53 protein-coding genes and 2 pseudogenes (1 of these 55 cut by a window edge) are annotated in these 56824 nt (G+C 67.7%); 31 read left to right on the top strand and 24 right to left on the bottom strand.

From position 1 onward, the window contains the following. Together MAY35_RS06980 and MAY35_RS06985 are read right to left on the bottom strand one after the other, a co-directional pair. Positions 1 to 2040: TPM domain-containing protein (locus MAY35_RS06980; protein WP_238420187.1), on the bottom strand; the 2040-nt coding region annotated here is incomplete at its 3' end. A 75-nt stretch (positions 2041 to 2115) separates the two neighbouring features. After that, positions 2116 to 2907: an LLM class F420-dependent oxidoreductase gene (locus MAY35_RS06985; protein WP_238420188.1), complete on the bottom strand. Its 792-nt coding sequence runs from the start codon at positions 2905 to 2907 to the stop codon at positions 2116 to 2118. Positions 2908 to 3061: 154 nt separating this feature from the next. Between MAY35_RS06985 and MAY35_RS06990 the strand changes: the two genes are divergently transcribed. Together MAY35_RS06990 and MAY35_RS06995 are read left to right on the top strand one after the other, a co-directional pair. Then, positions 3062 to 3703 carry a bifunctional 2-polyprenyl-6-hydroxyphenol methylase/3-demethylubiquinol 3-O-methyltransferase UbiG gene (locus tag MAY35_RS06990; RefSeq protein ID WP_238420189.1) on the top strand — a complete coding sequence of 214 codons (642 nt, stop codon included), beginning with the start codon at positions 3062 to 3064 and terminating at the stop codon, positions 3701 to 3703. A 93-nt stretch (positions 3704 to 3796) separates the two neighbouring features. After that, positions 3797 to 5128, top strand: a complete 1332-nt coding sequence (locus MAY35_RS06995; protein WP_238420191.1) for a GPI inositol-deacylase — start codon at positions 3797 to 3799, stop codon at positions 5126 to 5128. A 56-nt stretch (positions 5129 to 5184) separates the two neighbouring features. On the opposite strand, the pseudogene MAY35_RS07000 reads toward MAY35_RS06995, so the two are convergent. After that, positions 5185 to 5592: pseudogene (locus MAY35_RS07000) on the bottom strand (SDR family NAD(P)-dependent oxidoreductase); the annotation flags it as partial. Between MAY35_RS07000 and MAY35_RS23430 the strand changes: the two are divergent. Continuing rightward, a pseudogene (locus tag MAY35_RS23430) lies at positions 5580 to 5681 on the top strand (hypothetical protein); the annotation flags it as partial. The pseudogenes MAY35_RS07000 and MAY35_RS23430 overlap by 13 nt on opposite strands. A gap of 27 nt (positions 5682 to 5708) precedes the next feature. Here MAY35_RS23430 and MAY35_RS07005 read toward each other — a convergent pair. Beyond that, positions 5709 to 6638 carry an NADP-dependent oxidoreductase gene (locus MAY35_RS07005; RefSeq protein ID WP_238420195.1) on the bottom strand — a complete coding sequence of 310 codons (930 nt, stop codon included), beginning with the start codon at positions 6636 to 6638 and terminating at the stop codon, positions 5709 to 5711. Between the two features lie 109 nt (positions 6639 to 6747). On the opposite strand from MAY35_RS07005, the gene MAY35_RS07010 reads away from it, so the two are divergent. Continuing rightward, positions 6748 to 7263 (top strand): MarR family winged helix-turn-helix transcriptional regulator, encoded by a 516-nt coding sequence (locus MAY35_RS07010; RefSeq protein WP_238420197.1) that lies wholly within the window; start codon positions 6748 to 6750, stop codon positions 7261 to 7263. 44 nt (positions 7264 to 7307) lie between these two features. On the opposite strand, the gene ilvD is transcribed toward MAY35_RS07010, so the two are convergent. After that, positions 7308 to 9023, bottom strand: a complete 1716-nt coding sequence (gene ilvD, locus MAY35_RS07015; RefSeq protein WP_238420198.1) for a dihydroxy-acid dehydratase — start codon at positions 9021 to 9023, stop codon at positions 7308 to 7310. A gap of 255 nt (positions 9024 to 9278) precedes the next feature. Between ilvD and MAY35_RS07020 the strand changes: the two genes are divergently transcribed. The 6 genes from MAY35_RS07020 to MAY35_RS07045 all read left to right on the top strand — a co-directional run bounded on the left by MAY35_RS07020 (position 9279) and on the right by MAY35_RS07045 (position 16153). Then, positions 9279 to 10022, top strand: a complete 744-nt coding sequence (locus tag MAY35_RS07020) for a GntR family transcriptional regulator (protein WP_238420199.1) — start codon at positions 9279 to 9281, stop codon at positions 10020 to 10022. Beyond that, entirely contained in the window at positions 10019 to 10246 is a 228-nt protein-coding gene (locus MAY35_RS07025) for a ferredoxin family protein (RefSeq protein ID WP_238420200.1), read from the top strand. Before MAY35_RS07020 ends, MAY35_RS07025 begins: the two co-directional genes overlap by 4 nt. Before the next feature lie 97 nt (positions 10247 to 10343). Further along, complete coding sequence (locus MAY35_RS07030) at positions 10344 to 11783, top strand: ABC transporter substrate-binding protein (protein ID WP_238420201.1); 1440 nt, start codon at positions 10344 to 10346, stop codon at positions 11781 to 11783. Next, on the top strand, positions 11780 to 12637 hold the full coding sequence (locus tag MAY35_RS07035) for an ABC transporter permease (protein ID WP_238420202.1): 858 nt from the start codon (positions 11780 to 11782) through the stop codon (positions 12635 to 12637). Before MAY35_RS07030 ends, MAY35_RS07035 begins: the two co-directional genes overlap by 4 nt. A 35-nt stretch (positions 12638 to 12672) precedes the next feature. Continuing rightward, positions 12673 to 13428: an ABC transporter ATP-binding protein gene (locus tag MAY35_RS07040; RefSeq protein ID WP_374237933.1), complete on the top strand. Its 756-nt coding sequence runs from the start codon at positions 12673 to 12675 to the stop codon at positions 13426 to 13428. A gap of 7 nt (positions 13429 to 13435) precedes the next feature. After that, positions 13436 to 16153, top strand: a complete 2718-nt coding sequence (locus MAY35_RS07045) for a fumarate reductase/succinate dehydrogenase flavoprotein subunit (RefSeq protein WP_238420203.1) — start codon at positions 13436 to 13438, stop codon at positions 16151 to 16153. 51 nt (positions 16154 to 16204) lie between these two features. Here the strand turns inward: MAY35_RS07045 and MAY35_RS07050 are convergent, their stop codons facing one another. Further along, the gene (locus tag MAY35_RS07050; RefSeq protein ID WP_238420204.1) at positions 16205 to 16720 is read right to left on the bottom strand and encodes a MarR family winged helix-turn-helix transcriptional regulator; all 516 of its coding nucleotides are present in this window, start codon (positions 16718 to 16720) and stop codon (positions 16205 to 16207) included. A 121-nt stretch (positions 16721 to 16841) separates the two neighbouring features. Here MAY35_RS07050 and MAY35_RS07055 point away from each other — a divergent pair, with 121 nt between their 5' ends. From MAY35_RS07055 to MAY35_RS07070, 4 genes are all read left to right on the top strand, one after another. After that, positions 16842 to 17372, top strand: coding sequence for a DoxX family protein (locus MAY35_RS07055; RefSeq protein ID WP_238420206.1), 531 nt, complete (start codon positions 16842 to 16844; stop codon positions 17370 to 17372). 189 nt (positions 17373 to 17561) lie between these two features. After that, complete coding sequence (locus tag MAY35_RS07060) at positions 17562 to 17849, top strand: DUF1490 family protein (RefSeq protein ID WP_238420207.1); 288 nt, start codon at positions 17562 to 17564, stop codon at positions 17847 to 17849. An 81-nt stretch (positions 17850 to 17930) separates the two neighbouring features. Next, positions 17931 to 20057, top strand: a complete 2127-nt coding sequence (locus MAY35_RS07065) for a cation-translocating P-type ATPase (protein ID WP_238420619.1) — start codon at positions 17931 to 17933, stop codon at positions 20055 to 20057. A gap of 10 nt (positions 20058 to 20067) precedes the next feature. Then, positions 20068 to 21408 (top strand): carboxylesterase family protein, encoded by a 1341-nt coding sequence (locus MAY35_RS07070; RefSeq protein WP_238420208.1) that lies wholly within the window; start codon positions 20068 to 20070, stop codon positions 21406 to 21408. Between the two features lie 63 nt (positions 21409 to 21471). Here MAY35_RS07070 and MAY35_RS07075 read toward each other — a convergent pair whose 3' ends face one another. Beyond that, a complete protein-coding gene (locus MAY35_RS07075; RefSeq protein ID WP_238420209.1) occupies positions 21472 to 22308 on the bottom strand; it encodes a class I SAM-dependent methyltransferase in 837 nt (278 codons plus the stop codon). Between the two features lie 524 nt (positions 22309 to 22832). Between MAY35_RS07075 and dinB the strand changes: the two genes are divergently transcribed. The 6 genes from dinB to MAY35_RS07105 all read left to right on the top strand — a co-directional run bounded on the left by dinB (position 22833) and on the right by MAY35_RS07105 (position 30248). Continuing rightward, positions 22833 to 24032, top strand: a complete 1200-nt coding sequence (gene dinB / locus MAY35_RS07080; RefSeq protein WP_238420210.1) for a DNA polymerase IV — start codon at positions 22833 to 22835, stop codon at positions 24030 to 24032. A 190-nt stretch (positions 24033 to 24222) separates the two neighbouring features. After that, on the top strand, positions 24223 to 25713 hold the full coding sequence (locus MAY35_RS07085; protein WP_238420211.1) for a CitMHS family transporter: 1491 nt from the start codon (positions 24223 to 24225) through the stop codon (positions 25711 to 25713). A 91-nt stretch (positions 25714 to 25804) separates the two neighbouring features. Then, a complete protein-coding gene (locus tag MAY35_RS07090) occupies positions 25805 to 27502 on the top strand; it encodes a sensor histidine kinase (RefSeq protein ID WP_238420212.1) in 1698 nt (565 codons plus the stop codon). Next, the gene (locus MAY35_RS07095; RefSeq protein ID WP_238420213.1) at positions 27499 to 28167 is read left to right on the top strand and encodes a response regulator; all 669 of its coding nucleotides are present in this window, start codon (positions 27499 to 27501) and stop codon (positions 28165 to 28167) included. Before MAY35_RS07090 ends, MAY35_RS07095 begins: the two co-directional genes overlap by 4 nt. A gap of 33 nt (positions 28168 to 28200) precedes the next feature. Then, on the top strand, positions 28201 to 29502 hold the full coding sequence (locus MAY35_RS07100) for a TrpB-like pyridoxal phosphate-dependent enzyme (RefSeq protein WP_238420214.1): 1302 nt from the start codon (positions 28201 to 28203) through the stop codon (positions 29500 to 29502). A gap of 17 nt (positions 29503 to 29519) precedes the next feature. After that, the gene (locus MAY35_RS07105; protein ID WP_238420215.1) at positions 29520 to 30248 is read left to right on the top strand and encodes a DUF429 domain-containing protein; all 729 of its coding nucleotides are present in this window, start codon (positions 29520 to 29522) and stop codon (positions 30246 to 30248) included. Between the two features lie 16 nt (positions 30249 to 30264). On the opposite strand, the gene MAY35_RS07110 is transcribed toward MAY35_RS07105, so the two are convergent. After that, a complete protein-coding gene (locus tag MAY35_RS07110) occupies positions 30265 to 30843 on the bottom strand; it encodes a GNAT family N-acetyltransferase (protein WP_238420216.1) in 579 nt (192 codons plus the stop codon). 62 nt (positions 30844 to 30905) lie between these two features. After that, on the bottom strand, positions 30906 to 31523 hold the full coding sequence (locus MAY35_RS07115) for a TetR/AcrR family transcriptional regulator (RefSeq protein ID WP_238420217.1): 618 nt from the start codon (positions 31521 to 31523) through the stop codon (positions 30906 to 30908). Positions 31524 to 31665: 142 nt separating this feature from the next. Between MAY35_RS07115 and MAY35_RS07120 the strand changes: the two genes are divergently transcribed. Together MAY35_RS07120 and MAY35_RS07125 are read left to right on the top strand one after the other, a co-directional pair. After that, positions 31666 to 32787: a homogentisate 1,2-dioxygenase gene (locus MAY35_RS07120; RefSeq protein ID WP_238420218.1), complete on the top strand. Its 1122-nt coding sequence runs from the start codon at positions 31666 to 31668 to the stop codon at positions 32785 to 32787. Further along, on the top strand, positions 32784 to 33971 hold the full coding sequence (locus tag MAY35_RS07125; RefSeq protein WP_238420219.1) for an alpha/beta fold hydrolase: 1188 nt from the start codon (positions 32784 to 32786) through the stop codon (positions 33969 to 33971). The genes MAY35_RS07120 and MAY35_RS07125 overlap by 4 nt, the downstream gene beginning before the upstream one ends. Here the strand turns inward: MAY35_RS07125 and MAY35_RS07130 are convergent. Both MAY35_RS07130 and MAY35_RS07135 read right to left on the bottom strand, forming a co-directional pair. Continuing rightward, positions 33884 to 34897 (bottom strand): type IV toxin-antitoxin system AbiEi family antitoxin domain-containing protein, encoded by a 1014-nt coding sequence (locus MAY35_RS07130; protein ID WP_238420220.1) that lies wholly within the window; start codon positions 34895 to 34897, stop codon positions 33884 to 33886. The genes MAY35_RS07125 and MAY35_RS07130 overlap by 88 nt on opposite strands. 162 nt (positions 34898 to 35059) lie before the next feature. Then, entirely contained in the window at positions 35060 to 36451 is a 1392-nt protein-coding gene (locus MAY35_RS07135) for an acyl-CoA synthetase (RefSeq protein ID WP_238420222.1), read from the bottom strand. Positions 36452 to 36565: 114 nt separating this feature from the next. Between MAY35_RS07135 and MAY35_RS07140 the strand changes: the two genes are divergently transcribed. Further along, entirely contained in the window at positions 36566 to 36817 is a 252-nt protein-coding gene (locus MAY35_RS07140) for a DUF6480 family protein (protein WP_238420224.1), read from the top strand. Between the two features lie 13 nt (positions 36818 to 36830). Here MAY35_RS07140 and MAY35_RS07145 read toward each other — a convergent pair whose 3' ends face one another. After that, entirely contained in the window at positions 36831 to 37478 is a 648-nt protein-coding gene (locus MAY35_RS07145) for a hypothetical protein (RefSeq protein ID WP_238420225.1), read from the bottom strand. 46 nt (positions 37479 to 37524) lie between these two features. On the opposite strand from MAY35_RS07145, the gene MAY35_RS07150 reads away from it, so the two are divergent. After that, entirely contained in the window at positions 37525 to 37962 is a 438-nt protein-coding gene (locus MAY35_RS07150; protein ID WP_238420226.1) for a MarR family winged helix-turn-helix transcriptional regulator, read from the top strand. Positions 37963 to 37993: 31 nt separating this feature from the next. Here the strand turns inward: MAY35_RS07150 and MAY35_RS07155 are convergent, their stop codons facing one another. The 3 genes from MAY35_RS07155 to MAY35_RS07165 all read right to left on the bottom strand — a co-directional run bounded on the left by MAY35_RS07155 (position 37994) and on the right by MAY35_RS07165 (position 39766). Beyond that, entirely contained in the window at positions 37994 to 38449 is a 456-nt protein-coding gene (locus tag MAY35_RS07155; protein ID WP_238420227.1) for a nitroreductase/quinone reductase family protein, read from the bottom strand. A 104-nt stretch (positions 38450 to 38553) separates the two neighbouring features. Further along, positions 38554 to 39015, bottom strand: a complete 462-nt coding sequence (locus MAY35_RS07160) for a hypothetical protein (protein ID WP_238420228.1) — start codon at positions 39013 to 39015, stop codon at positions 38554 to 38556. Between the two features lie 82 nt (positions 39016 to 39097). Further along, on the bottom strand, positions 39098 to 39766 hold the full coding sequence (locus tag MAY35_RS07165; protein WP_238420229.1) for a LuxR C-terminal-related transcriptional regulator: 669 nt from the start codon (positions 39764 to 39766) through the stop codon (positions 39098 to 39100). Positions 39767 to 40034: 268 nt separating this feature from the next. Here MAY35_RS07165 and MAY35_RS07170 point away from each other — a divergent pair, with 268 nt between their 5' ends. Next, positions 40035 to 40772 (top strand): response regulator, encoded by a 738-nt coding sequence (locus MAY35_RS07170; RefSeq protein WP_238420230.1) that lies wholly within the window; start codon positions 40035 to 40037, stop codon positions 40770 to 40772. Here MAY35_RS07170 and MAY35_RS07175 read toward each other — a convergent pair whose 3' ends face one another. The 5 genes from MAY35_RS07175 to MAY35_RS07195 are packed head-to-tail and all read right to left on the bottom strand — an operon-like array spanning position 40773 to position 46442. Beyond that, entirely contained in the window at positions 40773 to 41627 is an 855-nt protein-coding gene (locus MAY35_RS07175) for an HAD family hydrolase (protein WP_238420231.1), read from the bottom strand. Further along, entirely contained in the window at positions 41624 to 42754 is a 1131-nt protein-coding gene (locus MAY35_RS07180) for a cysteine protease StiP family protein (RefSeq protein WP_238420232.1), read from the bottom strand. The genes MAY35_RS07175 and MAY35_RS07180 overlap by 4 nt, the downstream gene beginning before the upstream one ends. Then, the gene (locus MAY35_RS07185) at positions 42751 to 44055 is read right to left on the bottom strand and encodes a phosphoribosyltransferase family protein (protein WP_238420234.1); all 1305 of its coding nucleotides are present in this window, start codon (positions 44053 to 44055) and stop codon (positions 42751 to 42753) included. Before MAY35_RS07185 ends, MAY35_RS07180 begins: the two co-directional genes overlap by 4 nt. Next, positions 44052 to 45269, bottom strand: coding sequence for an HpcH/HpaI aldolase/citrate lyase family protein (locus tag MAY35_RS07190; RefSeq protein ID WP_238420235.1), 1218 nt, complete (start codon positions 45267 to 45269; stop codon positions 44052 to 44054). Before MAY35_RS07190 ends, MAY35_RS07185 begins: the two co-directional genes overlap by 4 nt. 60 nt (positions 45270 to 45329) lie before the next feature. Further along, entirely contained in the window at positions 45330 to 46442 is a 1113-nt protein-coding gene (locus MAY35_RS07195) for a hypothetical protein (protein WP_238420236.1), read from the bottom strand. Between the two features lie 246 nt (positions 46443 to 46688). Between MAY35_RS07195 and MAY35_RS07200 the strand changes: the two genes are divergently transcribed. Genes MAY35_RS07200 through MAY35_RS07210 form a run of 3 tightly spaced genes read left to right on the top strand, consistent with a single transcriptional unit; the run spans position 46689 to position 48800 of the window. Then, positions 46689 to 47309 carry an AIM24 family protein gene (locus MAY35_RS07200; protein WP_238420237.1) on the top strand — a complete coding sequence of 207 codons (621 nt, stop codon included), beginning with the start codon at positions 46689 to 46691 and terminating at the stop codon, positions 47307 to 47309. Between the two features lie 16 nt (positions 47310 to 47325). Then, the gene (locus tag MAY35_RS07205) at positions 47326 to 48039 is read left to right on the top strand and encodes an AIM24 family protein (protein ID WP_238420238.1); all 714 of its coding nucleotides are present in this window, start codon (positions 47326 to 47328) and stop codon (positions 48037 to 48039) included. Then, positions 48036 to 48800, top strand: coding sequence for an AIM24 family protein (locus MAY35_RS07210; protein WP_238420240.1), 765 nt, complete (start codon positions 48036 to 48038; stop codon positions 48798 to 48800). Before MAY35_RS07205 ends, MAY35_RS07210 begins: the two co-directional genes overlap by 4 nt. 109 nt (positions 48801 to 48909) lie before the next feature. On the opposite strand, the gene MAY35_RS07215 is transcribed toward MAY35_RS07210, so the two are convergent. From MAY35_RS07215 to MAY35_RS07230, 4 genes are all read right to left on the bottom strand, one after another. After that, positions 48910 to 50076, bottom strand: coding sequence for a DUF475 domain-containing protein (locus MAY35_RS07215; RefSeq protein WP_238420242.1), 1167 nt, complete (start codon positions 50074 to 50076; stop codon positions 48910 to 48912). Positions 50077 to 50219: 143 nt separating this feature from the next. After that, a complete protein-coding gene (locus tag MAY35_RS07220; protein WP_238420244.1) occupies positions 50220 to 50795 on the bottom strand; it encodes a TerD family protein in 576 nt (191 codons plus the stop codon). Between the two features lie 298 nt (positions 50796 to 51093). Next, positions 51094 to 52185 (bottom strand): inositol-3-phosphate synthase, encoded by a 1092-nt coding sequence (locus MAY35_RS07225; RefSeq protein WP_004020652.1) that lies wholly within the window; start codon positions 52183 to 52185, stop codon positions 51094 to 51096. Next, on the bottom strand, positions 52178 to 52936 hold the full coding sequence (locus MAY35_RS07230) for a PadR family transcriptional regulator (protein WP_238420246.1): 759 nt from the start codon (positions 52934 to 52936) through the stop codon (positions 52178 to 52180). Before MAY35_RS07230 ends, MAY35_RS07225 begins: the two co-directional genes overlap by 8 nt. A 249-nt stretch (positions 52937 to 53185) precedes the next feature. Between MAY35_RS07230 and MAY35_RS07235 the strand changes: the two genes are divergently transcribed. The 3 genes from MAY35_RS07235 to MAY35_RS07245 all read left to right on the top strand — a co-directional run. Further along, positions 53186 to 53578 carry a DUF5318 family protein gene (locus MAY35_RS07235; RefSeq protein WP_238420248.1) on the top strand — a complete coding sequence of 131 codons (393 nt, stop codon included), beginning with the start codon at positions 53186 to 53188 and terminating at the stop codon, positions 53576 to 53578. A gap of 159 nt (positions 53579 to 53737) precedes the next feature. Next, the gene (locus MAY35_RS07240; protein WP_238420250.1) at positions 53738 to 56080 is read left to right on the top strand and encodes a transglycosylase domain-containing protein; all 2343 of its coding nucleotides are present in this window, start codon (positions 53738 to 53740) and stop codon (positions 56078 to 56080) included. Continuing rightward, positions 56037 to 56824, top strand: the beginning of a protein-coding gene (locus MAY35_RS07245; protein WP_238420252.1) for a glycosyltransferase family 87 protein. The gene runs 859 nt beyond the window's last position; the window shows 788 of its 1647 coding nt (coding positions 1–788); it begins with the start codon at positions 56037 to 56039; its stop codon lies beyond the right edge, outside the window. The genes MAY35_RS07240 and MAY35_RS07245 overlap by 44 nt, the downstream gene beginning before the upstream one ends.

Below are 56824 nucleotides of genomic sequence, written 5' to 3' on the forward strand. Positions count from 1 at the left end.
GCCGAAGCCCCCGCCCCGGCCGCCGATGGTCCCGCGCAGGAAACTGTCGACCAGGATGCCGCCCAGCACGGCCCCCGCGGTCGAGGTTCCCGACGACCGCGGTTGCTGTGTCTGCTGCCAGCTGACCACGTCGCCCTGCGCCGCCATCAGCGCCTGGTCGGCGAGTGAACCCGAACGGCGAGCCGTGTCGGTCGCCCCGAGCGGATCGGATGCTGCGGTGTCGTGAGCGGACTGCAGAAGGCGCTGCGCTTCGGCCAACCGGGTCCGCGCCGTGGACTGCACGGCGCCGCGACGGGTTCCGATGAAGTCGGCGGCCGCGGACACCTTGGCCCCAGCCGATTCGAGCGCCGCGGTGAGCACCTGCGCACGCCGGGTGCGCTCCGCCGCGGCATCGCGCGCCTCGGCGAGGGCGTCGTCGAGATCGGCGTCGGCGTCGACGAGGGCGGTGAACGTCCCCAACGGATCCGCGTCGAAATCGCTGCGAGCCGATGCCACCGCCGCGCTCGCGGCCTCGACCGCAGCAGCTAGTTTCGGCCCGCTCGCTTCGCTCCCGGCGCCGGCCAGTTTCGGCCCGCTCGCTTCGCTCCCGGCGCCGGCCAGTTTCGGCCCGCTCGCTTCGCTCCCGGCGCCGGCCAATCTCGGCCCGCTCACTCCGAACTCCGCAGCCTCGGCGAGCTCGGCCTCCACCTCGTCGATGAGCGCCGGCATCCGGGAGCGGGCGACCGCGATGTTCGCGTCGGCGTGCTCGATCGCATCGAGCAGCGCGGTGGCCTGCTCGATGGATCCCTCCGCGGATCGGATGGCCGCGACGGCCGGCCCCTGCCTGCCGACCGGCATGGCGATCGCCTCCCGGCCCTGATCGGCGGTGGCCTCCGCGAAGTCGATCTGCTCACGGGCCAGGTCCACGTTGTCGGCGACCGAGGCGAGGATGTCCCGCCCATGCTTCTCGACGAGGTCGATGAGCCGCCGCGCCGCCGGATCCAGCCGCGCGCGCAGACCGACGAGTTGCTGCGTGATCGAGTCGAATCGGGCGTCGGCGTTGATCAGGAGGTCGCGCAGGGAGTCGAACGTCTCCACCTGGTCGTCGAGCGCACTGTCGGTGTCGGTACACATCGTGATGATCTGCACGAGCATGGAGCGTCGCTCGTCGTCGGTCTCGGGAAGGTTGTCGTCGAGCCGCTGCCGGACGGCGAAGGCCTGCGCGAGTTCTCTCTTCGCGCGTTCCAGTGTCGCGCTGAAGGGGGCGGTGTCCGCCTCGCCGAACTCGCCGATCGCCAGTTGCAGTTCTTCCTCGCTGGTCCGGATCGCGTTGTCGAGGTCGGTGAGCACCTCCCGCGACCACGGGTCCAGCACGTCGATCGGCTGCGCGGCCAGCTGGTCGACGGTCAGCTCCTGTTCGCGCAGCGTCTCCAGACTTCCCTCGATGCGACGCTGCTTGCGGCGGCGTGAATACAGGAACGCGCCGCCACCTCCGAGCACCGCGGCGCCCCCGACCACCCCGGCGACGATGACCCCCGTATAGCTCGGGTCCAGCGCGTCGGACAGGCCGTTGACGGCCGCGAATCCGGCGCCCGCCCAGTTCGCCTCACGCAGCTGCGGTACGACGTCGTCGTTCGCGACCTCGTCGAGCGTCGACTGGTCGAGACCACCGATGCTGTCCGGGGCGAACAGGCGGTAAGCGCGATCCTCGGTCGCGACCGCCAACAGCGCGTCGTGATCCCCGAGTTCGCTGGCCAGGGCCGTCTGGTCGGCCCACTGCTCGCTAGTGAGACCGCCGAAGTCGCGCACGTACACGATCCACATCTGGACACCGTGCGCGTTGTACAGCGAGTCGACAGCGGCCTCGAGGTCCGTGCGCTCCGCGGCGGTGATCGCATCCGCCGAGTCGACGACGTACGTGGGGAGGCGGGTGGGCGCGTCGGCCGTCGCCGTGCCCGGACCCGGCGACATCAGGGCCAGGAAGAGGCCCAGCAATGCCACCAGCCCGGCCACCCCGACAGATCGCTTCGGTCCGCTCCCCGTTGCCGACACTCGATGCATGATCACGAATTTAACCAGCCACCGCATTCGGGTGAGTGTAGGACCGAAGGCGACCGGAAACGGTCCCCGCTGCGGTCAGTTGCGCGAGTCGCGCCACCGGCAGAGCGCCTCGAGGGCGGTGAGGTCGTAGTCCGGCCCGTTGACGCCGACCGTCAGCAGGGTCACGCCCTCATCGGCCAGCGCGTCGGCGTCCCTCAGCAGGGCGTCGACGTCGCCGTCGTACTGCACGCCCGACGATCGCTCGATGGTCTCCGGGTCCCGACCGACCGCCGCGCAGTGCTCGGCCAGCACCTTGGACTTGTGTCGGTACTGCTCGACGTCGTTGAAGCCGTGCCAGATGTCGCCGTGTTCGGCGATGTAGCGCAGGGTCTTCTTCTCGCCGCTGCCGCCGACGAGGATCGGGATGTCGCGCTTCGGGGCCGGATTGAGTTTGGCCAGTCGGGACTTGATCCGCGGCAGCGCGGCACCGAAGTCGTTCAGCCGCGACCCGACCGTGCCGAAGTCGTAGCCGTACTCGTCGTAGTCCTTCTGGAACCAGCCGGCGCCGACACCGAGGATCAGACGCCCGCCGCTGATGTGGTCGACGGTGCGGGCCATGTCCGCGAGCAACTCCGGATTGCGGTACGAGTTGCAGGTCACCAGCGCGCCGATCTCGACGCGCGAGGTCTGCTCGGCCCACGCGCCGAGCATCGTCCAGCATTCGAAGTGTTCACCCTCGGGCTCGCCGTACAGGGGATAGAAGTGGTCCCAGTTGAACGCGATGTCGACACCCGTGTCCTCGGCGCGCCGGACCGCGTCGCGGATCAACGAGTACTCGGGAGCGTGCTGGGGTTGGATCTGGACACCGATGCGAATGGGGAAGGCCATGTCGACCAGTGTGCCTGCTACCGGCAGGATCGTCGACGTCGGCGCGAAACCCGGTGACGGTCAAGCGCTCTCGGACGCGTGCGCACCACGGCCGATTCTTGCCGAATCGGCAACCGTTCTGGCCTCTGACGACGGCGCGTGTCACAGTCGGATCATGACCGGAAACCACCACGCCGACGCCGCGACCGATTCACCGAAACCGAACGACCCCGGAACCGCGGAGGGATGGGACGCGCGCTACAGCAGCGCCGACCGTCTGTGGACCTCCGACGTCAACCCGGCGCTGGTCGCCGAGGTGTCGGACATCGCGCCGGGCACCGCGCTCGACGTCGGATCGGGCGAGGGGGCCGATGCACGGTGGCTCGCCGACCGTGGCTGGCAGGTCACGGCCCTCGACATCTCGCAGGTCGCGATCGACAGGGCCCGCGAGATCGATCCCCGACCGTCCATCACCTGGTTGCGTGCCGACGTGATCGCCGACGCGGTGCCGGCCGCCGACGTCGATCTCGTGACCATGCACTACTTCCCGATCCCCAAGGCGAACCTCGACGCCGCTCGCCGGTTGGTCGACGCCGTCGGGCCCGGCGGAACCCTGCTGGTGGTGGCACACGCCCCGGACGGCGTGCGGGCCCACGGATTCGACCCGGACGCCTACGTTCAGCCCGGCGACTTCGCCGCACTCCTCGGCGACGGGTGGGAGATCGAGACCGACGAGACCCGCGAGCGCGGTAGGGCCGCCGGGGGCGGTCACCACACCCACGATGTGCTGCTGCGCGCACGACGGCGCGCCGGCTGAGATCACGTTGCGGTTGCTCCCGGAAGCCGGGACCGACCGCAACCTGATCCCCGGCGAGCTCGCGGATTGAGTGCACACCTGTACACTCAGGGCATGACCGCAACGACCACGCGCGAGACCGAACTGCGGGCCCTCGCCCACCTCGGCCTCTACGAGGTGGGGGCAGCCACACGCGGCATCGGTTCGATGCACCGGGTCATCTCCGGTGGCGTCTTCCGAATGCTCCGGCCGGTGCTGGGCAGCTCCGTCGACACGGCGCGGATGGTCCACGATGCCGTCAGCGAGGGCACCTACAACTCCATCGTCGCGGCACTCGACGCCGGCAGGTCAGCGGCGGATCACGTGCCCTGGCCCGAAGGTCGCGCACCGTCGCACACCCACCGGGGCGCAGTGCTGCTCGGCATACTCAACGGACTCATCGGGGACGAGCTCGAGAGCGACCACTCGCCGCTGACGGCCGACATGTCGATCCGGGTCGACGGGCGTCCCGTCGCGCTCGGCGCTGATTCTCTCCGAGACGCCTTCCCCGACCCGACCGGACACGTCGTCGTGTTCCTGCACGGGTTGATGGAGTCCGAGTTCGCGTGGTCGCTCGGATCGAAGCAGACAACCGGGCCCGCTCGCTCCGCTCCCGGCGCCCGCGGGGAGCAGACCGGGCCCGCTCGCTCCGCTCCCGGCGCCCGCCGTCTCACCTACGGCGACAGACTCGCCCGTGACATCGGCGCAACCGAGGTCCAGATCCGCTACAACACCGGGCGTCACATCAGCGAGAACGGTCGAGCCCTCGCCGACCTGCTCGACGCCCTCGTGCTCCTGTGGCCGACCCCGGTGACGCGGTTGACCCTCATCGGCCACTCGATGGGTGGGCTCGTCGTCCGGAGTGCCTGTCACGCAGCAGATCAGCGCGGCGACTACTGGACAGGCCTGGTGTCGGAAACGGTGTGTCTCGGCACGCCGCACCTGGGTGCGCCACTGGCCCGCGGAGTCCATCTAGCGACGAACGCCCTACGCCGGACGCCGGTCACGCGTCCGATCGGCTCACTGCTGCGACGACGCAGCGCGGGTGTTCGAGACCTGTTCCACGGCAGCCTGACCGACGACGACTGGATCGGTCACGACCCGGACGCGTGGTCGCAGCCGCCCGGCGCCGACGTCCCGCTGCTCGACGGCGCCCGGCATCTCTTCGTCACGGCGACGATCACCCGCGACCCCGACAATCCGCTGGGCCGCCTGCTCGGTGACGGCCTCGTGCTCGCACCGAGTGGCCGCGGCCAGCACACGCGAGCGCGCCGCGGATTGAAGTTCCAGGAGGGCTTCCATGTCGGCGGCGCACACCACTTCACGCTGCTGAACAGCGATGAGATCTATGACTGGCTGCTACCCAATCTCACGCCTCGAAAAGCGTTGCCGCGCGGGCGGTCATGATGACCGGCGAACATCCGCGCCGCGCCCGGGGTGGAGTCTCCTGACCGACGTGGTGCTCACCACCGCACGGGACCGTGGCGGTCGGTGAACGTCCCCGACGGGCCGCCCGGTCCGATGGACGCCATGGCGACGATGGCGTCGGTTCCCTCTGTCACGGTCTGAAATCCTGAATTGTCGTTGAAATCCGTTGCGGTGTAGCCGGGATCGACGGCATTGACGAGGACTCCCGGCAAGAACTGAGCGTAGATGCTGGTCAGCATGTTGACGGCGGCCTTGCTCGCCGAGTAGCCCAGCGACGGTATCCCGTGCTCGACACGCGACGCATCGGCGCGGACGTCGAACGACCCGAGACCGGATGACACGTTGACGATCACAGGCGCGTCGGCCTTCTTCAACAGGGGAAGGAAGGCGTGGATCATCCGCACGATCCCCACCGTGTTGGTGTCGAGTACGGACTGAACGGCGGGGCCGTCGAAGTCCCACCCGGTCGTCGACCAGGAGCGCAGAGCTGACGCCGGAACCGCGGGGGGACTGTGAAATCCGCGGTTGGTGAACCGTATTCAGCGCCGTCGACCAGAAGTCAGGGAAGTACGATGACTTTTCCGGCGATGCGGCCGCGCGCCGCCTCCTCGTGGAGATCGGGTAGTTCCGCCAGCGCGATCCGTCGGGTCACCTCGACGGTCAGTGCGCCCTCGTCGACGAGTGACACCACCGCGGCGAGACGATCCCGGTTCGGTAGTACGAACACGGTCCTGGCCGCCACGTCCCGTGACTCGTCGCCCGGGGTCGTCATGAAGGCGGTGGTACTGACGACCAGCCCGCCGTCGCGGACGGTCGCGACGTAGGCGGCGAACTGATCGGGCTCGATGGGTGCGAGATTCAGCAGCACATCGACCCTCCCGTCGAGCGCGTCGAGCAGTTCCGTGGCGGTGTGATCGATGATCTGACCGGCCCCCGCAGCCCGTACAGCCTCGAGGCTGCGGGGACTCGCGGTGGCGATCACCTGCACCCCGGCGCGGGTGGCCAATTGGATCGCGTACTTGCCCACGACGCCACCGGCCCCGACGATCAACACCCGCTGGCCGCGCTCCAGTCTGCCCGCGTCGAACAGCGCCTGCCACGCAGTCAGGCTCACCGACGGCAGTGCCGCGGCGTCGGCGAGTGGGATGCTCGTAGGTGCGTGCACCAGCGACTCGGCCGGTGCGACGACGTATTCGGCTGCGCCGCCGTCGTGCTCCATGGGGAGAAATCCGATGACGGCGTCGCCGATCTCGAGCTCGTGAACCCCCTCTCCGAGGGCATCAACCGTGCCGGAGACGTCATACCCGGGCACGTGTGGCAACGCGATCGGGATCGGCAGGAACCCGGCCCGCATGCCGTTGTCCGCGGCGTTGAACGCCGATGCCGCAACGCGAACACGGACCTCGCCGGGCCCCGGCATCGGTTGCTCGATATCGCGGAGCTCGAGAACCTCCGGACCGCCGACCTCGTCGAACTGCACTGCTTTCATGATCTGCCTCTTGTCTTCTCGGTGTGACCGCTGTGATGCTTCGAATTCGAAGCAACTGATCGCAACGCTAGCACTGCTTCGAATTCGAAGCAATAGGTAGGATGGAGAGATGAACGAGCGCGGTGAACACCAGTTGGACCCCGTCGAACTACAGGCGTACTTCGCACTGATCGAGGTCAGCAGTCTGGTGCGACATGAGGTGGAGCAGCAGCTACGGGACGCGGGCGACCTGAGCTACGTACAGTTCCAGCTGCTCGCCACGCTCGGCGACGCACCGGGCGGCAGCCGGCGGATGACCGAACTCGCCGACGGCGTGGTCTACAGCAGAAGTGGTCTGACCTATCAGGTCGGACTGCTGGAGCGTGCGGGATTGGTGGCGCGCGGCGTTTCGGAGGACGACGAGCGAGGGGTGACGGTCACCGTGACCGAGGCCGGCCACGGACGGCTCGCCGCCGTGTTCCCCGGTCATATCGCCGTACTGCGCCAACTGCTCTTCGACTCCCTTGACCGCGACGACGTCGAGGACCTGGCCCGCGTGCTGGGAAAGGCACGAGACCACATGCGGACGATCCCGCCGCGCTCTGCGAAGCCGCGGCGGGCAGCCGCCAAGACGAAGAAGAAGTGATCCCGTCTCCCGGCACGTGGCGTCCCGCCGGGTGGGCGGAACCCTCAGCGGCAGACAGCCCCTTGCGACGCGGAAGTCACGAGCTTGGAGTACTTCGCCAACACGCCGCGCGTGTAGCGCGGTGGCAGGGGAGTGAATTCCTTGGCCCGCGACTCGAGTTCGGCGTCGTCGACGAGTAGGTCGAGGAGCCCGCGGCCGACGTCGAGGCGGATGCGGTCACCGTCGCGGACCAGCGCGATCGGACCGCCGTCGACGGCTTCCGGTGCGATGTGGCCCACGCACAGGCCGGTGGTGCCGCCCGAGAACCGGCCGTCGGTCATCAGCAGCACGTCCTTGCCCAGGCCCGCGCCCTTGATGGCGCCGGTGATCGCGAGCATCTCACGCATTCCCGGCCCGCCCTTGGGGCCTTCGTAGCGGATGACGACCACATCGCCCGCGGTGATCGTGCCGTCTTCGAGTGCGTCCATCGCGGCGCGTTCGCGGTCGAAAACCCTTGCCGTGCCCTCGAAGACGTCGGAGTCGAAGCCGGCGGACTTCACCACGGCGCCTTCGGGGGCCAGCGACCCCTTGAGGATCGTGATGCCACCGGTCGGATGGATGGGCGACTTCGTGGCCCGCAGGACCTGACCGTCCGGGTCGGGCGGCGCGATGTGCGCCAGGTTCTCGGCGACCGTCGATCCGGTCACCGTCAGGCAGTCCCCGTGCAGGAGTCCCGCGTCGAGGAGCGCCTTCATCACCACCGGCACACCGCCGATGCGGTCGACGTCGGTCATCACATGCCGTCCGAACGGCTTGACGTCGGCGAGGTGCGGAACCCGGCTGCCGACGCTGATGAAGTCGTCGAGCGTCAGCTCCACCTCGGCCTCGCTGGCGATGGCCAGCAGGTGCAGGACGGCATTGGTCGACCCGCCGAACGCCATCACCACGGCGATCGCGTTCTCGAAGGCCTCACGGGTCATGATGTCGCGCGCGGTGATCCCGCGACGCAGCATCTCGACGACGGCGATGCCGCTCTGCCGGGCGAACTGATCGCGGCGCTTGTCCGGGGCGGGGGGAGCGGCGCTTCCCGGGATGGACATGCCGAGCGCCTCGGCGGCGCTGGCCATCGTGTTCGCGGTGTACATCCCGCCGCACGCGCCTTCGCCCGGGCAGATGGCGCGTTCGATGGTGTCGACGTCCTCGCGGCTCATCAGCCCGCGGGAACAGGCGCCCACTGCCTCGAACGCGTCGATGATGGTCACCTGACGCTCTTGGCCGTCGGACAGTGTCGCGTATCCCGGCAGCGTCGAACCCGCGTAGAGGAAGACCGACGCGAGGTCGAGGCGGGCGGCCGCCATGAGCATGCCGGGCAGCGACTTGTCGCAACCGGCCAGCAGGACCGAGCCGTCGAGCCGCTCGGCGCTCATCACGGTTTCCACGCTGTCGGCGATCACCTCGCGGGAGACCAGCGAGAAGTGCATGCCTTCATGGCCCATCGAGATGCCGTCGGACACCGAGATGGTGCCGAATTCGAGCGGGTAACCACCGCCCTCGTGCACACCCTCCTTGACGGCCTTGGCCAGCCGGTCCAGCGACAGGTTGCACGGCGTGATCTCGTTCCACGACGACCCGACACCGATCTGCGGCTTCACCCAGTCGTCGTCACCCATGCCCACCGCGCGGAGCATGCCGCGGGCGGCGGTCTTCTCGAGGCCGTCGGTGACGTCGCGACTACGGGGCTTGATGTCGATCTCGGCACCGGGTTCGGTTCGCTTGGTCATAGAGGCAAGAGTAGTGGTGAACGGTGGGGCGCGGTCGGAGTCGGCCGGGGATGTCGGATCGCTCGGACGATGCCGAGCCCATTGCGTGCGCGATGATTCTAAAGCGAGTGCTCACCGGAAAGGTGGCGCAATGGTGAGCGACCGGCCGCGGATCGCAGGTCAGCACGTGTCTCCGGTGGCGCATTGCCGTCGGCGCCCGGCCCGGGTCCTCAGCGGGCGGCCCGGGTCCGCCGCAACCGCGTTATCGTCCCATCCATGCAGCTCAGGACCATGACAGCCGGCCGACTCCGGGCAGACAACGCCCGGATGGTCGCCGACGTCCTCCGGCGCCAGATCCACGACGGCGATCTCACGGACTCGTTGGACGAACGGGCGCTCATCGCCGATTTCAATGTCTCCCGTAACACCATCCGGGATGCGCTCGCGATCCTCACCGAGGAACGCCTCATCGAGCGAGCGCCACGGGTCGGCACCCACGTGGTGGCCCGCAAACTCGACCACGGGCTCGATGCGCTGCAGGGATTGAAGGAGACGTTCCGCATGCACGGCGAGGTGCGCAACACGGTCAAGATCGCCACGCTCGTCGATGCCCCGCGCGCCGTCGCAAGACGGTTGCAACTCGCCGGTTCGCAAGCCGTCTACATCGAGCGGCTGCGCTACCTCGACGACGAGCCGATCAGCCTGGACATCACCTATCTCGTACCGGACCTCGGCATCGCATTGCTTGAGCACGACCTCGAGAACAACGACGTCTTCACCCTGCTCGAGCAAATCTCCGGCGGGCCGCTCGGACACGCGACGATGACGGTGGAGGCCGTCGACGCCGACCCGCACTCGGCCGCTCATCTGGAGATCGGTTCGGGGACATCGCTTCTGCTCCTCGAACGGCTGACCCACCTGGCGAACGGGAGTCGGCCCGTCGATCTCGAGTACATCCGGATGCGTAGCGACCGTGTCTGCCTGCGGAGCACCGCCCGACGCGAGGCGGCCGAATCATGAGCCAGGTCAACAACCGGGTCGACGTACCGGTCACCATCGACGAGTCGCTGTGCATCGAGGGTTGCACGCTCTGCGTCGAGGTCTGCCCACTGGATTCGCTGGCCATCAATCCGGACTCGGGCAAGGCGTTCATGCACGTCGACGAATGCTGGTACTGCGGACCGTGCGCCGTCCGGTGTCCGACGGGCGCGGTGACTGTCAACATGCCCTACCTTCTTCGCTGAATCTTTCTGCCCCACAACGACGTCGGACCGCACCGCGACCGACGGTCATGACTTCTGCCCGCAACCCAGCCCACAGTCCCAGCCCAAAGGACGCCCGATGAGAACACGTACCCGATCCCGACAACTGGCGGCGATCACCGCCACCCTCGCCGTCGCTCTCGGCAGTGCCGCCTGCTCGTTGGAGGACACCGGTGACTCCGACGCGGTGCGGGTCGTCGTCGGTTACCAGTCGAAGACGATCAACACGGTGACGGCGGGCACGCTGCTCCGCGCCGAGGGGCAGTTCGAGAAGCGGCTCGCCGAGGTCACCGAGCGGACCGGCCAGAAATACTCGGTCGAGTGGCAGGACTACGACACCGGCGCGCCGATCACGACCGGGATGGTCGCGGGCAAGATCGACATCGGATCGATGGGTGATTACCCGTTGTTGATCAACGGGTCCCGCGCAGGCGCCGAGGAGAAGACCCGCACCGAGATGCTGTCGGTCACCGGGTCCAGTGCCCGGGGCTCCCTGAACATGGTTGTGGTGCCGGCGGGTTCGTCTGCCTCGACGCTCGCGGACCTGCGTGGGAAGCCGATCTCGGCCAGCGTCGGATCGGCAGGTCACGGGACGCTCGTGCAGGCCCTCGACCGTGTGGGCATCGATCCCACGACCGGCGTGCAGGTGCAGAATCAACAGCCGCAGGTCGGCGCGTCGTCGCTGGAGTCGGGCAAGGTGGATGCGCTGGCCCAGTTCGTGGCCTGGCCCGGCCTCCTGGTCTTCCAGGACAAGGCCCGGTTGCTCTACGACGGGGCTCAGTTAGGGGTCCCGACTCTGCACGGCGTCGTGGCGCGCTCGGCTTATGCGCAGGAGAACCCGGACGTCGTCGCGGCATTCCTGCGAGCGCAGCTCGATTCGACCGCGTCCCTGACCCGCAACCCGCTCGCAGCCGCCGAGCTCGTTGCGGAGAACAGCGGTCTCCCGGCCGAGGTCGTCTACCTGTACAACGGACCGGGTGGAACGGATTTCAATACGGCCATCAAGTCGAACCTCGTCGATGCGCTGCGCAACGACGTCCCCTACCTGAAGTCCATCGGCAGGTTCCCTCACGAGATCGACCTGGACACCTTCGTCGATCCGGGTCCCTTGCAGAAGGTATTCGCGGAGGCCGGGGCCGACTATTCGAAAGCACTGAGTAGCAACGGCAATGCTTCCGTCATCCGTGGCGTCGACCCGGTCTGTGGGGTAGAGGTCGACTCGGCGACCGCCGGCGAGATCTGGCTGCGCGGACAGGAGCGGACCCAGCCTGCCGCGGACGCGACTTGCCTGTTGCGTGGGGTCGAACGGGCTCGGCAGGAGGGACACGAAGTCCGGGCTGCATACATCTCGGACCCGCAACTCGGGACCCGATGGTTCGCCCACAAAGCGGTGTGGCTGCGGGAGGGCGACCGGTACGTGGCGTTCACCACGGCAGACAGCGCGCGACAGTACCGGACGACGCATCCCGACGCCATCGACGTGACCTATGAGCAAGCACTCGCGGAGGTCGTGTCATGACCGCCGCGACGCTCACCCCGGTCACGGTCGATGACGTGGTCCGCGATGAGGCGGGGCCGCGGACTCCGAACGGATCGAACCGATTCTGGCAGTGGGGAGTCCGCCTACTGGTCCTGGTCACGACCGGGGTGTTGTGGCAACTGCTGACGACACACGATGTGGTCCTGTGGGCCAGGTTCGACACCATTCCCTCACTGACCGATGTGGCTCATGCGTTCTGGACCGCGCTCGGCTCCGAGCAGTATTATCTGGATCTCGGTCAGTCATTGATCAGGATCGGGTCGGGATTCGCGCTGGCGGTACTCGTCGGCATCCCGGTGGGGATCGCTCTCGGACGGTCCCGCGCGGCGAGACTCACGGCCGGCACCCTCACCGAAGTGCTCCGTCCGATCCCGGCGATCGCGCTGGTACCCGTGGCGATCCTGGTGCTCCCGACCGACGAGGCCGGCATGGTCTTCATCACCTTCGCGGCGGCGTTCTTCCCCATCCTGGTCGCGACCCGACATGCGGTCCGTGCTTTGCCCACCATCTGGGAGGACTCGGTCCGGACGATGGGCGGCACGCGCCGCGACGTCGTCGTCCGAGTGATCGTGCCCGGCATCGCTCCTGGGGTGTTCAGCGGATTGTCGGTCGGCGTCGGTGTCGGGTGGATCTGTCTCATCTCCGCCGAGATGATCTCCGGACGGCTCGGAGTCGGTTACCGGACGTGGCAGGCGTACACGGTGGTGGATTACCCCCAGGTGTTCGTCGGGATGTTGACCATCGGTGTGCTCGGCGCAGTGACATCCGGCTTGATCGAGCTGATCGGAAGGCGCGTCACCCGTTGGCTTCCCCGAGGCCAGGAGCAGCGATGACCGCGACAACGGAGCGACCGAATCCGGCCTCGGCGATGCAGCCGAATACGGTCTCCGCGATGCGGCTCGACCTCGAAGGCATCCGGATCGGTTATGGCGGCTCGACGGTGATCGAGGGACTCGACCTCTCGATTGCCGCGGGCCAGATCCTCGTCCTGACCGGACCGTCGGGGTGTGGAAAATCCACGGTCTTGAGGGCCGTCGCGGGCCTGCTGCCGGTCCAGGCGGGCCGCATCCTGGCCGACGGTGAATCGGTCTCCACCACGTCACGCGACCGGGCCATGGTGTTCCAGGACGACGCACTGCACCCGTGGCGAACCGTTCGCGGAAACATCATGTTGGCGTTGATGTTGCGCGGTGTACCACGAGCGAAACGGCGCACGCGGGCGGACTCGTGGATCGCCGAGATCGGCCTCGAGGGTTTTGATGACTATCTGCCGAAGTCGTTGTCGGGTGGAATGCGCCAGCGGGTGCAACTCGCCCGTGGACTGGCCGGGTCGCCGAGAGCGGTGCTCATGGACGAACCGTTCGGCGCGCTCGACGCCCAGACGCGAACGTCGATGCAGCAGTTGCTCCTTCACACGCTGGCAGCGCATCCCTCGACCGTCGTGTTCGTGACCCACGACGTGGACGAGGCGTTGCTGCTCGGCGACCGGGTCGTCGTGCTCGGCCGTGCCGGCGAGCCTGTTCGGGCCACCGTCGACATCCCTCACCCACGTGACCCGCGGCAACGCGGGGACGACGCGACCCTGCGGTTACGCCAGACCATCCTCGACGCATTGGAGAAGTGAACCAGCCGTGGACATCCCAGACATCACCGACCGCGGTCGGCTCGACTGTGACGTGCTGGTCATCGGCGGCGGCACCGCCGGGACGATGGCCGCTCTCACCGCCGCCGAGAACGGTGCATCGGTTCTGCTGCTGGACAAGGCGCATGTCCGCCACTCCGGGGCGCTCGCCATGGGAATGGATGGCGTGAACAATGCCGTCATCCCTGGTAAGGCCACGCCCGAGGACTACGTTGCCGAGATCACCCGCGCCAACGACGGCATCGTGAACCAGAAGACGGTGTACCAGACGGCGACCCGCGGCTTCGCGATGATCGGGCGCCTGGAACGGTATGGCGTGAAGTTCGAGAAGGACGAATACGGGGAGTACGCGGTCCGCAGGGTGCACCGGTCAGGGGCCTACGTGCTGCCCATGCCCGAGGGCAAGGACGTGAAGAAGGCCCTCTACCGCGTCCTGCGCAAGCGGGACATGCGCGAGAAGATCACGATCGAGAACCGCCTCATGCCCGTCCGGGTCCTGACCGCGAACGGGCGCGCCGTCGGAGCGGCGGCATTGAACACGCGCACAGGCGAGTTCGTGGAGATCGGGGCAAAGACCGTGATCCTCGCCACCGGGCCCTGCGGTCGCCTGGGGCTACCGGCGTCCGGCTACCTATATGGCACCTACGAGAACCCCACGAATGCCGGTGACGGGTATTCGATGGCCTACCACGCGGGTGCCGAGCTCAGCGGTATCGAATGCTTTCAGATCAATCCGCTCATCAAGGACTACAACGGACCGGCGTGCGCCTACGTCGCCAATCCGTTCGGTGGGTACCAGGTCAACGCCGACGGTGAGCGGTTCGTCGATTCCGACTACTGGTCCGGTGACATGATGGCCGAGGTCAAATCTGAGATCGAATCCGCACGCGGTCCGATCTATCTCAAGGTCAGTCACCTCCCCGACGAGACGCTGGATTCGCTCGAGTCGATTCTGCACACCACCGAACGGCCCACGCGGGGAACGTTTCACAGCAACCGCGGGCACGACTATCGGACACACGACATCGAAATGCACATCTCCGAGATCGGGTTGTGCAGCGGACATTCCGCCTCGGGGGTCTGGGTGGACGAGAACGGTCGGACCACCGTGGACGGGTTGTATGCGGCCGGCGACCTCGCCTGTGTGCCGCACAATTACATGATCGGCGCCTTCGTGTACGGGGAACTCACCGGACAGCACGCCAGTGACACCGCCCGAGATGTCGACGCACCCGCCGAGCTCCCGATGGATCAGTTGCTCGCTGCGTACGAACTGATATACCGACCCCTCACCCACCCCGACGGACCGCCGCAACCGCAGGTGGAGTACAAGCTGCGCCGCTTCGTCAATGACTACGTGGCGCCGCCGAAAACGTCGAACAAGCTCGCCATCGCGATCGAGACCTTCGAGCGCATGCGCACCGAGATCGAGCAGATGGGCGGGCGTACACCGCACGAACTCATGCGGTGCGCCGAGGTGTCGTTCATCCGCGATTGCGCCGAGCTGGCCGCGCGGAGCTCGTTGACCCGCACCGAGAGTCGCTGGGGTCTGTACCACGAGCGAGCCGACCTGCCGGAGCGCCGGGACGACGAGTGGGGTTACCACCTGAACGTCCGGAAGGCCGCTGACGGTTCGATGGAGTTCCTGGGGCGACCGGTAGAACCCTTCCTGGTCAACGTCGAGGGACTCAACCACATCCCGCCGACCGACCGCACGGTGATCGCGATCGAGCAGCCCGCCGTATCGACCGGTCCGGGGTACCGCGGTGTCGATAGTCCGGTCCGTGAGGTGTCACGGAAAACGGGCCCCGTCGCAACGGGATCGCCGCGAATCGTCGAACTGCTGGCAACGCCGGTGTCGCACGCGGCAGATCTCGCCGGGTACCTGGGGGATCCTGATCCGACAGTCCGGCGGACCGCGATCGCCACGCTCACCGAGAACACGCCGGACGGTTTCGAGATGGCCGTCGTCAGCGCGCTGGGGGATTCCGCCGCGCCGGTCCGCGGCGCGGCAATAGAGGGCTTACGCGAACTCGTGGAGATAATCGACCCCACTGCCGTTTTCGTGTCGGCACTCGCCGAGCACATCGGGTCCGCGGATCCGGCGGTACGCGCGACCGTCGTCGACCTGCTGCGCGTACTCCGAGCAGACCGCCTCGACCTGTTCGTCGCCGCGACGAGTGATCCCCACCATCGAGTACGTATCGAGGCCGTTCGGGCGCTGGTGTCACGCGACGAATCAGACCTGCTCGCCGGCCTGGCGTCGGATCCCGATCGTGAGGTCCGTATCGCAGTGGCCGAGGGACTGGCGACAGTCGGTACCGGCGGTGCTGAGGCCGTGCGTACGCTCGGTGCCGACCGCGACCCGCTCGTGCGTGCTGCGGCATTCGCGGCGATGGCTGTGGTCGGAGACGGCGCCGTCGACCGTACGGTGCTCGTCCGTGCGCTGCGCGAGACCGCTTGGCAGGTACGCGTGGGTGCCGCGCGTGGGCTGTCGGTTGCGCGAGACGAGACGACGGTCGAGGCTCTGGAAAGGGCTCTCGCCGACGTGCACAGCGATGTCCGCCGTGCCGCCGCACTCACGCTCGCGGAGTGGAGTGACGATCCGGTGGTCCGTCAGATCCTCGAATCGGCCGCGGACGACCCTGATGCCGACGTACGCGCCGCGGTCCGACGCAGCCTCGCGAGTTCGCCGACACCGCAATGATTCTGGGTAGGTGGGATCATCCCGGCGCTGGAGATGCTGGCTGAGTCGGGGTCACTCGGACAACGCATCCTGCACGGCGATGCAGGGATTCAGCGCGGGGTGCGCGCGGTGGATCGTGGTGGCGATCTGTGCGGCCTGGGTGACGAAGGATTCCCGCAGCGACGCGGGCACATCGTCGAACAGCGCCTGTTCTGCCGTCCGCATCCGAGTGGTCAACTCGCCGAGTACGCGTCGGCCTCGGGGGGTGATGACGATCCGGCGGACTCGGCGATCGGCGGCGTCGACCTTGCGTGCGAGGAGTCGCGCGTCTTCGAGCGCATCGATGACGTAGGGCATCACCGTCTTGTCGATGGAGAGATGCTCTGCCAGGCCCTTCTGGGTCGGTGAGTCGCCTCGTCCGAGCACGGAGAGGATCTGGTAGCCCCGCGTTCCATGGGGGACATCGGCGACGACTCGCTCCACCTGCTGGTGCCATGCCCGCAGGATGACTCCCAGTGACCAGCCGAGGTCTGTCCCGAACGCGCCGTCCGTCGGTCCACCCGAACACTCGCCGTCTTCCGCACCCATGCGGTCACCCTACCCAGAGATTGATTTGACAAATCGTTTGTCACGCAATCTACTGGCTAAGCGGACCGCGGTGCTATTTCAAGCTCGCGGCGGCGAAGACGCAACGAGAGGAAGCGGCATCATGGCCAGCAACAGGACGTCCGGTAAGGCGCTCGACGCGGGATTGCTCACGCTTCGGGTGGCGGTAGGTGCCACTCTGTTCGCGCACGGGGCGCAGAAACTGACGGGTTGGTTCGGCGGACCCGGGCTCGCCACGACCGCTGCCGGGATGGAGCAGATGGGCTTCAAGCCGGCGAAGCTCTCGGCGGTGACCGCGGGTCTCGGCGAGGCCGCGGGCGCCCTCATCGCCGTGGGTGCGGGCACCCGGCTGGCCTCCGCGGCAGGAGCGGCCACCATGCTCGCCGCGTCGGATGTCCACCGTCCCAACGGATTCTTCGCCCAGAACGGTGGGCTCGAGTTCCCGGCGGTGTTGGGCGCCGCCTCCGCGGTCCTCGCCCTGACCGGGCCGGGACGGTACTCGGTCGACGGCGCGCTCGGCCACCGCTTCGACCATGAGCGGTACGGCGTCGCCGCGCTCGCCGCCTCGCTCCTCGCCGCGTCTGCGGTGGTCTACCAGAAGCACGCCGCCGCACCGGCGGCCGCACAGTCCTGACCCGTACGGCGGGCAGCGGGGGGCGTCGGCATGACCGGAAGTGCATAAGCGGGTGTGCATGTCTCGCAACCGTGTTCGCGCCTCGAGCGGGCGAAGTCGGTGCACGCATGTAGCGTGGTCTCCTGTCACCACGTGTGCGGCCGCACATCGAGTAGTTGTGCGCAGCACACCGAATAGCGAGGACGTCACATGGCACTTCATGCATTGCTCGCCAAGGCCGGGGCAACGGTCGCGACCGGCTTCGTCGGTGCGGTCGCCTACGACGCCGTTCGTACCGTCGCACGTAAGGCCCCGCTGCGTGAAGGCGCAGTCGTCGCCACCACCTGGGGTATCCGCGGGACGCGCAAGGCCGAAGAGGTCGCGGAGTCGGTACGGCTCAACACCGCCGACATCGTCGCGGAGGCGAAGGAAAGGCTCGGCGAGGAGGCGACTCCGCCCGGAACGGCCGTCGCTCACGACCACGACCACGATCACTGAGCCGTGAGCGCGCCCGCGCCGACGCCGGACATCGCTCCGACCGAGATCCTGGTCCTGTCGTCAGCGGCGGGGCGGGTCCGCATGACGGTGCCCTGGTTGCGCGGTCCCGGACGAGGGGCGGCCGATCGTCGCGCCGTAGCCATCGAGGAGAGCGTAGCCCGGGTCGCGGGTGTGCGCGCAGTGCATGCCTACCCCCGGACGGCGTCGGTCGTCGTGTGGTTCCGGGCCGACACCGATCGCGCCGCCATCGACCACGCCATCGCGGCGGCCACTGCGGCGGACCCGGCCAATCTTCCTGACCGTCAACCACATTCGGCGGATGTGACGAATGCCGACCTGCTACGCATGGGTGTCGGCGCAGCGGCCCTCGTACTGCTGGGCTTCCGCCGCTACGGGTTTCGTCGGCCGCCTCTGCTCGGCCCGGCGTCGCGCACGGTGGCCACCGGAGTCACGATCTTCTCCGGGTACCCCTTCCTCAGCGGCGCCCTGCGCTCGCTGCGCGGTGGGCGGGCCGGCACCGACGCCCTGGTGTCGGCGGCCACCATCGCGAGTCTGCTGCTCCGCGAGAACGTCGTCGCCCTCACGGTGCTCTGGCTGCTCAACATCGGAGAGTTCCTGCAAGACCTGACCCTCCGACGCACCCGCCGCGCGATCACCGACCTGCTCCGCGGAACGCAGGACACGGCGTGGGTGCGTCTCGAGGACGGCACCGAGGTCCAGGTGCCCATTGATGCACTGCATGTCGGCGACGCGGTCATCGTGCACGAGCAGGTCGCGGTTGCGGTCGACGGTGTGGTCGTCGACGGCGAGGCCGTGGTGGACCAGTCCGCGCTGACGGGCGAGAACCTGCCGGTGACCAAGCACATCGGCGACCGTGTACAGGCCGGTTCGGTGGTCCTCACCGGACGGATCGTCATCGAGGCCGACGCCGTCGGCGACGACACCTCGATCGGGCGCATCATCGGCCGGGTCGAGGAGGCCCAGCGTGATCGCGCGCCCATCCAGACTGTCGGCGAGAACTTCTCCCGCCGGTTCGTACCGGCCTCGTTCGCGATGGCGGCCCTGACGCTGGCCGTGACCAGGGATCTTCGTCGCGCGATGACCATGCTGCTCATCGCCTGTCCCTGTGCGGTGGGACTGTCCACGCCCACCGCGATCAGCGGGGCCATCGGCAACGGCGCGCGCCGCGGCATCCTGATCAAGGGCGGCTCGCACCTCGAGGCGTCGGGCCGCATCTCCGCGGTGGTGTTCGACAAGACCGGGACGCTGACCGTCGGACGCCCGGTCGTCACCAACGTGGTCTCGTTCTCCGACGACTGGCAGCCCGAACAGATTCTCGCCTACGCGGCGAGTTCCGAGATCCACTCGCGTCACCCGCTCGCCGAGGCGGTGATCCGCTCCACCGAGGAACGACGCATCGAGATCCCGACCCACGCCGAGTGCGAGGTGATCGTCGGACTCGGCATGCGCACCAGGTCCGACGATGGCCGCGTGCTACTCCTCGGCAGCCCGTCACTTCTCGACCGGCACGGTGTCGTGATCTCCGACGACGCCCTCGGCTGGGTGGGCCGGTTGCGGCAGGCGAGTGAGACACCGCTGCTGCTCGCCGTCAACGGCACGCTGGTCGGGTTGGTGAGTCTCTCCGACGAACTGCGACCGGAGGCCCGCGAGGTGCTCGACGCCCTGCGCGCCGACGGCGTCACCGAGATCGCCATGCTCACCGGCGACCATCCGGTCACCGCCGCCACCATCGCGGCCGAACTCGGCATCGAGCGATGGGCCGCCGAGGTCACGCCCGACGACAAGCTGGCCGTCGTCCGCGAACTGCAGGCGCTCGGGCACGTCGTCGCGGTGGTGGGTGACGGCGTCAACGATGCTCCCGCCCTGGCCGCGGCCGACATCGGTATCGCGATGGGGCTGGCGGGAACAGACGTCGCGGTCGAGACCGCCGATGTCGCCCTCGCCGGCGATGATCTGCGCAAGCTGCTCGACATCCGGGATCTGGGCGCCCACACCGTCGAGGTGATTCGGCAGAACTACGGCATGTCGATCGCGGTCAACGCCCTCGGCCTGGTGATCGGCGCGGGCGGCGCTCTGTCGCCGGTGTTGGCCGCGGTGCTGCACAACGCGTCGTCGGTTGCCGTGGTGCTCAACAGTTCTCGCCTGATCCGCTACCAGGTCGACGCCGCCGACACCGTGACGCGCTGAGGAGCTCCAGGTGACCGAACTGCCGACGACGACCACGACGTTCGACTGCCCGGCCGGCACCGTAATCGGCCGGGTGACCGGCGAAGTGGTCCGTGCCACCGGGATTCGATACGCACGCGCGGCCCGCTTCGAGGCGCCGACGCCGCAACCGGCGTCGACGACGCCGATCGATGCGACAGCGCTGTCTCCTGCCTGTCCTCAAGGGAACGGGGAGGGCATCGTCGACAACGCATTCGGCGAGGCAGCGCTGGGTGACCTGGTCGCGGACGAACACGCGCAATACCTGTCGGTCACCGTGCCCGCCGATCGCCGGCCCGATGAGATCCTGCCCGTGATGGTGTGGATCCATGGTGGCTCGTACATCATCGGCGCCGCCGATGCTCCCTGCCACGACCCGTCGGCGCTGGTCGCCGAGCAACGGGTGGTCGTCGTGTCGGTGACCTATCGACTCGGCTTGTTCGGCTTCCTCGGCGACGGTGTCACGCGCCCGGCGAATCTCGGCCTGCTCGACATGATCGAAGCCCTCCGATGGGTGCAACGCAACATCGCAGGCTTCGGAGGTGACCCCGATGCGGTCACCGTCTTCGGCGAATCGGCCGGTGGTGACGCGGTCGCGCAACTGATGGCGGCCGACGGGGTGCCGGGCCTGTTCCACCGGGCCATCATCCAGAGCGCGCCCCTCGGCATCACCCGTCGCCGCGAGCGGCTGCACGCCGACATGTTCGCCGCATCGCACGAGGTGTCGGCTTCCGCGACGGTCGAAGAGGTCCTCGCTGTCCAGGAGTCGATGATGGGTCTCAAAGCGGTTCTGCAGCACGGACTTCCCGCCTTCATGTCCTTCGGTCCCCAGTACGGTCACCACCCGCTGCCGCCCGAGAGCGAGGTGGACGCGATCTGGGAGCAGCGAGCCCGGGACGTCGAGATCCTGATCGGATGGAACAGCCGCGAGGCCGGGTTCTTCACCGCTGCCATCGGTGGGGTGTCGTCGTTGCCGGCGGTGCCGGTGGTCGGTTCCCGCCTGTACGAGTGCCTTGTCCACCAACTCACCCGAGCGATCTACACCAGCGCCGCGGACCGCTTCGCGCGGCGTCACCGACGGGCCGGTGGAAAGGCAGCCCAGTACGTCATCGACTGGGGCGCAGCCGATCACCCACTTCGGGCGGTGCACACCGTCGACATCCCGCTACTGTTCGGGACTCCGGAGATCTGGTCCGGTGCACCGATTCTCGCGGGATACGATGCCGAGCGGGCCGCGCAGGACGGCAGCAGGCTGCGTCAGATCTGGGCCGGCTTCGCGCGGTCCGGATGGACTGCGCCCGCGGATGTCCCGGGTCTGATCCGCTTCCCCTGACCGCGGGGTTTCGTAGCGTGAATGCGCGCTATATCCCTGCTCACGCTACGGATTCGGAGCAGATCAGTTCTCGGGGCGCTGCCCGACGCCGATCAGTGTGTCGCAGTCGGCCTCGGTGATGCCCTCGTCGGACAATCGCTGCAGGAAACCGGCTCGGACGTCGGCGATGGCGTCGGCGTCCATGCCCGTCAGCGCACCCCTCAACCCGCTGCCGAGAACCATCGACCAGGAGAACTCGTCGGTGCGCGGAATGCGCAACTCCAGGATCGATGCCGAGGCTTCAACGGCACCAATGGATTCCAGCCACGCGGTGATCTTCTCCTCGGTGTCGATGCGCGTGATCGGGTGCGGCGGACCGTCCGACGGCGCACGCGGACCGGGCGGTGGAGGTGTCTTCGTCACCCGGGCGATCTCGGTGAAGTACGCGCCGGTGAAGTCGTAGAGAGCGTCGTCATGCCAGACCGCCACCGCGATCCGCCCACCCGGGCGTAGGAGCGTCAGGAGTCGCCGAACGGCATCATCCATGTCCGGGAGGAAGAAAACGCCGAAACCGCAAGTGAGGGCGTCGTATTCGGAATCCCCGCGACCGGGCAGCGTTGTCACGTCGTCGACCTGGAAGTCAATGTTGCGCAGCCCCGCCGCGTAAGCGCTCGTCCGTGCGCGGTCGATCAGTTCAGCTGCGATGTCGACGGCCGTGACGTGCCCGTCAGGGCCGACGACGCGGGCGGCGGCCAGCGCGCTGGCTCCGGTGCCGGAACAGACGTCGAGGACTCGGTCGCCCAGTGCGATCTGCGCGCGTGCCACCAGGGTCTCACCGGCCGGACCCCAGACGAACGGCGTCACCAGATCGAAATCGGAACTGGTCGAGTTGAACGTCTCGGCGATGCTGGGTCGGGCCATGAGGTCAGCGTAACCGTGATGGGAACGATTCCCGATTAAGTGGCCGACGTCTCACGGTGAACATGTCGGGTCAGCGCGAAGGTCGGACCGCCGTCACCGGCACCAGCAGTCGCGAGGGGTTCGTCGACCGTGCGCCCGAACTCGTCGAGTGTGCGTCTACTTTCGTCCACTGTGCGTGATCTCGGATCGCCTCGGCTACTCGGCACGCTGGGAGGGGAGAGCCTGTCGCACAGTCGACGGGAACGAACGCACGGTCGACGGGAACGAACGCACAGTCGACGGGAATGGGCGCCCAGTCGACGGGAACGAACGCACAGTCGACGGGAATGGGCGCCCAGTCGACGGGAACGGACGCACGGTCGACGGGTGGTCCATCGGCGCGATGAGCCCCGCCCTTGAGTCCGGTCGCGAGCGCTGCCTGTGACGGCGGCGTATTCGAGCGAGGGATGTCGTCGGCCGAGGGGAGTTGGCGGACGCACTACTCGGTCTGGTGCATGCCCGACCATCATGCGAACATATGTTCTATGCACATCGAGCGGCGTGACGCGTCGATCCTGCACGCGGATCTCGACTCCTTCTACGCGTCGGTCGAGCAGCGGGACGACCCTTCACTGCGTGGTCGGCCCGTTCTCGTCGGCGGCGGTGTCGTCCTGGCGGCGAGCTATGAGGCCAAGGCCCGGGGTGTGCGGTCGCCGATGCCCGGCCACGAGGCGCGTGCGCTCTGCCCCGATGCGGTCGTGGTCACCCCGCGGTTCGAGGCGTACATGGAGGCCAGCCGTGAGGTCTTCGACATCTTCCACGACACCACCCCGGTGGTCGAGGGAATCTCGGTCGACGAGGCCTTTCTCGACGTCGGCGGGTTGGGCCGGATCAGCGGAACCCCGCATGACGTTGCGACGACGATCCGAAGCCGCGTCCGTGACGAGGTCGGGCTTCCGATCACCGTCGGCGGCGCGCGCAGCAAGTTCCTCGCGAAGGTCGCCAGTGCCGTGGGCAAACCCGACGGTCTGCTCATCGTCGAGCCGGGGACCGAGCTCGACTTCCTGCATCCGTTGCCGGTCCGCCGGCTGTGGGGCGTCGGTCCGGTCACCGAGGCCAAACTGCACGACGCGGGTGTCGAGACGGTGGGGCAACTGGCCGCACTGGGGGAACGCTCGTTGCGCGGCATCGTCGGTTCGGGCGCCGGCAGGCACCTGTTCGCCCTGTCGCTCGCGCAGGATCCGCGCCGCGTCGAGACCGGCAAGCGTCGCAGTTCGATCGGGTCGCAACGCGCTCTCGGTCGTCGCCCGAAGTCCGAGGCCGACCTCGAGGCGACCATCGTCGCGATCGTCGAGCGTCTCGGCAAACGCCTCCGATCAGCCGAACGCGTGTGTCGGACAGTCATTCTGCGGTTGCGTTTCGACGACTTCACCCGCGCCACACGATCCCGGACGCTCCTCGAGCCGACCGACCGCACCGACATCGTGATGGCGTCGGCGCGCGGACTCCTCGCCGACGCCATGCCGATCATCCGCGAGCGGGGGTGCACCCTGGTCGGGCTGTCGCTGACCAACCTCGACGATCACGACAACATCCAGCTGACACTGCCGTTCGACACCGATCATGCCGAAGACCTCGATGCCACGATGGATCTCTTGCGGGACCGGTTCGGCCGCGACTCGGTGACCCGCGCGGTGCTCATCGGGCGCAATCACGGCGACGACGCGCCGATGCTGCCCGACTAGGGATTCCGTAGCGACAATGCGCGCCAGAGGCACATTGGCGCTACGAAATGCCAGGGCGGAACCAGGGCGCGCGAAAAGCGCAAAACGATACTTATGCGCCCAAGCGTGACTGTGATGCCGGTTACGCCAACACTTCTGATGTGACCACCGATGTGGTCGTCCTCACATCCGATGAAGAATCGAGAAGACAATGTTGGTAGCACTCGGCCTCGGGATGGTCGCCACCTTCATGGTGCTGATCATCACCAAACGGGCCACGCCCGTGGTGGCGCTGATCCTCATCCCCGTCGCGTTCGGACTGTTCGCCGGCGCCGGCCTCGGCATCAGCGACATGATCACCGACGGCATCAAGGACCTCGCCCCGACGGCGGCGATGCTGTTCTTCGCGATCATCTTCTTCGGGATCATGATCGACGTCGGCCTCTTCGACCCGGTGGTCCGCGCGGTCGTCCGTGCCGTGCACGACGATCCGGCGCGCCTCGTCGTCGGCACCGCGGTGTTGGCCGGTGTGGTGTCCCTCGACGGTGACGGTTCGACGACCTTCATCATCACCACGGCCGCCCTGCTGCCGCTGTATCTGAAGCTCGGTGTCAGTCCGGTCGTCCTCACCGTCGTCGCCGGGTTGACCAACGGCACGATGAACATCCTGCCGTGGGGCGGCCCGACCGCCCGCGCGGCGAGTGCGTTGAACATCGACACCAACGATGTCTTCGTCCCGATGGTCCCCGCCCTGGCTGCCGCCCTCGTCGTCGTGCTCCTGTTCGCGTACCACCTCGGCGTCCTCGAACGTCGTCGCATCGGCAAGCTGGAGATCCGCGAGTCGCTGCTGGCGCCCAGGGAAGAGGTGCTGGTCGCGGCCGGCGGTGGCGGGGTCGGACTGCCGCCCAAGGGTCCACGTTCAGGCAGTTCGGGTTCCGGTGGCTCCGGTTCGGCGGGAACCGGCTCCGGCGGATACGACGACGCCCCCACCGGCGATCACGACCTCGGCGCGGTCTCGGCTGCCGGGAACGACGACGACCGCGACGCCTCCTTCTCCGGCGTCCTCGATCCCAACCGGGAAACTCTGCGTCCCAAGCTCTTCTGGGTGAACGCCGGTCTCACCGTGGCCCTGCTGACCATCCTCGGCGCCGATGTCGTCGCCATCCCGGTGTTGTTCATGATCTTCGCCGGCATCGCTCTGGCCATCAACTTCCCGCACATCAAGCAGCAGCAGGAGGCCATCACCCGGCACAGCTCCAGCATCGTGTCGGTGGTCGCCATGGTGCTGGCCGCCGCCGTACTCACCGGCGTCTTCAACGGGACCGGGATGGTCGACGCCATCGCACACTGGCTCGCCGATGGCATCCCCGACTGGATGGGACCGCACATGGCGATCGTGATCGGTGTCCTGTCGATCCCGCTGACCTTCCTGATGAGCAACGACGCCTTCTACTACGGGGTGCTGCCGGTGCTGTCGGAGACCGCGACCCGCTACGGCATCGACCCCACCGAGATGGCCCGCGCATCGATCACGGGCCAGACCGTGCACATGCAGAGCCCGCTCGTCCCGGCAATCCTGCTGCTGGTGGCGCTGGCCGGCGTCGGCTTGGCCGACCATCACAAGAAGGTTCTGTGGCGGGCCACCGTGGTTTCCCTGGTCATGCTCGCGGTCGGTGTGCTGGTGGGGGCGATCCCGTTCTGACCGACCACACCCCGACGCGGCGATCCGTCCCGAACGGATCGCCGCGTCGGCGTGTCTGTGGCGCCCCTGGTGCGGCACTAGGGTGACAGGCATGCGTTTGCGGACGCAGGTGCTGCTCCTGCAGCTGGCGGTGATCGCCGTCAGCCTCGTGGTCGGGTTCGGTGTGGTCATCGCCGGAGCCGACGACCGGGTGCAGCGCGAATACGCCCAGCGTGCTCTGTCGATCGCGCAGTCGGTCGCCGCCGACGCGGAGGTGCGCACCGAGGTCGCCGCCCATCCCGGCACCCAGGTGGACGCAGCAGAGTTGGTCGACGGTCCGCTTCAGCGTCAGGCCGCAGCGGTACGAGCGCGGACCGGAGCCCTGTTCGTCGTCATCGGCAACGACCGCGGCATCCGCCTCGCTCACCCGGAGGCGTCGAAGTTGGCCGAAACGGTCTCCACCGACTCGTCGAAGGTGCTGTCCGGATCGGACGACGTGAACACCGAACGGGGCACGCTCGGAGAGTCGGTACGCGCGAAGGTCCCGGTGGTGACCGACGACGGCAGAGTCGTGGGGTTCATCAGTGTGGGAGTGTCCACGCAGCGGCTCGAATCCGAAACCCGCAGCGACATCATCGCCACGTCACTGCTCGCACTCGCCGCGCTCGGCATCGGCGCCCTCGGCTCCGCGTTGCTCGCCCGGCGGTGGCGGCGTCTCACCCTGGGTCTCGAGTCCGACGAGCTCGCCGAACTCGTGCGGGAACAGAACGCCGTGCTGCATTCGATGGCCGACGGTGTGCTCGCCGTCGACGCCGACGGAATCGTACGCGTCATCAACGACCGGGCACGCGCACTGCTCGACATCGACGCGCCGACCGGTACCCCCGCGGCCGACCTCGGCCTCACCCCGCGCGTGGCGGGCGTCCTGGCGACGCCGACCGACGAACCGCTCGCCGCGAGCATCGGCGAACGCGTCGTCCTCGTCAGCTCCCATCGGGTCCGCGCCGACGGTCGCGACCTCGGCATGGTCCTGTCGGTGATCGATCGCACCGACGTCGAAGCACTCAGTCGGGAAGTGGACTCAATCAGGTCCATGAGCACGGCCCTGCGCGCACAGCGGCACGAGACCGCGAACCGTTTGCACGTGCTCGCCGGGTTGCTCCGGCACGGGCATGCCGACGAGGCGCTCGCCTACCTCGACGAACTCGCCGGCACCGGTCCCGGCGGCAGACTGTTGAGCGGCCTCGACAACGTCCGCGAACCGCACCTGCATGCCTTCCTCGACGCCAAGGCGGCACAGGCGCGAGAACGCGGCGTGACCCTGCGCCTCGGCGATCAGACGTGGCTCGACGCCACCCTGACCGAGCCCGTCGTCGTCACCACCGTGCTCGGCAATCTCGTCGACAACGCCATCGAGGCCGCGGCCGACGGAACGCCCGATGCCCTCGCGGGTCCGCCGCCCGACGAGCACGCCGACGTGGAGGTGGAGATCATCGCCGACGGCGACACGCTGCTGGTGTCCGTCGGTGACTCGGGGCCCGGCATCGGCTTCGACGATCCCGACGACGTCTTCGCGGAGGGGGCGACGACCAAGTCCGGCGCGTCCGTACCCGGTGGCCGTGGGATGGGACTCGCCCTCGCCAGGCAGATCGCCCGACGAAGCGGCGGCGATCTGTGGGTCGCGAACCCAGGTGGTGCAGGCGATTCCGATCTCGGCGGTGCACTCTTCGTGGCCAGGCTGCCCGGCGTCCTCGCGCCGGCGTCGCAGGATGATCATCGGGTACCCGACGAGCAAGGAGACCGTAGATGACCGACGAACTCGGTGTTCTCATCGTCGACGACGACTTCCGGGTCGCGGCGTTGCACTCGACGATCGTCGAGGCGGTCCGCGGGTTCACCGTGCGCGCGCGTGCGGGCAGCGTGGCCGCGGCCCGGCAGGCGATGGCCGAACACCCCGACATCGACCTCGCACTCCTCGACGTCCACCTGCCCGACGGCTCGGGGATCGACCTCGTCGCCGAACTGGCTTGTGACTGCTTCATCGTCGGGGCCGAGACCGATGCCTCCGCGGTGCGTACCGCGACGCGCGCCGGCGCTTTGGCCTACCTCATCAAACCGTTCGACGACGCCGACCTCGCACGGCGGCTTGCAGGGTACGCCCAGTACCGGCGGGTGCTGGCCGGGCGGAACGTCGACCAGCACGCCGTCGACGCCGCCTTGTCGGCGTTGCGATTCGGCACCAGGGCCACTGAACGGTCGGAGTCCGGATCGCCCACCGAACAGCGAATTCTCGCCCTGTTCGCCCGCTCCGGGTCGACGCTGTTCGCCGACGACGTGTCCCGGGAGATCGGCGTCGCCGCTCCGACCGCCCGGCGGCACCTCGCCAACCTCGTGGCCGCCGGGAAGCTGACCATGTCGCTGCAGTACGGCACCACCGGGCGGCCGCGGCAGGAATACCGGCTGCCCGGGCACTGAACCGGCCGCGGACCGCCACTAGAGTGTGGTCGCATGACGATGCACGTTGACGCCGGTACTCCAGACCTGATCACGGTGGATGTCCCGACGCACTGGTACAACCTCGCCGCCGAACTCGAGTCGCCGATCCCTCCGCATCTGCATCCCGGCACCAGGGAACCCGTCGGTCCCGATGACCTCGCCGCGCTGTTCCCGAGCGGTCTCATCGCGCAGGAGGTGTCGACCGAGCCCTACATCGAGATCCCCGAGCCGGTCCGCGAGATCTACCGGATGTGGCGGCCGGCGCCGCTGATCCGTGCACGTCGCTTCGAAGCGGCGCTCGACACCAAGGCGCGGATCTACGTCAAGTACGAGGGCGTCAGCCCCGTCGGCAGCCATAAGACGAATTCGGCTGTCGCGCAGGCGTACTACAACAGCCTCGACGGTGTCACCAGGCTGACGACGGAGACGGGCGCCGGTCAGTGGGGTAGTGCCCTGGCATTCGCGGGCGCGCAGTTCGGCATCGACGTCGAGGTGTGGCAGGTCCGCGCCTCCTACAGCTCGAAGCCCTACCGCGGCTTCCTCATGCGCACCTACGGCGGCATCGTTCACCCGAGCCCCTCGGATCTGACCGAGTCGGGCCGCGCGATGCTCGCGAAGGATCCGAACACCACCGGCAGCCTGGGCATGGCCGTCAGCGAGGCCGTCGAGGTCGCCGCCGCCAACGCCGACACCCGGTACGCGCTGGGTAGTGTCCTCAACCACGTTGTGCTGCATCAGAGCGTCATCGGCCAAGAGGCCGTGGAACAGCTGAAGGCGGTCGAACCGGGTGGCGCCGACATCGTCTTCGGTTGCGCCGGAGGCGGATCAAACCTGGCCGGATTGTCGTTCCCGTTCCTGCGGGAGAAGCTGCACGGCCGGTCGGACCCGCGGATCGTCGCCGCCGAACCCGCCGCATGCCCCTCGATCACGCAGGGCGAGTACCGCTACGACCACGGAGACGTCGCCGGGCTCACCCCGTTGCTCAAGATGCACACCCTGGGAATGGATTTCGTTCCCGACCCGATCCACGCCGGCGGTCTGCGCTACCACGGCATGGCTCCGGCGCTGAGCCACACCGTCGAACTCGGACTCGTCCAGGGTGTCGCCATCACGCAGTCCGACGCGTTCGCCGCGGGCGTGCAGTTCGCCCGCACCCAGGGCATCGTCCCGGCTCCGGAGTCGACTCACGCCATCGCGGCGTGCGCGGCACACGTTGCGGGCAGCGACAAGGAGGAGGTCGTCGTGATCGGCCTGTCGGGTCACGGTCAGCTCGACCTGCCGGCGTATGCGGAGTTCCTCGACGGCAACATCTGAGGCCGATGATGTCGGGGATGCGGACGGTCGGGGTGGATCTCTCCGCATCTCCGGCGAAAACCGCTGTCGCCGTGCTCGACTGGCATGACGACCGCGCCAGGGTGACCGAGCTCGTCGTCGGGGCCGACGACGCCGCCATCCGCCGGTACGCCGCGGGAGCGACACGGATCGGCATCGACTCCCCGTTCGGGTGGCCCGACGAGTTCGTGGACTTCGTCGTCGCCCATCACCGGCACGGGTTGCCGAGCGGCGGTCGTCTCGACGAGATCGCGCGGCGCCGACCCCTGGCTCTGCGGCGGACCGACCTCCGGATCGCCGACTCCGGGCTGGGTCGTCCGCTGAGTGTCTCCGCGGACCAGATCGCCCACGTCGCGTTCCGATGTGCGGGACTACTCGCGGATCTGGGCGTCGACGATCGTGTCGACGGGTGGGCGGTCGAGGCATATCCGGCGGGCGCCCTCAAGCGATGGGGACTCACCTCACGGGGATACAAAAGAGCTGCCAACGCGCCCGTTCTCGCCGAGCTCGTCGGAACGCTGGCAGCGACTGCCCCGTGGCTCGACCTCGCGGATCATGCCGAGACGATGACCCGCGACGACGACGCCTTCGACGCCGTGATCACCGCGCTCATCGCGCGCGCCGCCGAACTCGGCCGCACCACCTTGCCCGACGCCGACGACCGGTCTGTCGCTGTGCGCGAGGGCTGGATTCACGTACCCGACGTCGAACTGGCGGAGCTGGTCTGACGTTCGGGGCGCACGATCACCTGTCCAGCGACAGGCGCATCAGCACGCGCGGGAATCGCGCGAGGACCGAGTCGGTGTCGGCGGCCTTGACGAAACCCGCCTTCTCGAACAACCCGCGCGTCCCGACGTAGGCCATCGTGAGATCGACCTTCTCGCCCTTGTTGTCGACGGGATACCCTTCGATGGCGGGAGCCCCGTTGGAGCGGGCGTAGTCGACGGCGCCCCTGAGCAACGCGTGCGAGATCCCCTTCTTGCGATGACCCGGTCGTACCCGGATGCACCACACCGACCAGACCGGTAGATCGTCGACGTGGGGGATCTTGCGATTGCGGGCGAATGTCGTGTCGGCGCGCGGGGACACCGCCGCCCACCCGACCACGTCGTCGTTGTCGTCGTAGGCGAGCACGCCGAGAGGAATCCCGCTGTCGCACAGCTCTTTGACGAACTCGCCGCGCTCCTCGCGGACCAACTGCTGGTTCTGCTTGCCGGGGATCCGATAGCTGAGACACCAGCAGACGTTCGACGTGGGCTTCTTCGGACCCACCATCGTGGCGATGTCGTCGAAGATCGTTGCGGGCCGGACCTCGATGGGCATGGATCCAGCATCGTCGGGTCGGCCCGGGACGGCAAGGGGCAGGGCGTGTTCTGCGCACAACCTCAGGGAGCAGAGGTTGCGGGCCCGGCTCCGAAGACGGTCCGGTACCAGATGGCCGTGAGTATCTCGATCGCCGTGTCGTCGTCGGGAATCGGCCCGGCGGCCTCACCACGCACCGCAAGCCATGTCCAGCAGGTGGATTCGAGTGTCGCCACGAGCGCGGACGCGAGCGGTTCGAGTGGCAGCCCGACGTCGTAGCCCGCGCGCTCCGCGCCCTGGAGGCCCGACAGCACCTGTTGGATGCCGGACACGCGGTTGGCGTGCCAACGCGCACGGAAGTCGTCGTCGAGCATCGACATCTGGAACAAACCGATGATCTCGGGGAGGTACTTCTTGTAGGTCGTCCAGTAGGCGGTGACGGCTGCCCGCACGCTGGCCTCGGGGTCGGCGTGCTTCGTCGCCAGCGACCCGGCGACGACCTCCTCGCCGAACTGGTCGAGCAGTGCCTCGAGCAGGCGGTCCTTGCTGTCGTAGTAGTTGTAGAACGACCCGGTGGAGCGTCCGGCGGCGGCCGAGATGTCGGAGATCTTGGTGTTGAGGTAGCCCTTTTCGGCAAAGGTCCGGCGCGCGGCGTCGAGGAATGCGGCCTCGGTCTGACGCCCTTTGTTCGTCGGCGGCACCTGAGCTCCCTTCCGCGTACCGATGACATATCGAACCACGCGCCGCCGCGCGACCCGTGCGCGCATCGAGGACGTGTTGATCCCTTGTCAAGTTCTGAAACTGAATCTAGCATCAGAAAATCGCCGGCGACAGAGGAGAGTCATGGAATCGTTCATCCACCACCGCAAGGGCCGCACCCCCAGGCAGGTGCACCGGGACGTGGCGGATCTCAAGGACGACGAACTCGGGCGCTACGGATTCACCGGTCGCACAGCACATCTCTACCGTCGCAACGATCCGACGCAGTTCCGTGCGGTCGGCACGCACACGGGTGTCGACCGGATCGTCACCGACCTCACGCCGACGGACCGATCCGATCCGGGCGGAGAGCCGCTGGTGATGTTCTCCAACGACGACTGTCGGATCTCGTTGAGCCGGCGCGCCGAGGCCGCGCCCTTCTGGTTCCGGCCGGTCGACGGCGACGAATTGCTCTTTGTGCACGAGGGAACGGGATACTTCGAGACCGAATTCGGTCGATTGCCCTACCGGCCCGGCGACTACGTCTACATCCCGAAGGGGTGCACATATCGTCAGGTGCCCGACGGCCCGTCGTTGCTGCTGATCATCGAGGCGGTCGACGAGTTCCGGGTGCCGGAGGCCGGGGTCCTCGGCAGGTTCTTCCCGTTCGATTCCTCGCTCGTCGTCGTGCCCGAGGCGGAGGCGTTCGATGCCGATGGCCGTGACGAGTACGAGGTGCGGTTCCGGCAGCGAGAGGGGCAGACCTCGCTGTTCTATGCCTTCCACCCACTCGACGTCGAGGGTTGGCGCGGAGACAATTTCGCCTTCACCTTCAACATCGAGGACTACGACGTCATCACCTCCGAGACCGTCCACCTGCCGCCGACGGTCCACCTGTTCATGCAGGCGACCGGGGTCTACGTGATGAACTTCCTGCCGCGCCCGGCGGAAGGGCGCAAGGGTGCCGAACGTCTGCCGTGGTATCACCGCAACACCGACTTCGACGAGATCGCATTCTTCCACGGCGGCAGCATGTTCGGCGTCTCGATGCCGCCGGGTTTGATCTCGCACGCCCCCCAGGGCATGCATCACGGCATCCCGGAACGGGCGCGCGAGCGGTCGCGACGCAAGTTCGACGACTTCGATCGCGTGGAGTGGAAGGTGATCTCGATCGACACCCGGCGTCGGCTGATCCCGTCGGAAGCGATGGTCGAGGCGTCGGGCTCCGGTGCGGCATCGCAGATCAGCGACGAGGCACGCGCATGAGTGCGGTCGGGTCCGTACCACGACACGAGTACGAGCGCATCCCGTATCTCGTTGTATTTGACGATCTGTCGGCCTATCAGGACACCTACGGCGGAGTCACCGAGAGCGTCGTGCTCGAGAGTTACCTACTCCGGCCGAAGGGCGTGGCGTCGAAGAACGTCATCGTCTTCATGCATCCGATCGGGGGCGGCGCGTATCTGCCGATGACCAATGCGCTCGCCCGCGCCGGTCACCACGTCATCTACTGCAACAGCCGCTACCGCGGCGTCGACAGTGCGTTGATCATGGAGAAGGTCGTGCAGGATCTCGGGGCGTGCGTGAAGGATGCGCGCGAACGCCTGGGGTACGAGAAGGTGATCCTCGCCGGGTGGAGCGGCGGCGGCGCGCTGTCGCTCTACTACCAACAGCAGGCCCAGCACGCGACGGTGACCGAGACGCCCGCGGGTGAGCCGCCGGACCTGACCGCCCTGGACTTGCCGGCCGCGGACGGGATGATGCTGCTCGCGGCGCACGTCTCGCGGCACGGGACGCTCACCGAGTGGATGGACCCGTCGATCGTCGACGAGTCCGATCCGCATCGCCGCGACCCGGAGCTGGACCTCTACAACCCGTCGAATCCCCACCAGCCGCCGTATTCCGCGGAGTTCCTCGAGCGGTATCGCGCTGCGCAGATCGCGCGCAACCGCCGGATCACCGCCTGGGTGAAGGAACAACTCGCCGACCTCCGCGGCCATGGCGAACCACTGATGGAGCGCGGGTTCATCGTGCACGGGACGATGGCCGATCCGCGGTGGCTGGACCTCACCGTCGACCCCAGCGACCGCGCAGTCGGTTGCTACCTGGGTGATCCGCGGATCGTCAACATGGGCCCGGTGGGGCTCGCGCGGTTCACCACCCTGCGGAGTTGGTTGTCGCAGTGGAGCTTCGATGATGCGCTTGGTGACGGTCCGCGCTGTGCCGCCGACCTCGAGGTCCCGACCCTGGTCATCGGCAATTCCGCCGACAATGCGTGCACACCGAGCCACACGCACCGGCTGTTCGACGCGGTCGGGCACCCCGACAAGTCGTTGCACACCATCGTCGGCGCGACCCACTACTACTCGGGACGCGAGCAGGGCCCCAAGCTGAAAGAAGCTGTCGGTGTCATCACCGAGTGGCTGGGCGAGAGGTCGTGGGCCAACTGAGGGTGCTGGAAACCGCCCGGGGGTGGGGTGTCATTGCCATCGAGCGCCCTGTCCGTTTCTGAAGGGTGGTTTTCATCCGAGCTGCGCCAGGTCGCTGCGCGGCTTCGGTGGTGACCCCGTCCGATGATGTCCGCGATATCGGCGTAGGTGGCGTCCCAGTCGTCGAAGACCTGAGCATAGGTGAGCCGCAGCGGGAAGTAGCCCTGCGCAACCAACTTCCGGTCTCGAATCCGGTCCTTCTCGTAGCGTTCGATACCCGTGTGGTGCTCGATGCTGTCGAGTTCGAGTGCGAGTCGGTCTCCGACCAGTAGATCGATCCACCCGACGCCGGGCACCTGGTGTTGAACCCTGACGCGAAGCCCCGCGTTACGGAGCCGCACACGCGCGGCGGTCTCGGTCCCCGAAGCCGCGAGGCGGTGGGTCTTCGCGACGGCCCGCTGGATGAACGCAGGCGCGTCGCCGAAGTCGGCGCGCAAGCGTTCGGGGGTGATCTTGCCGCTGTTGAGCGCGGAGTCGCAGAGGATGATGAAGCCCTCGACGTCGTAACAGCGGGCGGCGTACTGCAGTGCGGTGGCGACATCGTCGATGGCGCCGTCGGCCGGGGTCGGCCGACCGTACCGTCGACATCGGTCGGGGTTGGAGCGACGCTGATGGCGTGTGAGCCGAGAGTGAAGTGCGGTGGGGTGATCGGGTGTCCAGAGGCCGTGCCGTCGAAGTGCGGAGGCACACGATACGACGCCGTGGTCACTGACTGCGGCAACCACGTCCGCGTCCGCAGCGCCGGTGCGATACCAGCCGTGACGTATCGGTAGCAGCGCGCCTGAACGTAGAGCCCGCCTGATCGACGCGGTGGTTTCTCCTGCGGCCAACAGCTGGTGTGTGGCGATCACGCCCCCGAACCGCTCGATGAGTTCGTCGAAGTCCATGCGCGACAGTGTGGATGGTGGCGCGGTCGGGAAGTCGGCAGTGTCGTCGCCTGTGGACAACCCGTTGGCCGTCTGAAAACCACCCGTAGAAAGCGGACAGCATGCAGTACGTCGGCGGCTCACGTCCACGGGGTGGTTTTCACACCCCGCCGCGCCCCACCCTCAGCCGAGAAGCTTCTTCTGCACCTTCCCCATGGCGTTGCGGGGCAGCGATTCGACGAACCGGATCTCGCGCGGCCGTTTGTGATTCGACAACTCGCCGGCGACGAACTCGATGAGTTCGGTGTCGGCGACGGGGTCGCCCACCACATAGGCGACGATGCGCTGCCCGAGGTGGTCGTCGGGTACCCCGATCACTGCGACCTCGTGGACGGCGGGATGCGCCAGCAGCACGGTCTCGACCTCGCCGGCGCCGATGCGGAAGCCGCCGGACTTGATGAGGTCGGTGGCACGACGGCCGACGATGCGGTGCATGCCGTCGGGGTCGATGACGGCGACGTCACCGGTCGCGAAAAAGCCGTCCGACAGCCATGATTCGGCGGTCGCGTCCGGTCGGTTCAGGTATCCCGACGCCATCATCGGGCCGCGCACGTGGAGGTCGCCAACGCTCTGGCCGTCGTGGGGCACGGGTTCGGCACCCTCGACGAGGCGGGTCTCGACGTGTGCGAGGGGCAGGCCGACCCAGCCCGGGCGCCGCTCGCCGTCGACGCGGGTGCTGACGGTGATGAGTGTCTCGGTCATGCCATAGCGTTCGACGATCTGGTGGCCGGTCAGCTCGTGGATTCGCTCGAACAGGGGCACCGGCAGGGGTGCGCTGCCCGAGATAAGGATTCTGGCACTCGAAAGCTGTTGTGCAGAGCCGGGTTCGGCGGCAACGCGGTTCCACACCGTCGGCACGCCGAAGAACATGCTGGCGCCGGACGCTGCCGCTGCCGCATAACCTTCTGCGGTCGGCTTCCCGGTGTGGACGAGGCGGCCGCCGCGACGCAGCGGACCCAGGACGCCGAGGATCAGGCCGTGCACGTGAAACAGCGGAAGGCCGTGCGCGAGAGTGTCGTCGGCCGTCCAGAGCCAGGCATCGGCGAGTGCGTCGAGCCCCTCGGCGATCGCCTGTCGGCTGATCGGCACGCCCTTCGGCAGACCGGTGGTGCCCGAGGTGTAGAGGATCAGCGCAGTCGAATCGGCATGCGGCTCGGGGTGGCGGTGCCACGACTTCGCATAGCGCCGCACCGGTACGACGGGCAGAGTCGTGTCCGCCGGGGCCGCGCCCAGCCACGCCTGCGCCCCCGAATCGGTCAGGATGTGGGCGAACTCGCGCGGTCCGGAATCGGGTGGCACGGGAACCACGGGCACGCCCGCGATCAACCCACCCACCACGGCCAGCACCGTCTCGACGGTCGGGGTCGCCAGGACCGCGACGGTTCGTGCACCGGCGATCCGCTCAGCGACCGCGGTGGCGGCGCCGACGAGGTCCTCCCGCGACAACTGGTCGTCGCCGACGCGAATCACGGCGGGGTCGTCCGGAGCGGTGGGTGTCAGGGTGGGCAGCAGCACGTTCTCACTGTGCCACGATGCGGGTGCTGCCCCGTCTACCTGCCGGATCGTCGAGGTCACGCGGCGTGCGCGCGATCACGCGTGAGTCGGGTTCGTTTCGGGTACGCGACGGTCATGGCTGACAGAGAAGCGCGTGACTCCACGTTCGATCCGCAGAATCCCGACCCGTCGAACACTGCTGGGCTCGAATCCGGGGGCGGCGTCCAGCCGGGGGACACCCCGCCTGCCGAGACCGCCGTGGGCGGACCTCAGCACGAGCCGCCGCAGCGTCGGAAACTCGGCCCACTCATCGCGATCGCATTCGCTGCGATCCTGTTCCTGGTGGTCGCCGTGGGTCTCATCGGCCGGGCGGTCGGATTGTTCTGAGTGCGAGAGCCCCTCACCCGCCGGCGGCCACGGTGCGGGGCATCGACGTCCGGACCAGGGCGTCGACCGTTGCCTCCAGGTCGGCATCGTCCATATCCGACAGCATCGAGCGGATGACCTGACGGATGATGCCGGCCCTCGGTTGAAACTCGAGGTCGAGCGCGGACGCCAGATTCCAGGCGAACAGAAAGGCATCGCGCACCGCGTGCTCGTAGAGCTCGTCGGCAGTGACCACCGTGCCGTCGACGTCGACGAGCCGCTGGTCGTCGCGAACGGCGCCGAACGCGGTCACCATCTCAGTGGCGCTGCGCCGATGGAGGTGCTCGAAACCGCCGCCATACTGGTTCGCAGAAGATCGGAGGCGGCCCCTACCCAGATCGCCGTCAGCTCCTCGTGAGCGATGTCCGTTGAGGACGGCCGCGACGCGTAGGTTCCGGTTGATCGATGCGACGTACAAGTCGCCGAGGTCGCCGGGCCTCCCGACCGCCGCACCATCGAGATCGCCGATGGTCATCTCCGAGAGCTGAGCACTCACCTCGTCCGTGATCTCCCGCAGTGCCGCAGTGTCCATGGGACGTCCCTTCATGTCGTCGATCGTCGATTCGCCCTGGTGGGTCACGGGGATGAGAAGATGCTCCCGCAACGGCGATGCGGGCCCCATCCGCAACGATCGTCTACCACGGTAGACGATCAGAGGAGGTGTGTCGATGGCGGACAACGACGACGCGGTCTCAGAGCCGGATCTCGGAGCGCTCGTCGGGCGCCTCGTCCCGCGGCTAATTGCGCTCGAAGAACCGATACTGCGGACAGCCGGGCTCTCGATGTGGGAGTACGCCATCGTGAGCGAGGTCGCCGCGACCGCAGCGCTGTCGCAGCGTGAGTTGTCGCAACGTACCGGCCGCGATCCGACGCGACTCGGACGCCACCTCGACGAGCTCCAAGAGCGCGACATCGTCTCGCGTGAGCGGTCGGGCAACCATCGCCAATGGAGCGTCTCTGTCACCGAGCACGGCCGCGAACTGCACGCTCGAGTGCGATCCGAGATCAGGTCGGTGGAGGACGAACTCCTGCGCGGCGCGATGTCGGACAGTCAGGCCGCGACGTTTCGCCAGTTGCTGCGGCAGCTCGTCGCGGCCGTCTCCTGACACCCGCGTCCCATCGGGTCCCGATCCCGGATCAACGCGGATCGATGCGAAAGACCCCACACCGCCCGGCGGCCGCGGCGAATGCATCGGGCGTGACATCGTCGATGACGCCCGCATCCCTCATCATCTTCGGGCCGTCGGTGCCGGCCAGCTCCGGCCACGAGCGCAGCACCGGAACCGCCTGGTCGGCCGGCAGCTCATAGAGGTGGACGTCGCTCACCCGACCGCGGACGGACAATTGCGCGAGCCCGCGGGCCGCGCGCACGTTGCGGGCCCAGTCGGCACCGGGGAATCCCTCGAGCAGGTATCGGCCACCGTTGAAGTCGACGACTGTGAGTGGCGTCCGCCGCGGCTTGCCGCTACGACGACCGGGGACGATGAGGACCGGCAACTCCTTCATGCCGCCGAAGCGCTTGATCACGAGGAGCACCTTGTTCATCGGCTTGAGCCAGCGCGGGGGTTTCGCGGTGTGGGGGGAAGTGGGCATGTGGGTCCCTTCGACGACCTTACTCCGTACACTGTACGACGATTGGTCGACGACGGCCAGGAGAACGGTCGTCCCGGCCGTGGATGGTGTCGGCACGACCGATGTCAGAACGCGCCGTCCTCGGAACGCAGGGCGCGTCGCCACCATGCGGCCAGTCCGATCTCCAGCGCACCGAGGACGGCGACCACGGGCTGGAGAAAGAAGAAGACCTGCAGAAGTGCGATCTGCATGATGATCCAGATGATCAGTGACACCCCTGCGAGCAGACCGCCGACCATGCCCAGGCGGACGGGAACAGGCCGGACGACGATCGCCGCGGCAGCCATCAGGTGGGGAAGTGCGATCACGACGATGAGCAGGACGCCCGGCCCGGTCCACGAGACGAACGGAGTGTGGCGCAACCAGAGCGGATCCATCGACCACTGATCACCGATCAACGCGAGACCTCCGGCGATGGCCTGGATTGCCACCGAGATCTCGACCGCCGCCAATGCCCACGCGGCCCCGGTCCGTCGATACGTCGTGTTCCCACGAACTACGCTCTGATCCGAGCTCTCCGGCGTCATGCCCCCAGTCTGTCGGTTGGCGCCGCCTGGGTCGTGGGTCAAAGGTCGCGGGTCATGCTGCCCTCGAGCGGCGGCCTCGATCTCAGGGGCGGACCCACCCGTCGGCCATGAACTCGAGGAGCAGCTGCGCCTTGTTGCCGATGGGGCGGCCGGCCTCCTCGTAGCGCCGGGCGACACGTCGATAGTGTTCGCGCACGGTGCTTTCCGCGATCTGGTGCTCGCGTGAGGTCTGGCGAAGGGTTGCCCCGAGCGTGTAGGTCTGCAGGATCTCCCGTTCGCGATCGGTGACGCGGACCCGGTTGACGGGAACGGCCGGAGTCGACGGCGCCGGCGGACCGACGGTCGACGACAGCGCGCGTTCCAGCGCGGCCTCGGCGTTCGGGGCCCGCGGCGAGATGCGAATGTGTTCGTGGCCGGCCACGCCGTCGCCGAGAAAGATCACCCGGACCGTGCGTAACGAGGGAACACGCCGAACGAAACCCAGCATGGCGCCCGAGCGCACCAGGAGTGCACCGGGGTTCCGCAGCGCGGTGAGTTGCGCGGGCTCGACCAGGATCGCGGGATGACCCGCCGACTCGACCAGCGCGAGCAGCGCGGCGTCGAAGATGTCGCCCTCCGCGACGACAGCGGCAACGCGTGTCTCAGACGACGCCGTCGGGTGCGACGTGCGCGTGGTGTCATCCGCTCCGTCGGATTCGTGAGGCTTCCCGCCGCCGGGCGGCGGACGGGAATCGTTCAGCGATGTGGACACGGTTCCTGTTCTCCTGCGTCGGTTGATGCGCGGGGAGCAGTCTCGGTCGGTCCCCGGCGTGGTGCTGTCCTGGTTCGAGATGGGTGTCGGTACAGGGGTCGCGAGACCCTGGCCTGTCGATACCCGTTTCTCCACCCTCGCGAACATTGATCCGCAAGTCAGCCTGTCAATAGCCCGAGATCGCCTCTCTCGGGTCGAATGACGCCCGATTCGTCCGAATAGATGCGTGATCACGCGCGAACGGAAGAAATCGGGCAACATCAGGCGTGTGCCAAACGGTCTGCGCGTGCTGGTGGCGACCCCGCTCGGCCACGTCGTGGCTGCACATCTCACCCAGGCGCTCGACCGGGCGACGGTGAGCGTGGCCACCACGCAGGCCGAGTTCGTCCGCAGCGTCGCGAACAACGTGCGCTTCGACGTCGTGGTGACCGACCTGCTGTGGAACCGTCGCGATCTGGAGTGGGAGTTCGACGGATTGGATGTCATCGACGTACTCGCACTCCACGACCGCCGGGCGCCGGTCATCCTCGCCACCCACGGTTCCGGGCTGGAACGCGACCACCTCGACGAGGCGGGCGTGCGCGAGGAGGTCGCCGGGATCATCGCGAAGTCCGACGGGTTCGACGTACTCACGAGCACGGTGACGGCGGTGGCCCTCGGACAAGGACTACCGGACCGGCGGTACACCTCCGGGCATCCGACGTTGTACAGACTGTTCTCCGGGCAGCGCGGTGCCACGGCGGGCCGACTGGCCGGGGCCATCGCGTCCGGGAACGCGTCGGACAACGCTTCGCTCGCCCGGGTCGCGAAGGTGTCGCCGAGCACGGCGAACAAGGCGACCAACCACTACCTCGGCCCGATCATCACCGAACTCGGCGAGCACGCCGAAGAACTGCCGATGACCCAGGCAGCCGTCTACCGGTGGTGCGGCCTGCACGCGCGCTATCTCACGAGCTGGTGCCGTCGCAACGGCCACCATGACGTTCTCGGGCGTGCGCCACGCTGATCAGTTCGCGCGGGCTGCGGCAGGCGCGTCGTCGCCGAGACCGCACCGTTCGCCGAACCAGCGGAGGATCTCGATCCCGGCGAGCGCGCCGGTCTCGTCCGTGACGGTGAGCCCCGGCGCGGACCAGCCCAGCGACTCCAACTCACCGTGCCGCGGCCGGATCGCGTGATCCGCCGCGAGCAACAGGTCGGTGTCCAGCCATCCGTCCCCCGCCGCGTACAGCAGGGCCGCGGCGTCGATCGTCCCGTCGGCCACCAGCCTGCGGCGCACCTCGGCGACCGCCGCCGACTTGGTCACCGGCTGCGGCGTCGCGTAGATCTTGCGCCCCTGCTGTGACACGGTCCACCCGCGCGCTGCACACCAGTCATGCCACTGCATCAGGAATTCCGTCGGCTGCGCGGAGGTGTCGACGACCAGATAACAGAACAGGTCGTCCGCGGTGCGCAGCGCCGTCACCCACGAATCGTCGATGCGGGTACGGAGTTCGGCCAGAACCTCGTCGAGAGTCGCTCCGGCACCGGCGACCTCGCTCTCCACGTGGCGGCGCCACGCGGGGTCGTCGGTTCCGTCGACGAGAATGCGACCGCCGTTGCTGACCACCGCGTAACGAAACGGCCCGCCCGGCAGGTCGATCCGCTCGTACTGAGCCGGCGTACGGGTGGTCGTCGGGACGACGACCGCAGCGCGCGCCAGCCTGCGCAGGAGATCGACGGCTGCGTCTGCCATATACGACAGCGGCGCGTTCTGATAGATCTCGACGCACACGGTGTCGAGGGTCGCGAACTGGGCATCGCCCATCGCGGTACGCGAATAGATCATGGTGCGATCGAGGTCCGTCGCGATCAGCGCGGTCATGCGTCCTCCTTGATGAGCCCGACGCAGGAGTAGGCGAGACCGGGCGAAACCTCTACCGACACATCGCGTTCGGCGGCCAGCAGGCGGATGTGACGGTGCTCGGGCAGGTCGTCGGCGCGGACCAGGATGCGCCAGGGAACGCGGCGCAGCAGCACGCGGGTGGTCTCGCCGACGCCGGGTTTGACCAGGTTGATCGAGGACAACCCGTACTCGGTCTGGATGTGCTCCACCGATTGCCAGCCCGACCAGGTGGGCCGGCGCCCCTCCGGCGTCAGCGACGCAAGGGTCGACGCGACCCGCTCGGCGACCGCACCGAACTCGGCGCTGACAGTGTCCAGCAGGACGCCCGACACGTCGAAGTCGCGTAGGTGCCGGTAGAACTTCGCACCGTGGAACTCGCCGGGGCCGATGTGATCGGCATTGAGAACTGTCCGGGAGACGAGCCCGGACACGGTCGAGTTGAGGCAGGCCGAGGCGATCAGGAAGTCGTCGCGAGTGCCGAACATCGTCGTGCACGAACCGGGGTCGGCGAGCACCGCCAGCTCGTCGTGCAGCCGGGGCCGGCCGCCGACTCGGGCGTACTCGGCGAGGGCGGCCGTGAGTTCGCGCTGGATCGCACCTTTGCCGGTCCATCCGTCGACGAAGACGACCGAGTCGGCGGGGTGGCGCTCGACGATGTGGTCCAGCGCGACGGTGTCGATGCCGCGGCCGCGCACGATCGAGATGGTGTAGTGCCGGGGATCGACACCGTGCATCGTCGTCATCCAGCGTCGGATGAGGATGCCCACGGGCGTCCCGGCGCGGGCGAGCGAGACCAGCGTGGGCGTCGAATGCCGTTCGGCGAGCAGGAGTTCGGACACCACTCCGACGGCCTCGGCGAGCCGCTGCGCCGACGACCGCAGGGTCGAGTGGAACAGTTCCTGGTACTCGTGGCCCGGCTGATACTCGATCGGAAGTGATTCGGCGTAGTGGGCCTGACCGGACTGGATGCGTCGTTCCCGTTCGCGGAGATCACCTTCGAGGGCGATGTCGGACAGGTCCTTGAGCAACCAGGTGACCTCGTCGGGGGCGTACGACCCGAAGGACGGGCCGTGCAGCGGCGGCGTCGAGGTGACGATGCCCGTCATCGGATCTCGCTTCGTGTTCGCGCCAGCGACTGCTGGTCGGTGGCGGGTAGCACCGCGATCGTCACCGGATGGCCTGCGGCGGTGAGGGCATCGACGACGCCGCCGGGCGCCCGGAGTTCCGGGGTGTGCGCGGGGGAGTCGACGACGAGAACGACGTGCGGATCCGGGAACTGCGCGGACAACACGTTGTACACGAACCGCGGTGTACCGGGGTCGGCTTCGGGTGCGGTGAATCGGAATCCGCGACGAAGGGGGTACCCGGGCGCGTCGTGGACCTGGGCGGGTGACCGCGTGGTGGTCTGATAACCCACCGAGAAGCCTCGACGTTCGAGGTGCTCGGCGAGGCACAGTGGTGCATACATGAGTTCCTCATGGCCGATGACGACGACCGGACGCCGGGGATCGAGAAGAGCGGCAACGGTGTTCGCGGCGTTGCCGGCGGCCGAATGGAAGTCGGCGGACTCCGCGCGCAGGACACCGTGGCGTCCACCGTCGGGTGTTCCGGCCGGCCAGTCGAGGGTCGTCGTGGTGACCGCGCCGCGTTGCGCGGCGACGGGATTGAGCTCGTCGGACTCCAGCGCCCACACGTCGTCGAGAAGTGTCGGCGGGAGGGTGATCGCGCCGCATGCGAGTGCCACGTAGGTGACGTCGACGCCGAGGCGTGTTGCCGCCTCGGTGCATTCGGTCCGTTGCGCGACGGTCCGCATGTCCACCAGGGAGGCCACCACGAACCGCGTGCGCGGGCGGGTCGAGATGATCGACTCGATCGCACCGAGCGCGGTCCGTCCGGTGGAGATCTCGTCGTCGACGAGGATCAGTGTCTCGTCGGGGGTGGCGGGGTCGAGGAAGGCGGATCGGCTGGGTTGCAGCAGATGGGTCGTCGCGTGTGAATGCCCCTCCTCGAAGGTTCCCGACACCTCTACACCGGGCAGGTTACGACGGGTCGAGTGCAGGTAGCGCGACGCCGAGATGCGTTCGGCGACGCAGTGGCCGAGTCCGGTGGCCGTCTCGGCGAACCCGAAGACGAGCGCATGGGCGGCTGCGTCGGCGCCGATCGCTGCGACGATCGCGTCGCCGAGGTCGTCGGCGGCGCCGCGTACGACGGCCGGGCGCGTGGGGATGTGTTTGCCGAGGACCGTCGACACCAGCAGATGGGCCCGTCGTCGATTGTGCCGCAGCCCCAGTCGCACCAGATCGCGGACGGTGTGGGCGGGGTGTCCGCCGTCCGCAGATGTCACCGTCACGCCGAAACGTTCGGTCACCCAGTCGATGTCGATGTCGGAGGTGAGGGGGTCGGTCACGAGGTGACCGACCCCGGCGTCGCGAGGGCCGTGAGGAGATCGACGAAGGAGATGCCCTGCCGGGTGACGCCGAACGCTGCCGCGCGGTCCATCACTCGCAGCGCCCAATTGCGGTGTGGCTTCAGCTCGTTCATCTTGTTGCGATACGAGGACGCCCGGACTCCGCCGGACTCGCCGGCGAGGATGTCGAGCGCATCGTGGTACTCCTCATGGGTCACCGCGGACAACGCATGCACCGCGGCGACGTGCGCCGGATGGATCACGGTCTTGCCGTGCAGACCGTTCGCGCGATCGAGCGTGATCTCGCGCAGCAGCCCGTCCATGTCGCGGCTGACCAGCTGCTGCCGGAAGTAGACGGCATCGTTCTCGCGAAACGGGGTGTGCCGCAACAAGGGCTGGAACATGCGTTCGTGATCGGCGAAGTACTCCCAGACCGGACCGGTCACGACGAAACCGGTGTCGTCACTGCGTCCCAGGTGGTTCACGATGCCGGCGATAACGTCGGCGGCGACCCGTACGTCGTAGATCGTGAGGTCGCGGTCGCGGCGGATCCCGAAGTGTCCGCAGATGTCGGTGGCGCCGATCCGCACGGCCAGGATCTGATCGCGGTGGGCGCCGAGCAACGATGACAGCGCGGCCAACTCCTCGTCGCGGGTCTCGCGATGGACGACCGAGGCCGATTCCAGCACCGGCATCACCCACAGGTGCTTGCCGAGGACCTCGCCTGCGCGGATGACGGCGTCCAGCGCTGCCGGGGCGTTGTCCGAGCCGAACTTCGGGATGACGAACCCGGTCAGCGCGGTGGGAGCGTCGAGCGCAGTGGCGATCGGGATGATCTGGTCCGCCGACCGCGGCCGGATGAACAGCAGCATCGCGCGACCCGGGCCGGCGGCGAGATCGTTCAGCGCGGCCACGGCGTGCTCGATCGCCTCGGCCTCCTCGTGATCGGCCACCGCATCCTCGAGGTCGATGACCATCGAGATGACACCTTCGTCGCGTCGACGACGGATCACCTGGGCGAGGTCGGGCCGGGTCGCCGGGACGTAGAGGGTTGCGCCCAACGCGACGGCCAGCCTCTGAGCGGACCAGGCCGGGTCGATCGCTTCCGGGCGGCGGACGAACAGCTCCTCGAGCGTCTCGTGTGTCAGGTGCTCGAAATGCCTGATGGTCCCCGGTTCGAGACCCGTGTCGTCGGGTCGTGCCGTCGTGGTCATCGGGTAACCGCGGTCATCGTGAAGCCGTGGTCTGTGAGCTGGTGGTCTGCGTGCTGGTGGTCATCCTGCGGCCACCTGTCCTCTCATGCGGGAAACGATCTCCGTGATCCGGTCGTCCACCGCGCCCAGTTGGGTCAGATATCCCCAGTAGTCGGGGTGGATGCGATCGAGGTGTTCCTTCGCGCGCTCGATCCGGTCGGCCTGAGCATCGAGGACCGAGCCCCATTCGTCAACCAGAGCGTGGTTGACCGCGAACAGCTGCGCGTCACGGAGCCGGAACCGGACACGCTGCTCGGCGCCGCGGGGGTCCGCCCGGACCTCGCGGAGGACCCGGAGGCGGGACAGCACGTCGTCGACGGCGCGCTCGGCAACGGCGAGGTCGTCGCGTGCGGCGTCGGCGCGGTCGATCGCCTGGTCGGGGGCGTCGTCGAGCAGCGACCGCGCGGCGTCGAGCTCGGTGTCGGCGTGCGCGAGCCGTTCGTCGACGATGCCGCCGTTGCGCTGCAGGTCGACCGAACAGTCGGCGCTGAACTCTCGTCGGAGCGCCGACAAGGTGTCGGGAACCTGGGCACCGCGGGTCGAGATGGCGCTGCGCCGGGTTTCCACCGATCGGATGACCTGACGCGCCCGCTCCCCGAACGACGGGGCGTCGGCGAGCAGTTGTTCGAGCCGCCGGGCCGACGCGACGACGGCCGCGGCGGTGGTCTGCCGCTGTTGCAGCCCGGTGCTCTGTTCGAACGCCGTCAGCGCGCGGTCGAGGTCGTCGGTGGCCCGGGACACCGATCGCAGCCGGCTGACGTCTGGTGTGGCGCGCTCCAGTGCGGTCAACGCCCGATGCGCGGCGACCCGAGCCTCCTGGTCCTGTGCGGAGGCGGCTCGCATGGAGGCCCGCGCCCGGTCCAGGGTCGGCGCGTTGGCCTGCGCGAAGGCGCGCATCGACGCGGTGATCGCACGCAACGACTCGGTGGACCGGTCGAGGTCCTGCGGTCGGACACGTTCGCCTTCGGCCGGCGACAGGAGCCGGAGGTAGTCGGCGGTGGCCTCGGCGTGTTGCTCGCGGATGGCCTGCCAGGAGGAGCGGAGACCGGATCGGGGGTCGAGTGCCGCGCTCGCGCCGACGGCCGGATCGATCTCGGCCAGGACGGATTCGGACTCCAGGAACGCCGCTGTCATTTGTTCCGATGATGCGGGCGGTGCGGAATTCGTGCGTGAATCGTTCCCGAACCAACGACGTACGAAGTTTCCGGGCACCACTCGATGCTATCGGCTAATTTCATCTCCGTATGAGGCCGGATTCCCGGCCCACGGTGGGGTGTGATGCCGGGGTGTCGACGGCGCCGTGGTGCGGGGATGGCGTCGGGAGACGAACGAGGGATGGCCGATCGGCGGCCTCCCCGCGGCGCGAGAGAGGCACGTCGAATGCAGTTGGTACAACGGTCCAAACGCGTGGTGGAAGCCAGGCTCAACAACACCGCGGTCCGCGCGATCAGCGGATCGATGGTCGCCTACGAGGGACAGGTCACGTTCAAGTCGGCGGGCTTCGGCGGTGGCGACGGCGTGCTCGCCGGACTCAAGCAGCGCGCCACGGGTGAAGCGCTGTCGCTCATGGAGGCCTCGGGCAACGGCGTCGTCTACTTCGCCCACAATGCCGCCGAGACCACGATCATCGAGTTGAACAACGAGATGCTGCAGGTCGAGTCCCAGCAGTTGATGGTGCTCAACGGCAACCTGCAGACCAACGTCGCGTTCGCGGGTCTGCGCGGGGCGTCGTCGGGCCAGGGGCTGTTCACGACGACGGTCAGCGGCCACGGCCAGATCGCGTTGCTGTCCAACGGCGGACCGCTCATCCACCTCGAGGTGTCGCCGCAGTATCCGCTCGTCGTCGACCCGGACGCGTTCGTCTGTGCCCGTGGACAGTTGAGTCAATCGTTCGTCACCGACGTGTCCTGGCGTGCGGCGCTGGGCCAGGGTGGCGGGGAGGCTTTCTCGCTGCGGTGGGATGGCAGCGGTGTCGTCTCCATTCAACCGGCCGAGCGGTGAGGGCGAGGTAACGCGAATGTTCACCAAGATCAACAGCAAGGTCGTCTCCGTCGACATCGGGCGCACCGGTCCCGTCGTCGCCCGGCGTGGGGCGATGCTTTTCTACAAGGGCAACGTCCACTTCCAGCCCCACCAGATCGCCGGGGCGGGCGGCATGGGCGGCGGCATGCCGGGTCTGGGTGGCATGGGCGGCATGGCCGGCCGCATGCTCGCCGGCGAGCACGAGTCGACGATGATCGCGCAGGGCCAGGGCGAGGTCCACTACGGGTTCCTGGGCATCGAAGCACATGTCGTGGATCTCGGCGCGGTCGGCGGAATGATCCGCGTCGAGGCATCTCGTCTGCTGGCCTACGGAGCCAATCTGCAGGCATCGGTGGTCTCGGTCGCCTCCCAGGGCGGCGGTGGCGGCGGTGGTGGCCTCTTCGGGGCGTTGCGTTCCGCGGCCGCCGGAGCCGTCACGGGCCAGGGCATGTTCACGACGCAACTCTCCGGTCCCGGCTCGGCGGTCCTGCTGGGGCACGGTGGCGTCTTCGAACTCGAGGTGTCGCCGAACAAGCCGCCGGTCACCGTCGACCCACAGGCCTTTGTCGGCTCGGCCGGACAGGTCAACACATCGCTGCGATCGGCGATGAGCTGGCGCAACGTCGGCCGGAGCGGCGGCGAGGCAATGCAATTGGAGTGCACCGGCCAGGGTGTCGTGTACGTGCAGGCATCGGAGGAGAAACTGTGAGCCAACTCAACACGGTGTGGAATCCGATGACGCTGCCGTCGGATGACAATGTGCCGGACAACAACTACTCGTTCTGCATCGACCTCAACCAGCCCTGGTTCATGTCCAAGGGCGCGATGATCGCCTATTACGGGCAGATGCAGTTCACCGCGCTCACCCAAGGGCTGCAGGGCAACATGCTGCAGATGGTCGCCCAGCAGTTCTCGGCGCCGCTCTACCTCGGCGACTACGTGGTGGCCGAGGGCCAGGGCAAGCTCATCATCGGCGACCGCGGATACGACATCAACGCGTACGATCTCGAGGACGGCAACCTCACCATCCGCGCCGCCAATCTGCTTGCCTTCCAGCCCAATCTGTCGCTGAACCAGTCGATCGTGCCGGGTTTCCTCACGCTCATCGGCACCGGCAAGTTCCTGGCGTCGTCCAACGGTCCGGTCATGTTCGTCGAACCGCCCGTGCGCGTGGACCCGGAAGCGCTTGTCGGATGGTCGGATTGCCCGTCGCCGAGTCATCACTACGACGAGGCGTGGGTCAACGGCTTCATCGCCGCCGCTGGACGCCGGATGGGTCTCAACTCCGGTGAGGAGCGCCAGTTCGACTTCACCGGCGCCGGAACCGTTCTGGTCCAGTCCAGCGAGAAGGTCCGCGACGACACCTCCGTCCTGCGCACCATCCAGGGCCATCTCCCCGGCATGTCGGTCCCGAGCCTGCACCAGATCAACCAGCAGATCACCCAGCAATTGGGCCAGCAGCAGGGCTGAGCCTCACGCCGAAACAACTGCGCCGCAGATCCGACGAGGATCTGCGGCGCAGTTGTTTCGCCCATGTGCTCCCTGAACTGCGAGGAACGAGGCGACGAGCCTCGAAGGGTCAGATGTTGACCCGATCCTCCTCGCCCTTCGCGGCGAGGCGGTTTCGCCGGACGATGCTGGAGATCAGTGCGGCGATGATCAGCGCGACACCGATGAGGCCGGTGATGACCTCCGGAACGTGGGTGCCGATCGAGTACAGCAGGATGAACGCCAGCGCACCGATGGCCCAGTGGGCGCCGTGCTCGAGGTACACGTACTCCGAGAGCGTGCCCTTGCGCACCAGGTAGACGGTGAGCGAACGGACGAACATCGCGCCGATGAGGCCGAGGCCGAGGGCGATGATGATCGGGTCCGCGGTGATCGCGAACGCGCCGATGACGCCGTCGAACGAGAACGACGCATCGAGCACCTCGAGGTAGAGGAACAGGAAGAAGCCCGCCTTGCCGGTGGCCTTGGCCAGGTCCGAGGGGCCGGACTTACCGGTGGACTTGTCGCCGGCCTTCTCGACCGCCGACTTCTCCGCGGCATCGGTGCCGGGTTCGGCCGACTCGTCGTCTTCTTCGGTCTCGACGTTGAAGTACTCGCCGAGGCCGTTGACCAGGATGTAGGTGATCATGCCGAGCGCACCGGCGATCATGACCGTCGACCGCTCGTCGGCGGGCGCGATGTAGGTGGCGGTGAGCACGAGGAGCGTGATCGCGATGACGACCTCGAGCATCTCCAGCTTGCCGATCTTCTCGAGCGGGCGCTCGATCCAGGTCAGCCAGGTCAGTTCCTTCTGCTCGAAGACGAAGCCCAGGAAGAGCATCAGCAGGAACATGCCGCCGAACGCCGCGATCTGCGGGTGGGCGTCGGTGATGATCGTCTCGTAGCTCGGATCACCGTTGGCGAAGTACGCCGCGTCATTGGGTGGGGGGTTCAGCGCGAGGTCGAGTGCGTCGACCGGGTTGAGCCCCGACGCGAGCCACACGATGACCAGCGGGAACACCAGGCGCATGCCGAAGACGGCGATCAGGATGCCGATGGTGAGGAAGATCTTCTGCCAGAACTCGCTCATCCGGCGGAGGATCGTGGCGTTGATGACCGCGTTGTCGAAGGACAGCGAGATCTCGAAGACGCCGAGGATGGCGGTCAGGATCAGCGCTTCGACACCGCCATAGAGGAACGCGATGATCAGCGACACGATCGTCACGACGACCGAGAGGCCGAAAATTCTTACTACCACTGGGTTGTGGCCTTTCTAGGGTGCGTGTGGTCCAGCCGACCGCATCGTCGGAGAGGAGTGTGACATGCGGATGCCGCACCCGCCAGTAGGGCGAGTGCGGCATCCACGGGCACGTCAGGCGGACAGCCGGAGTCGTAAACGACTCAGACGTTCACACCGAAGTCGCGGGCGATGCCCGCGAGACCCGAGGCGTACCCCTGGCCGACCGCGCGGAACTTCCACTCCGACCCGTGACGGTACAGCTCACCGAAGACCATGGCGGTCTCGGTGGAGGCGTCCTCACTGAGGTCGTAGCGGGCGATCTCGGCACCGCCGGCCTGGTTCACGACGCGGATGAACGCATTGCGGACCTGACCGAACGACTGCGAGCGCGCGTCCGCGTCGTAGATCGAGACGGGGAAGACGATGGACTCGATGTTCGGCGGAACGCCGGCGAGGTCGACCTTGATGACCTCGTCGTCGCCTTCGCCCTCACCGGTCAGGTTGTCACCGGTGTGCTCGATGGAGCCGTCCGGAGAACGCAGGTTGTTGAAGAAGACGAAGTGCTGGTCGGAGACGACCTTCTTGTCGGCGCCCAGCGCGATGGCGCTCGCGTCGAGGTCGAAGTCGGTTCCGGTGGTGGTCCGGATGTCCCAGCCGAGACCGACCGAGACCGCAGTCAGGCCCGGAGCCTCCTTGGTCAGCGAAACGTTGCCGCCCTTGCTCAGGCTCACGCCCATGGTTTGCGCCTTTCTGTTGGTACGGAGTCTGGTGATGTCCGATGTGCCCGATCCCGGGCCTTCGGAGCAACCGACAACACTCTATGTGACGGCTGGGCGGGGGTCATTGAGTTGACCGGATGACCTGGGGTTTCGGCAGCGGCGAAACCTCGGGTCCGCACATGTTCACGTCCAGTGCACCCGTCGTTCGAGAAACGAGACCGCCCACCGGCGGCAGGACCGTCGACGGTGGGGTCGTCGGTCGCCTCCGGTGGGCGGTCTCGTCAGGAACTGTTGTTGCCGAGCCGTTCTACGAGACTCAGGCCTCGATGATGAACTCTTCGAGCTGAGCGCGCGCGACGTCGTCGGCGAGCTGCTTCGGCGGGGACTTCATCAGGTAGGCCGAGGCCGGGATGACGGGTCCGCCGATGCCGCGGTCCTTGGCGATCTTGGCGGCACGCACGGCGTCGATGATGATGCCGGCCGAGTTGGGGGAGTCCCAGACCTCGAGCTTGTACTCGAGGTTCAGCGGCACGTCACCGAAGGCGCGGCCTTCGAGGCGGACGTAGGCCCACTTGCGGTCGTCGAGCCACGCGACGTGATCCGACGGGCCGATGTGGACGTTCTTGTCCTCGACCTTGCCGGCGAGCGAGCCGGTCAGGTTGGAGGTCACGGCCTGGGTCTTCGAGACCTTCTTGGACTCCAGACGCTCACGCTCGAGCATGTTCTTGAAGTCCATGTTGCCGCCGACGTTGAGCTGGTAGGTGCGGTCGAGGGTGACGCCGCGATCCTCGAACAGCTTCGCCATCACGCGGTGGGTGATGGTGGCGCCGACCTGGCTCTTGATGTCGTCGCCGACGATCGGGACACCGGCGTCGGCGAACTTCTGGGCCCACTCGGGGTCCGACGCGATGAACACGGGGAGTGCGTTGACGAAGGCGACGCCGGCGTCGATGCAGCACTGGGCGTAGAACTTGTCGGCCTGCTCGGAGCCGACCGGGAGGTAGCTGACGAGGACGTCGACCTCGTTGTCCTTGAGTGCTTGGACGATGTCGACACCGGAACCGTCTGCCTCGGTGATGGTCTCGAGGTAGTACTTGCCGAGGCCGTCGAGGGTGTGGCCGCGCTGGACGGTGACACCGGTCGGCGGGACGTCGGCGATCTTGATGGTGTTGTTCTCGCTCGCGAAGATCGCGTCGGACAGGTCGAAGCCGACCTTCTTGGCGTCCACGTCGAACGCGGCGACGAACTCGACGTCGCGGACGTGGTACGGGCCGAACTTCACGTGCATCAGGCCGGGAACGCTGGAGTTCTCGTCGGCGTCCTTGTAGTACTGCACGCCCTGCACCAGGGATGAAGCGCAGTTTCCTACGCCCACAATGGCAACGCGCACCTTATTGGGCTCACCCATGGTCGGGTTCTCCTTCTTCTCGCGGCATCGCAGTCGTTCGCTGCGCAACCGGTGTTTTCCGTTGCTCGGGTTCTTCGAGCTCTGCGTCCCGGCTCGGCGTCGAGTCCGGGTCTTGATATTCGTCATCGGATCGTCCGGGATCGGTCTTCGACCTCGAATCGACAAGTGACCGTTCGGTGTCGACGACGTCGTCGTCGAACCGGCCGCCGAACGGGTCTGTTTCCCCGTCCTGCTGCGAACTCTCGGCCGCGATCAACTCGTTGAGCCAGCGGACCTCGCGTTCGCTGGACTCGAGACTCAGTTGATGCAGCTGCCGGGTGTAGCGGTCGACGGTCCGGTTGGACCGGCCGACGATCTCCCGCAATCCCTCTCGCCGTTCCTCGACCTGCCGGCGGCGACCCTCGAGGATGCGCATGCGCGCGACCGCGGGGGTCCGGCTGAAGAACGCCAGATGCACACCGAATCCGTCGTCGGTGTAGTTCTGGGGCCCCGTGTCGGCGACCAGCTCGGCGAACCGTTCCCGACCCGCGTCGGTGAGCTGATAGACACGACGACCACGCCGCACCTTCACGCCCAGGGGCGTTTCCGGTTCGTCGATGAGGCCGTCGGCCTGCATGCGACGCAGCGTGGGGTAGAGCGAGCCGTACGAGAACGCACGGAATGCGCCGAGCAGGCCGGTGAGCCGCTTGCGCAGCTCATAGCCATGCATGGGGGATTCGAGAAGCAAACCGAGAATGGCCAGCTCGAGCACTGCGCCACCCCCTCCACGGTCCCGATGATCTGTCACTTCCAACTCGGAGAGCGATATGCGGACGTACTGTGACGCGCCGACACCTCACTCCGATGCATTCGCCAATGTATCGCACCGATATAAACAAGTCCACGAGTGGTCAGACGAAACCTGGACTCCGTCTCGGGCGGACCGATGAGCTCCAGGCACCCGCCGGACGTCGGACCCGTCGCGCCGACGCGCCGTCGACGACCACGTACCCTGAGAAACGTGCAACGCCAGATCGTCGACTACGCCCTGCAGCGGCGCGCTCGGCTGTCCTCGGTCCACGCGGGCCGGACCGCCGTGGCTGAGGTCTGCGATGCGAGTCCGTACCTTCTGCGCGCGGCGAAGTTCCATGGCCGGACCAGCGAGACGATGTGCCCGATCTGCCGTAAAGAACAAGTCACCCTCGTGTCATGGGTGTTCGGTGATCGCCTGGGTCAGGTGAGCGGTTCGGCCCGCAGCGCCGAGGAGATCACCCGGCTCGCGACGACTGCCGAGGAGTTCTCGGTGCACGTGGTCGAGGTGTGCCGGACCTGCAGCTGGAACCATTTGGTGCAGTCGTACGTTGCCGGGCTGCCGCCGCGGTCGACGCGTCGTACACGACGCGTGGCCAAATAGCGCGTGGGCCTGCGGTTTTTTGCCCGGGCCCATCGTTTGCTGTCACAGTGGAGTCTGCTGTCAGTGGATTCCGCTGCCGCAGTGACGCGGCACGAGGCCAGATGAAGTGACCCGCGGCCGCCCGGCGAGATGCTGTGCGGCCCGGTAGGAAGGTGGACGATGAGCGAGGCACGTGGTTCTTCGCCCACGCCGCGAGGTACCGGAATCCGTCCCGGTACGGGCGGTGGCGGACAGAGCAGCGCACAGAGGACAGCGACCAAGCACCGGCGTTTCGCATGGGCGCTGGGCATCGTCGGGGCGATGGTCCCGGCGATCGTGCTGGTCCTGATCATGGCGTTCGCGTTCACCTATTTCACCGCCGAGATCCCCGAACCCGATGTCAGCCAGAAGGCGACCATCGTCGACACGTCGGGCCGCACCCTCGCCGACGTCACCTCGCCCGACGGCAACCGCACGGTGGTGCCTTTCGACGAGATCCCGGAGACGATGAAGCAGGCCATCGTGGCGGCCGAGGACCGCGAGTTCTGGACCAACAACGGATTCTCGCCCCGCGGCCTGTCCCGCGCGGCCATCGGCCAGATCACCGGCAACCAGACAGCCGGCGGTGGTTCCACCATCACCCAGCAGTACGTCAAGAACGCGATCGTCGGCGACGAACGCAGCTTCGATCGGAAGTTCAAAGAGCTCGCCATCGCCGCGAAGATGAACGACCGGCACGGCTGGTCCAAGGAGAAGGTCCTCGAGGCCTACCTCAACACCATCTACTTCGGGCGCGGCGCCTACGGAATCGCCGTGGCGGCGCAGAAGTTCTTCAACAAGTCGATCACCGACAAGCGTCGCGCCGAGCGCAATCCGCTGACCTTCGAGGAGGCGGCACTGCTGTCGGCGGTCATCCGCGCGCCGTCGTACTACGACCCCGACACCAACCGCGAGGTCACCGAAGCGCGCTGGCGTTACGTGCTCGACGGGATGGTCGCCACCGGCGCGATCACCCGTCAGCAGGCCGATTCGGCCGTCTTCCCGAAGACGATCAAGGCCCGCGTCAGCGACACCGACGAGACACCGGGACCCAACGGACTCATCAAGCGGCAAGTGCTCGCCGAGCTCAACCGCATCGGCATCACCGACAAGCAACTGCGTACCGGCGGTCTGAAGATCAGCACCACGATCGACCCGCAGGTTCAGAACGGCGTCGTGCAGGCGGCGTGCCGCAAGAACCGGATCTACAACTGCCCCGAGGGTGAGCTGAACGGCGAGCCCAAGGACCTGCTCGCCTCAGCCGTGTCCATCGACCCACAGACCGGCGGTGTGCGCGGCTACTACGGCGGTGACAACCCGGGTGGCTGGGACCTGGCCCAGGCCGGTCTGCAGACCGGTTCGTCGTTCAAGGTGTTCGCGCTCGTCGCGGCCCTCGAGCAGGACATCCCGCTGTCGAAGACCTACAGTTCGGCACCGTTCCAGGCCAGCGGCGGCCTGACGGTCGAGAACTCCGACGGCGAGAGCTGCGGCACCTGCAACCTGGCGACCGCCATGAAGATGTCGTTGAACACCGTGTACTACCGGCTGATGATGGATCTCAACGGTGGCGCGCGTGCGGTCGCCGACGCCGCGCACAAGGCCGGCGTCGCGGAGTCCTTCGGCAACATCGAAAAGACGCTGGAGGAGGCGAACGGGCAGCCCGAGGGCGGCGTGGTCCTCGGTCAGTACCAGTCGCGGGTCATCGACATGGCCTCGGCATACGCCACGCTCGCCGCGTCGGGCGTCTATCACGAGCCCTACTTCGTCCAGAAGGTCGTCGACTCCGAGGGGCAGGTCCTCTACGAGCGCAAGACCGAGGGCAAGCGCGTCTTCCCCGCGAAGGTCGCCGACAACGTGACCGCGGCCCTCGAGCCGATCGCGGGCTACTCGAACGGCAACTCGCTGTACGACTCCTCGCTCGGATCGCGGCCGTCCGCGGCGAAGACCGGCACCGTCCAGCTCGGAGACACCGGACAGAACAAGGACGCCTGGATGGTCGGGTACACCCCGCAGTTGTCCACGGCGGTCTGGGTCGGTACCAGCGACGGCACGGCGCTGACCAACTACAACGGTGCGTCGATCTACGGCAGCGGCCTTCCGTCGTCGATCTGGAAGTCGGCCATGGACGCCGCGCTCGAGGGCAAGGAGATCAAGCAGTTCCCCGAGCCGGAGGAGATCGGCGGGGTGGCCGGCGTGCCGTATGAGGCGCCGGTGACCACCGAAGCGCCCACCAGGTCCTCGCGTGGACCCTCGGTGCCGACTTTCGACATCCCCGATCAGGGCGGTGACGGCAACCTGACCCTCGCGCCGGGCGTGACGATCCCCATCCCGGGCGCCCCGCGCAACGGCGGTGGCGGTGGCGGGAACAGCCCGGGCGGCGGGCTGGCCCCCGGTGGCCCGGACGGTGGCGATTCCGGCGGTGGCGCACCCGGTGGTGGCGATGGTGAGGACGGCGGAGGAGTCCCTGAACCGCCCATCGGCTGACCAGGACCCCGCAGCCGAATCGGCTCCGCCGAGTGGCTCTGAACCGGTCTGGGACAGCCCCGCACCCCTGGCAAGCGACCGTCGCGTCGACGACGCTCGGATCCTGCCGTCGCGCACGGACACGATCGCGCGCGAGGCCAGTTCACTCGTCGGTGGACCCGTCGGTGCGCATGCGGTCGTCGGTCGCAGTCGTCATCTGACACCGCTGCGCGTGTTGTTCGCGCTGGCACTCTGCGGTCTGGCGCTGGGCTGGTTCGGCAAGGCGGGTTGTCTCCAGCAGGCGCCGCCCGACGACGGAACGGCCGGCCGGGCGGGTGCGGAGATGCGGCTCGACTGGGACGACCAACGTCAGTTCACCAATCTCTGCTACTCCGACGTGATCAGCCTGTTCGGCGCCGAGCGGCTGAACCAGGGAGCGCTGCCGTATCGCGACTTCTGGTTCCAGGAGGACTCCGAGGGCCAGACCATCAAGCGGTACATGGAGTATCCCGTGCTGACCGGGATGTTCATGTACGGCGCCGCGCAGCTGAGCCGAGGGTGGTCCTGGGTCGAGGACAACTGGGGTGTGCCCGGAGCGCTCGACGTCGTCCTGTTCTTCACCATCGTGGCCCTGGGCTTGACGGCATTCTGGCTGATCACCATCTGGGCGACAGCGCTCACCGCCCGCACCCGAATGTGGTCGGTATGGCTCGTGGCGCTCTCTCCGCTCGTGTTCGTGCATGCCTTCACCAACTTCGATGCCAT

Origin of the sequence: Gordonia sp. 'Campus' (assembly GCF_022206305.1) — a bacterium.
Taxonomy (GTDB): Bacteria; Actinomycetota; Actinomycetes; order Mycobacteriales; family Mycobacteriaceae; genus Gordonia.

Bases quoted from the DNA above. Each gene is read 5' to 3' on its own strand.
- MAY35_RS06985 (WP_238420188.1), bottom strand. From the start codon at position 2,907: ATGGCCTTCCCCATTCGCATCGGTGTCCAGATCCAACCCCAGCACGCT.
- MAY35_RS06990 (WP_238420189.1), top strand. From the start codon at position 3,062: ATGACCGGAAACCACCACGCCGACGCCGCGACCGATTCACCGAAACCG.
- MAY35_RS06995 (WP_238420191.1), top strand. From the start codon at position 3,797: ATGACCGCAACGACCACGCGCGAGACCGAACTGCGGGCCCTCGCCCAC.
- MAY35_RS07005 (WP_238420195.1), bottom strand. From the start codon at position 6,638: ATGAAAGCAGTGCAGTTCGACGAGGTCGGCGGTCCGGAGGTTCTCGAG.
- MAY35_RS07010 (WP_238420197.1), top strand. From the start codon at position 6,748: ATGAACGAGCGCGGTGAACACCAGTTGGACCCCGTCGAACTACAGGCG.
- ilvD (WP_238420198.1), bottom strand. From the start codon at position 9,023: ATGACCAAGCGAACCGAACCCGGTGCCGAGATCGACATCAAGCCCCGT.
- MAY35_RS07020 (WP_238420199.1), top strand. From the start codon at position 9,279: ATGCAGCTCAGGACCATGACAGCCGGCCGACTCCGGGCAGACAACGCC.
- MAY35_RS07025 (WP_238420200.1), top strand. From the start codon at position 10,019: ATGAGCCAGGTCAACAACCGGGTCGACGTACCGGTCACCATCGACGAG.
- MAY35_RS07030 (WP_238420201.1), top strand. From the start codon at position 10,344: ATGAGAACACGTACCCGATCCCGACAACTGGCGGCGATCACCGCCACC.
- MAY35_RS07035 (WP_238420202.1), top strand. From the start codon at position 11,780: ATGACCGCCGCGACGCTCACCCCGGTCACGGTCGATGACGTGGTCCGC.
- MAY35_RS07040 (WP_374237933.1), top strand. From the start codon at position 12,673: ATGCAGCCGAATACGGTCTCCGCGATGCGGCTCGACCTCGAAGGCATC.
- MAY35_RS07050 (WP_238420204.1), bottom strand. From the start codon at position 16,720: ATGGGTGCGGAAGACGGCGAGTGTTCGGGTGGACCGACGGACGGCGCG.
- MAY35_RS07055 (WP_238420206.1), top strand. From the start codon at position 16,842: ATGGCCAGCAACAGGACGTCCGGTAAGGCGCTCGACGCGGGATTGCTC.
- MAY35_RS07060 (WP_238420207.1), top strand. From the start codon at position 17,562: ATGGCACTTCATGCATTGCTCGCCAAGGCCGGGGCAACGGTCGCGACC.
- MAY35_RS07065 (WP_238420619.1), top strand. From the start codon at position 17,931: ATGACGGTGCCCTGGTTGCGCGGTCCCGGACGAGGGGCGGCCGATCGT.
- MAY35_RS07075 (WP_238420209.1), bottom strand. From the start codon at position 22,308: ATGGCCCGACCCAGCATCGCCGAGACGTTCAACTCGACCAGTTCCGAT.
- dinB (WP_238420210.1), top strand. From the start codon at position 22,833: ATGCACATCGAGCGGCGTGACGCGTCGATCCTGCACGCGGATCTCGAC.
- MAY35_RS07085 (WP_238420211.1), top strand. From the start codon at position 24,223: ATGTTGGTAGCACTCGGCCTCGGGATGGTCGCCACCTTCATGGTGCTG.
- MAY35_RS07090 (WP_238420212.1), top strand. From the start codon at position 25,805: ATGCGTTTGCGGACGCAGGTGCTGCTCCTGCAGCTGGCGGTGATCGCC.
- MAY35_RS07095 (WP_238420213.1), top strand. From the start codon at position 27,499: ATGACCGACGAACTCGGTGTTCTCATCGTCGACGACGACTTCCGGGTC.
- MAY35_RS07100 (WP_238420214.1), top strand. From the start codon at position 28,201: ATGACGATGCACGTTGACGCCGGTACTCCAGACCTGATCACGGTGGAT.
- MAY35_RS07105 (WP_238420215.1), top strand. From the start codon at position 29,520: ATGCGGACGGTCGGGGTGGATCTCTCCGCATCTCCGGCGAAAACCGCT.
- MAY35_RS07110 (WP_238420216.1), bottom strand. From the start codon at position 30,843: ATGCCCATCGAGGTCCGGCCCGCAACGATCTTCGACGACATCGCCACG.
- MAY35_RS07120 (WP_238420218.1), top strand. From the start codon at position 31,666: ATGGAATCGTTCATCCACCACCGCAAGGGCCGCACCCCCAGGCAGGTG.
- MAY35_RS07125 (WP_238420219.1), top strand. From the start codon at position 32,784: ATGAGTGCGGTCGGGTCCGTACCACGACACGAGTACGAGCGCATCCCG.
- MAY35_RS07130 (WP_238420220.1), bottom strand. From the start codon at position 34,897: ATGGACTTCGACGAACTCATCGAGCGGTTCGGGGGCGTGATCGCCACA.
- MAY35_RS07140 (WP_238420224.1), top strand. From the start codon at position 36,566: ATGGCTGACAGAGAAGCGCGTGACTCCACGTTCGATCCGCAGAATCCC.
- MAY35_RS07145 (WP_238420225.1), bottom strand. From the start codon at position 37,478: ATGGGGCCCGCATCGCCGTTGCGGGAGCATCTTCTCATCCCCGTGACC.
- MAY35_RS07150 (WP_238420226.1), top strand. From the start codon at position 37,525: ATGGCGGACAACGACGACGCGGTCTCAGAGCCGGATCTCGGAGCGCTC.
- MAY35_RS07155 (WP_238420227.1), bottom strand. From the start codon at position 38,449: ATGCCCACTTCCCCCCACACCGCGAAACCCCCGCGCTGGCTCAAGCCG.
- MAY35_RS07160 (WP_238420228.1), bottom strand. From the start codon at position 39,015: ATGACGCCGGAGAGCTCGGATCAGAGCGTAGTTCGTGGGAACACGACG.
- MAY35_RS07175 (WP_238420231.1), bottom strand. From the start codon at position 41,627: ATGACCGCGCTGATCGCGACGGACCTCGATCGCACCATGATCTATTCG.
- MAY35_RS07180 (WP_238420232.1), bottom strand. From the start codon at position 42,754: ATGACGGGCATCGTCACCTCGACGCCGCCGCTGCACGGCCCGTCCTTC.
- MAY35_RS07190 (WP_238420235.1), bottom strand. From the start codon at position 45,269: ATGACCACGACGGCACGACCCGACGACACGGGTCTCGAACCGGGGACC.
- MAY35_RS07195 (WP_238420236.1), bottom strand. From the start codon at position 46,442: ATGACAGCGGCGTTCCTGGAGTCCGAATCCGTCCTGGCCGAGATCGAT.
- MAY35_RS07200 (WP_238420237.1), top strand. From the start codon at position 46,689: ATGCAGTTGGTACAACGGTCCAAACGCGTGGTGGAAGCCAGGCTCAAC.
- MAY35_RS07205 (WP_238420238.1), top strand. From the start codon at position 47,326: ATGTTCACCAAGATCAACAGCAAGGTCGTCTCCGTCGACATCGGGCGC.
- MAY35_RS07220 (WP_238420244.1), bottom strand. From the start codon at position 50,795: ATGGGCGTGAGCCTGAGCAAGGGCGGCAACGTTTCGCTGACCAAGGAG.
- MAY35_RS07225 (WP_004020652.1), bottom strand. From the start codon at position 52,185: ATGGGTGAGCCCAATAAGGTGCGCGTTGCCATTGTGGGCGTAGGAAAC.
- MAY35_RS07240 (WP_238420250.1), top strand. From the start codon at position 53,738: ATGAGCGAGGCACGTGGTTCTTCGCCCACGCCGCGAGGTACCGGAATC.